54 protein-coding genes and 1 tRNA gene (2 of these 55 cut by a window edge) are annotated in these 57,671 nt (G+C 52.6%); 24 read left to right on the top strand and 31 right to left on the bottom strand.

Features of this window, described 5'->3' with window-relative positions; genetic code table 11:
* The 5 genes from ubiI to APU02_RS05380 form a co-directional block, all read left to right on the top strand.
* Positions 1-1,193: the 3' portion of an FAD-dependent 2-octaprenylphenol hydroxylase gene (ubiI, locus tag APU02_RS05400; protein ID WP_060569475.1), read on the top strand. It extends 10 nt beyond the left edge of the window; only the last 1,193 of its 1,203 coding nucleotides appear in the window; its start codon lies beyond the left edge, outside the window; the stop codon is at positions 1,191-1,193.
* Between the two features lie 450 nt (positions 1,194-1,643).
* Positions 1,644-2,738, top strand: a complete 1,095-nt coding sequence (gcvT, locus tag APU02_RS05395; RefSeq protein WP_042292164.1) for a glycine cleavage system aminomethyltransferase GcvT — start codon at positions 1,644-1,646, stop codon at positions 2,736-2,738.
* A 25-nt stretch (positions 2,739-2,763) separates the two neighbouring features.
* Entirely contained in the window at positions 2,764-3,153 is a 390-nt protein-coding gene (gene gcvH / locus APU02_RS05390) for a glycine cleavage system protein GcvH (RefSeq protein WP_042292161.1), read from the top strand.
* A 208-nt stretch (positions 3,154-3,361) separates the two neighbouring features.
* Positions 3,362-6,235 carry an aminomethyl-transferring glycine dehydrogenase gene (gcvP, locus tag APU02_RS05385; protein ID WP_060569474.1) on the top strand — a complete coding sequence of 958 codons (2,874 nt, stop codon included), beginning with the start codon at positions 3,362-3,364 and terminating at the stop codon, positions 6,233-6,235.
* Between the two features lie 75 nt (positions 6,236-6,310).
* A complete protein-coding gene (locus tag APU02_RS05380; RefSeq protein WP_060569473.1) occupies positions 6,311-7,054 on the top strand; it encodes an SDR family oxidoreductase in 744 nt (247 codons plus the stop codon).
* Between the two features lie 58 nt (positions 7,055-7,112).
* On the opposite strand, the gene APU02_RS05375 is transcribed toward APU02_RS05380, so the two are convergent.
* Positions 7,113-8,546: a 6-phospho-beta-glucosidase gene (locus APU02_RS05375; protein WP_060569472.1), complete on the bottom strand. Its 1,434-nt coding sequence runs from the start codon at positions 8,544-8,546 to the stop codon at positions 7,113-7,115.
* A 117-nt stretch (positions 8,547-8,663) separates the two neighbouring features.
* A complete protein-coding gene (locus APU02_RS05370) occupies positions 8,664-9,392 on the bottom strand; it encodes a MurR/RpiR family transcriptional regulator (protein ID WP_060569471.1) in 729 nt (242 codons plus the stop codon).
* A 52-nt stretch (positions 9,393-9,444) separates the two neighbouring features.
* On the opposite strand from APU02_RS05370, the gene yqfB reads away from it, so the two are divergent.
* The gene (yqfB, locus tag APU02_RS05365; protein WP_042292149.1) at positions 9,445-9,756 is read left to right on the top strand and encodes a N(4)-acetylcytidine aminohydrolase; all 312 of its coding nucleotides are present in this window, start codon (positions 9,445-9,447) and stop codon (positions 9,754-9,756) included.
* 162 nt (positions 9,757-9,918) lie between these two features.
* A complete protein-coding gene (locus tag APU02_RS05360; protein WP_060569470.1) occupies positions 9,919-10,578 on the top strand; it encodes a hemolysin III family protein in 660 nt (219 codons plus the stop codon).
* A 100-nt stretch (positions 10,579-10,678) separates the two neighbouring features.
* Here APU02_RS05360 and ygfZ read toward each other — a convergent pair whose 3' ends face one another.
* Positions 10,679-11,659 (bottom strand): tRNA-modifying protein YgfZ, encoded by a 981-nt coding sequence (ygfZ, locus tag APU02_RS05355; RefSeq protein ID WP_060569469.1) that lies wholly within the window; start codon positions 11,657-11,659, stop codon positions 10,679-10,681.
* 256 nt (positions 11,660-11,915) lie between these two features.
* On the opposite strand from ygfZ, the gene sdhE reads away from it, so the two are divergent.
* Complete coding sequence (gene sdhE, locus APU02_RS05350; protein ID WP_042292140.1) at positions 11,916-12,182, top strand: FAD assembly factor SdhE; 267 nt, start codon at positions 11,916-11,918, stop codon at positions 12,180-12,182.
* Positions 12,163-12,570: a protein YgfX gene (locus APU02_RS05345; RefSeq protein WP_042292137.1), complete on the top strand. Its 408-nt coding sequence runs from the start codon at positions 12,163-12,165 to the stop codon at positions 12,568-12,570. The genes sdhE and APU02_RS05345 overlap by 20 nt, the downstream gene beginning before the upstream one ends.
* Before the next feature lie 44 nt (positions 12,571-12,614).
* Here APU02_RS05345 and fldB read toward each other — a convergent pair whose 3' ends face one another.
* Positions 12,615-13,136, bottom strand: coding sequence for a flavodoxin FldB (fldB, locus tag APU02_RS05340; protein ID WP_042292135.1), 522 nt, complete (start codon positions 13,134-13,136; stop codon positions 12,615-12,617).
* A gap of 99 nt (positions 13,137-13,235) precedes the next feature.
* Between fldB and xerD the strand changes: the two genes are divergently transcribed.
* From xerD to lysS, 5 genes are all read left to right on the top strand, one after another.
* A complete protein-coding gene (gene xerD / locus APU02_RS05335) occupies positions 13,236-14,132 on the top strand; it encodes a site-specific tyrosine recombinase XerD (protein ID WP_042292373.1) in 897 nt (298 codons plus the stop codon).
* Positions 14,133-14,155: 23 nt separating this feature from the next.
* Entirely contained in the window at positions 14,156-14,869 is a 714-nt protein-coding gene (gene dsbC / locus APU02_RS05330) for a bifunctional protein-disulfide isomerase/oxidoreductase DsbC (RefSeq protein WP_060569468.1), read from the top strand.
* A gap of 5 nt (positions 14,870-14,874) precedes the next feature.
* Positions 14,875-16,608, top strand: coding sequence for a single-stranded-DNA-specific exonuclease RecJ (recJ, locus tag APU02_RS05325; protein WP_060569467.1), 1,734 nt, complete (start codon positions 14,875-14,877; stop codon positions 16,606-16,608).
* 91 nt (positions 16,609-16,699) lie between these two features.
* Positions 16,700-17,798 (top strand): peptide chain release factor 2 gene (gene prfB, locus APU02_RS05320; RefSeq protein WP_120714868.1). Its coding sequence is split into 2 segments (ribosomal slippage): positions 16,700-16,774 and positions 16,776-17,798, totalling 1,098 coding nucleotides; the frame shifts between segments, so codons are not numbered across the junction.
* Positions 17,799-17,807: 9 nt separating this feature from the next.
* The gene (lysS, locus tag APU02_RS05315; protein ID WP_042292124.1) at positions 17,808-19,325 is read left to right on the top strand and encodes a lysine--tRNA ligase; all 1,518 of its coding nucleotides are present in this window, start codon (positions 17,808-17,810) and stop codon (positions 19,323-19,325) included.
* An 89-nt stretch (positions 19,326-19,414) separates the two neighbouring features.
* Here lysS and idi read toward each other — a convergent pair whose 3' ends face one another.
* Positions 19,415-19,960: an isopentenyl-diphosphate Delta-isomerase gene (gene idi / locus APU02_RS05310; RefSeq protein WP_042292121.1), complete on the bottom strand. Its 546-nt coding sequence runs from the start codon at positions 19,958-19,960 to the stop codon at positions 19,415-19,417.
* 222 nt (positions 19,961-20,182) lie between these two features.
* On the opposite strand from idi, the gene actS reads away from it, so the two are divergent.
* Positions 20,183-20,932, top strand: coding sequence for an amidase activator ActS (actS, locus tag APU02_RS05305; RefSeq protein WP_042292370.1), 750 nt, complete (start codon positions 20,183-20,185; stop codon positions 20,930-20,932).
* 78 nt (positions 20,933-21,010) lie between these two features.
* Positions 21,011-21,084 (top strand) — tRNA-Gly (locus APU02_RS05300).
* Positions 21,085-21,124: 40 nt separating this feature from the next.
* Here the strand turns inward: APU02_RS05300 and APU02_RS05295 are convergent.
* Together APU02_RS05295 and APU02_RS05290 are read right to left on the bottom strand one after the other, a co-directional pair.
* Entirely contained in the window at positions 21,125-21,571 is a 447-nt protein-coding gene (locus APU02_RS05295) for a glyoxalase/bleomycin resistance/dioxygenase family protein (protein WP_042292120.1), read from the bottom strand.
* A 662-nt stretch (positions 21,572-22,233) separates the two neighbouring features.
* A complete protein-coding gene (locus tag APU02_RS05290) occupies positions 22,234-23,070 on the bottom strand; it encodes an alpha/beta hydrolase (RefSeq protein WP_042292117.1) in 837 nt (278 codons plus the stop codon).
* A gap of 658 nt (positions 23,071-23,728) precedes the next feature.
* Between APU02_RS05290 and APU02_RS05285 the strand changes: the two genes are divergently transcribed.
* A complete protein-coding gene (locus APU02_RS05285; protein WP_042292115.1) occupies positions 23,729-24,364 on the top strand; it encodes an acyl-homoserine-lactone synthase in 636 nt (211 codons plus the stop codon).
* Positions 24,365-24,377: 13 nt separating this feature from the next.
* Here APU02_RS05285 and APU02_RS05280 read toward each other — a convergent pair whose 3' ends face one another.
* From APU02_RS05280 to APU02_RS05265, 4 genes are all read right to left on the bottom strand, one after another.
* Complete coding sequence (locus APU02_RS05280; RefSeq protein ID WP_060569466.1) at positions 24,378-25,070, bottom strand: LuxR family transcriptional regulator; 693 nt, start codon at positions 25,068-25,070, stop codon at positions 24,378-24,380.
* Between the two features lie 197 nt (positions 25,071-25,267).
* Positions 25,268-26,014 (bottom strand): class I SAM-dependent methyltransferase, encoded by a 747-nt coding sequence (locus tag APU02_RS05275; RefSeq protein ID WP_060569465.1) that lies wholly within the window; start codon positions 26,012-26,014, stop codon positions 25,268-25,270.
* Positions 26,014-26,904, bottom strand: coding sequence for a class I SAM-dependent methyltransferase (locus APU02_RS05270; protein WP_060569464.1), 891 nt, complete (start codon positions 26,902-26,904; stop codon positions 26,014-26,016). The genes APU02_RS05275 and APU02_RS05270 overlap by 1 nt, the downstream gene beginning before the upstream one ends.
* 10 nt (positions 26,905-26,914) lie before the next feature.
* Positions 26,915-27,172, bottom strand: a complete 258-nt coding sequence (locus APU02_RS05265; protein ID WP_042292105.1) for a YjhX family toxin — start codon at positions 27,170-27,172, stop codon at positions 26,915-26,917.
* 497 nt (positions 27,173-27,669) lie between these two features.
* Between APU02_RS05265 and APU02_RS05260 the strand changes: the two genes are divergently transcribed.
* A complete protein-coding gene (locus APU02_RS05260) occupies positions 27,670-28,278 on the top strand; it encodes a DUF1062 domain-containing protein (protein ID WP_042292102.1) in 609 nt (202 codons plus the stop codon).
* A 122-nt stretch (positions 28,279-28,400) separates the two neighbouring features.
* Here the strand turns inward: APU02_RS05260 and APU02_RS26860 are convergent, their stop codons facing one another.
* The 17 genes from APU02_RS26860 to APU02_RS05175 all read right to left on the bottom strand — a co-directional run bounded on the left by APU02_RS26860 (position 28,401) and on the right by APU02_RS05175 (position 48,169).
* The gene (locus tag APU02_RS26860; RefSeq protein WP_239692849.1) at positions 28,401-29,249 is read right to left on the bottom strand and encodes an EAL domain-containing protein; all 849 of its coding nucleotides are present in this window, start codon (positions 29,247-29,249) and stop codon (positions 28,401-28,403) included.
* A gap of 1,006 nt (positions 29,250-30,255) precedes the next feature.
* Entirely contained in the window at positions 30,256-30,900 is a 645-nt protein-coding gene (locus APU02_RS05250) for a molecular chaperone (RefSeq protein ID WP_220186090.1), read from the bottom strand.
* Positions 30,901-30,941: 41 nt separating this feature from the next.
* The gene (locus tag APU02_RS05245; protein ID WP_060569461.1) at positions 30,942-32,549 is read right to left on the bottom strand and encodes a hypothetical protein; all 1,608 of its coding nucleotides are present in this window, start codon (positions 32,547-32,549) and stop codon (positions 30,942-30,944) included.
* Between the two features lie 10 nt (positions 32,550-32,559).
* The gene (locus APU02_RS05240) at positions 32,560-35,052 is read right to left on the bottom strand and encodes a CS1-pili formation C-terminal domain-containing protein (RefSeq protein WP_042292093.1); all 2,493 of its coding nucleotides are present in this window, start codon (positions 35,050-35,052) and stop codon (positions 32,560-32,562) included.
* Positions 35,053-35,109: 57 nt separating this feature from the next.
* Positions 35,110-35,787 (bottom strand): hypothetical protein, encoded by a 678-nt coding sequence (locus tag APU02_RS05235; RefSeq protein ID WP_042292091.1) that lies wholly within the window; start codon positions 35,785-35,787, stop codon positions 35,110-35,112.
* Positions 35,788-35,844: 57 nt separating this feature from the next.
* Positions 35,845-36,438: a common pilus major fimbrillin subunit EcpA gene (locus APU02_RS05230; RefSeq protein WP_042292089.1), complete on the bottom strand. Its 594-nt coding sequence runs from the start codon at positions 36,436-36,438 to the stop codon at positions 35,845-35,847.
* 578 nt (positions 36,439-37,016) lie between these two features.
* A complete protein-coding gene (locus tag APU02_RS05225; RefSeq protein ID WP_042292087.1) occupies positions 37,017-37,736 on the bottom strand; it encodes a Crp/Fnr family transcriptional regulator in 720 nt (239 codons plus the stop codon).
* Positions 37,737-37,884: 148 nt separating this feature from the next.
* Positions 37,885-39,285 (bottom strand): EAL domain-containing protein, encoded by a 1,401-nt coding sequence (locus tag APU02_RS05220; protein ID WP_082636772.1) that lies wholly within the window; start codon positions 39,283-39,285, stop codon positions 37,885-37,887.
* A gap of 67 nt (positions 39,286-39,352) precedes the next feature.
* The gene (locus APU02_RS05215) at positions 39,353-40,258 is read right to left on the bottom strand and encodes a fimbrial protein (RefSeq protein WP_060569496.1); all 906 of its coding nucleotides are present in this window, start codon (positions 40,256-40,258) and stop codon (positions 39,353-39,355) included.
* Between the two features lie 16 nt (positions 40,259-40,274).
* The gene (locus APU02_RS05210; protein ID WP_042292085.1) at positions 40,275-40,775 is read right to left on the bottom strand and encodes a fimbrial protein; all 501 of its coding nucleotides are present in this window, start codon (positions 40,773-40,775) and stop codon (positions 40,275-40,277) included.
* 12 nt (positions 40,776-40,787) lie between these two features.
* Complete coding sequence (locus APU02_RS05205; protein ID WP_060569460.1) at positions 40,788-41,315, bottom strand: fimbrial protein; 528 nt, start codon at positions 41,313-41,315, stop codon at positions 40,788-40,790.
* 10 nt (positions 41,316-41,325) lie between these two features.
* Positions 41,326-43,962, bottom strand: coding sequence for a fimbrial biogenesis usher protein (locus tag APU02_RS05200; protein ID WP_060569459.1), 2,637 nt, complete (start codon positions 43,960-43,962; stop codon positions 41,326-41,328).
* Positions 43,963-44,039: 77 nt separating this feature from the next.
* Positions 44,040-44,765 (bottom strand): fimbria/pilus periplasmic chaperone, encoded by a 726-nt coding sequence (locus tag APU02_RS05195; RefSeq protein WP_120714867.1) that lies wholly within the window; start codon positions 44,763-44,765, stop codon positions 44,040-44,042.
* Between the two features lie 35 nt (positions 44,766-44,800).
* Complete coding sequence (locus tag APU02_RS05190) at positions 44,801-45,340, bottom strand: fimbrial protein (protein WP_042292076.1); 540 nt, start codon at positions 45,338-45,340, stop codon at positions 44,801-44,803.
* A gap of 68 nt (positions 45,341-45,408) precedes the next feature.
* Positions 45,409-45,957: a type 1 fimbrial major subunit FimA gene (fimA, locus tag APU02_RS05185; protein ID WP_042292073.1), complete on the bottom strand. Its 549-nt coding sequence runs from the start codon at positions 45,955-45,957 to the stop codon at positions 45,409-45,411.
* A gap of 495 nt (positions 45,958-46,452) precedes the next feature.
* Positions 46,453-47,049 carry a tyrosine-type DNA invertase gene (locus tag APU02_RS05180; RefSeq protein ID WP_042289024.1) on the bottom strand — a complete coding sequence of 199 codons (597 nt, stop codon included), beginning with the start codon at positions 47,047-47,049 and terminating at the stop codon, positions 46,453-46,455.
* 472 nt (positions 47,050-47,521) lie between these two features.
* On the bottom strand, positions 47,522-48,169 hold the full coding sequence (locus tag APU02_RS05175; RefSeq protein WP_060569458.1) for a tyrosine-type DNA invertase: 648 nt from the start codon (positions 48,167-48,169) through the stop codon (positions 47,522-47,524).
* 24 nt (positions 48,170-48,193) lie between these two features.
* Between APU02_RS05175 and APU02_RS05170 the strand changes: the two genes are divergently transcribed.
* From APU02_RS05170 to APU02_RS05150, 5 genes are all read left to right on the top strand, one after another.
* The gene (locus APU02_RS05170) at positions 48,194-49,117 is read left to right on the top strand and encodes an IS5-like element IS903B family transposase (protein ID WP_001118621.1); all 924 of its coding nucleotides are present in this window, start codon (positions 48,194-48,196) and stop codon (positions 49,115-49,117) included.
* 1,562 nt (positions 49,118-50,679) lie between these two features.
* On the top strand, positions 50,680-51,237 hold the full coding sequence (locus tag APU02_RS05165; protein WP_072197076.1) for a fimbrial protein: 558 nt from the start codon (positions 50,680-50,682) through the stop codon (positions 51,235-51,237).
* A 71-nt stretch (positions 51,238-51,308) separates the two neighbouring features.
* Positions 51,309-51,974 (top strand): molecular chaperone, encoded by a 666-nt coding sequence (locus APU02_RS05160; RefSeq protein WP_060569457.1) that lies wholly within the window; start codon positions 51,309-51,311, stop codon positions 51,972-51,974.
* Positions 51,975-51,989: 15 nt separating this feature from the next.
* Positions 51,990-54,509: a fimbria/pilus outer membrane usher protein gene (locus APU02_RS05155; RefSeq protein ID WP_060569456.1), complete on the top strand. Its 2,520-nt coding sequence runs from the start codon at positions 51,990-51,992 to the stop codon at positions 54,507-54,509.
* A gap of 17 nt (positions 54,510-54,526) precedes the next feature.
* A complete protein-coding gene (locus APU02_RS05150) occupies positions 54,527-55,600 on the top strand; it encodes a fimbrial protein (RefSeq protein WP_072197075.1) in 1,074 nt (357 codons plus the stop codon).
* 9 nt (positions 55,601-55,609) lie between these two features.
* Here the strand turns inward: APU02_RS05150 and APU02_RS05145 are convergent, their stop codons facing one another.
* Complete coding sequence (locus APU02_RS05145) at positions 55,610-56,233, bottom strand: hypothetical protein (protein WP_060569455.1); 624 nt, start codon at positions 56,231-56,233, stop codon at positions 55,610-55,612.
* A 284-nt stretch (positions 56,234-56,517) separates the two neighbouring features.
* Between APU02_RS05145 and APU02_RS05140 the strand changes: the two genes are divergently transcribed.
* Positions 56,518-57,069, top strand: coding sequence for a hypothetical protein (locus tag APU02_RS05140; RefSeq protein ID WP_042289006.1), 552 nt, complete (start codon positions 56,518-56,520; stop codon positions 57,067-57,069).
* Between the two features lie 42 nt (positions 57,070-57,111).
* Here the strand turns inward: APU02_RS05140 and APU02_RS05135 are convergent, their stop codons facing one another.
* Positions 57,112-57,543: a hypothetical protein gene (locus APU02_RS05135; RefSeq protein ID WP_060569493.1), complete on the bottom strand. Its 432-nt coding sequence runs from the start codon at positions 57,541-57,543 to the stop codon at positions 57,112-57,114.
* A gap of 43 nt (positions 57,544-57,586) precedes the next feature.
* Positions 57,587-57,671 carry the final stretch of a transcriptional regulator gene (locus APU02_RS05130; protein WP_060569454.1) on the bottom strand. It continues 758 nt past the right edge of the window, so the window shows 85 of its 843 coding nt (coding positions 759-843); its start codon lies off the right edge, out of view; the stop codon is at positions 57,587-57,589.

Raw genomic sequence — 57,671 nt, 5'->3', positions numbered from 1 at the left:
TTGATGTAGCAATTGTTGGTGGAGGCATGGTTGGCCTGGCTGTCGCCTGTGGTTTACAGGGCAGCGGACTGCGCGTCGCGGTTCTTGAGCAGCGTGAACCGCAGCCTCTGGCAGCGGATGCGGCGCCAGCGCTTCGCGTGTCGGCCATCAACGCCGCCAGTGAAAAACTGCTGAGCCGTCTCGGCGTATGGTCAGAGATCGTTTCCCACCGTGTGAGCTGTTATCACGGAATGGAAGTCTGGGATAAAGACAGCTTTGGCCGTATCACGTTCGATGACAAAAGTATGGGTTACAGCCATCTCGGTCATATCGTCGAGAATGCTGTCATTCACGACGCGCTGTGGCAAAAGGCCCGACAGTCTTCCGATATCACGCTGCTGGCGCCAGCGGAGTTACAACAGGTGGCGTGGGGTGAAAACGAAACCTTCCTGACCCTGAAGGACGGAACGATGCTCACCGCGCGTCTGGTCATTGGCGCCGACGGGGCGCATTCGTGGTTGCGTAATAAAGCGGACATTCCGCTAACCTTCTGGGACTATCGTCACCATGCGCTGGTCGCCACCATTCGTACTGAAGAAGCGCACGGCGCAGTGGCCCGTCAGGTGTTTCACGGCGACGGGATTCTCGCGTTCCTGCCGCTTAGCGATCCGCACCTGTGTTCTATCGTCTGGTCGCTTTCGCCTGAAGAGGCGGAACGGATGCAGCAGGCTGATGAGGCCGCGTTTAACCAGGCGCTGACCATCGCGTTTGATAACTGTCTCGGCCTGTGCCGTGTGGAAAGCGAGCGTCAGGCGTTTCCGCTGACCGGGCGCTATGCGCGTCAGTTTGCTGCGCACCGGCTGGCGCTGGTCGGCGATGCCGCCCATACCATCCACCCGCTGGCCGGTCAGGGCGTGAATCTTGGCTTTATGGATGCCGCAGAACTGATTGAGGAGCTCAAGCGTCTGCATCGTCAGGGCAAAGATATCGGTCAATATCTTTATCTGCGTCGCTACGAGCGCAGCCGCAAGCACAGCGCCGCGCTGATGCTGGCGGGTATGCAGGGTTTCCGCGAACTGTTTGCCGGTGAGAACCCGGCGAAGAAACTGCTGCGGGATATCGGTCTGAAGCTGGCCGATACCCTTCCTGGCGTAAAACCGCAGTTGATTCGTCAGGCGATGGGCCTGAACGATCTTCCCGAATGGCTACGCTGAGAATCGTCCCGATTCACAGAGTTTGAGACCCGTCACACTTCTCTCTCCCGGCGTCTTCGCCGGGGACCTTCGCTCATTTGAAATAAACTAATTTCACCCTCGTTTTCGCATTACTTTTTCTAATGAAAGTGTTTTTACGCTGCGTGATTTTTGATAATTTTTCCGCATTAAATGTTTCATTATGCGGAGAGAGTGCGCAATTTTAAAAATAAAACACAGGCAGAAGGGTGTTTAAGCAGTATTTTATTTCTCTGTGCTGCTGGCGATTTTTTGTCATAAGCTAATGTGATGATTAATTTTGCCTTATGGTTAAGCGTCAGTTTCGGTGGTAAGTTCAGAGTCAAAGAGAACGTTTGCGTCGGGGTCGGGACAGGGCTCCGGCGCCAGGTTTCGTGGTGAATATTGTCACGGCGAAATGGTTGTCAGCCCCGCTTATTCAATGAGGACAAGATGGCTCAACAGACTCCTTTGTACGAACAACACACGCTATGTGGCGCGCGCATGGTCGATTTTCATGGCTGGATGATGCCGCTGCATTATGGTTCTCAGCTTGATGAGCACCATGCGGTCCGCACCGATGCCGGCATGTTCGATGTGTCGCACATGACCATCGTCGATTTGCACGGCAGCCGCACCCGGGAGTTTTTGCGCTATCTGTTGGCGAACGATGTGGCAAAGCTCACCAAAACCGGGAAAGCCTTGTATTCCGGTATGCTTAACGCGTCGGGCGGCGTCATCGATGACCTGATTGTGTATTACTTTACCGAAGATTTCTTCCGCCTCGTTGTCAACTCCGCCACCCGCGAAAAAGACCTCTCCTGGATCTCCCAACACGCCGAACCTTACGCCATTGAGATCACCGTTCGTGATGACCTGTCGCTGATTGCCGTTCAGGGGCCGAACGCGCAGGCGAAAGCCGCCACGTTGTTCACCGACGAACAGCGTCAGGCAGTAGAAGGCATGAAACCGTTTTTCGGCGTCCAGACGGGCGATCTGTTTATCGCAACCACCGGCTACACCGGCGAAGCGGGCTATGAAATTGCGATGCCGAATGAAAAGGCCGCCGATTTCTGGCGGGCGCTGGTCGATGCTGGCGTTAAACCGTGCGGCCTCGGCGCACGCGACACGTTGCGCCTGGAAGCGGGCATGAACCTGTACGGTCAGGAGATGGACGAAGGGATCTCCCCGCTGGCGGCCAATATGGGCTGGACGATCGCCTGGGAACCGGCTGAGCGCGACTTTATTGGTCGTGAAGCGCTGGAGATGCAGCGTGAAAAAGGCGCCGAACAGCTGGTCGGTCTGGTAATGACGGAAAAAGGCGTGCTGCGCACTGCGCTGCCGGTCCGCTTTACCGATGCCCAGGGTAATCAACAAGAAGGCATCATCACCAGCGGTACGTTCTCTCCGACGCTGGGCTACAGCATTGCGCTGGCGCGTGTGCCGGAAGGCATTGGCGAGACGGCGATTGTGCAGATCCGTAACCGTGAAATGCCGGTAAAAGTGACTAAACCTGTTTTTGTGCGCAACGGCAAAGCCGTCGCGTGATTCATCCTTTTCTGGAGATTGATTGATGAGCAACGTACCCGCAGAACTGAAATACAGCAAAGAACACGAATGGCTGCGTAAAGAAGCAGATGGCTCCTACACCGTTGGCATCACTGAACACGCTCAGGAGTTGCTGGGCGATATGGTGTTTGTTGACCTGCCAGAAGTGGGCGCGACGGTCAGCGCAGGCGACGACTGCGCGGTGGCCGAGTCCGTGAAAGCGGCGTCTGACATCTATGCGCCAGTGAGCGGCGAGATTGTGGCCGTCAACGACGCGCTGAGCGACTCTCCGGAGTTGGTCAACAGCGAGCCGTATGCCGCGGGCTGGATCTTTAAGATCAAAGCCAGCGATGAGAGCGAACTGGATTCGCTGCTGGACGCCACGGCGTACGAAGCATTGTTAGAAGACGAGTAAAAACGCTGCATCCTTCACGCTGCAGGCGTGGCTTACCCCGGTCGCTGACTCACCTAAGCGCCTGGGGATCCTCTGCGTCGCCGCCCTCCTGCAACGCGAATGATTCTGCATATTCGTTTTATATGCCCAGGCCCGGTAAGCGTATCGCCACCGGGCAATTGAGTTAAAGACAATCACGATTCACTGCACGTTTCAGGAACCATCGCCCATGACACAGACGTTAAGCCAGCTTGAAAACAGCGGCGCTTTCATTGAACGCCATATCGGACCGGACGCCGCGCAGCAGCAAGAAATGCTGAATACGGTTGGCGCCGAGTCGTTAAATGCGCTGATCGGCCAGATTGTGCCGAAAGATATTCAGCTTGCCACACCGCCGCAGGTGGGCGAGGCGGCGACAGAATATGCAGCGCTGGCTGAATTAAAAGCCATCGCCGGACGTAACAAGCGCTTCACCTCCTTCATTGGTATGGGTTACACCGCCGTGCAGTTACCGCCGGTGATCCTGCGCAATATGCTGGAAAACCCGGGCTGGTACACCGCTTACACGCCATACCAGCCGGAAGTGTCTCAGGGCCGTCTGGAAGCGCTGCTCAACTTCCAGCAGGTAACGCTGGATTTGACCGGTCTGGATATGGCGTCTGCCTCGCTGCTCGATGAAGCGACTGCCGCAGCAGAAGCCATGGCGATGGCGAAGCGGGTGAGCAAACTGAAGAACGCCAACCGTTTCTTCGTCGCCGCTGACGTCCATCCGCAAACGCTGGATGTCGTGCGGACGCGTGCGGAAACCTTCGGTTTTGACGTGATTGTCGATGACGCCGAAAAAGTGCTGGATCATCAGGACGTCTTTGGCGTGCTGTTGCAGCAGGTCGGCACCACCGGCGAAGTGCACGATTACCGCGCGCTGATTAGCGAACTGAAGGGGCGGAAGGTGATTGTCAGCGTCGCGGCCGATTTTATGGCGCTGGTGCTGTTGACGGCGCCGGGCAAACAGGGCGCGGACATTGTGTTCGGCTCCGCCCAGCGCTTTGGCGTGCCGATGGGCTACGGCGGTCCTCACGCGGCCTTCTTTGCGGCAAAAGATGAATTTAAACGCTCCATGCCGGGCCGAATCATTGGCGTATCGAAAGATGCGGCGGGTAACACCGCGCTGCGCATGGCGATGCAGACGCGCGAACAGCACATCCGTCGTGAAAAAGCCAACTCCAACATCTGTACCTCACAGGTGCTGCTGGCGAATATTGCCAGCCTGTATGCGGTATATCACGGTCCGGTTGGCCTGAAACGTATCGCAAATCGTATTCACCGCCTGACGGATATTCTGGCGGCAGGTTTGCAGCAAAAAGGGCTGAAACTGCGTCATGCGCACTACTTCGATACCCTGTGTGTGGAAGTGGCAGATAAAGCCGCGGTGCTGGCGCGTGCGGAAGCCGCAGAATTTAATCTGCGCAGCGATATCATCAGCGCAGTGGGCATTACTCTGGATGAAACCACAACCCGTGAACACGTAGAGCAACTTTTTACCGTCCTGCTCGGCGACGATCACGGTCTGAACGTAGACGCACTGGACAAAGACGTCGCCCATGACAGCCGCTCTGTTCAGCAAAGTATGCTGCGTGACGACGCGATCCTGAGTCATCCGGTATTTAACCGCTATCACAGCGAAACCGAAATGATGCGCTACATGCACTCGCTTGAGCGCAAAGATCTGGCGCTGAATCAGGCGATGATCCCGCTGGGCTCCTGCACGATGAAGCTGAACGCGGCGGCAGAGATGATCCCGATCACCTGGCCGGAATTCGCTGAACTGCATCCGTTCTGTCCACCGGAGCAGGCGGAAGGTTACCAGCAGATGATCGGCCAGCTTGCCGACTGGCTGGTGAAACTGACCGGCTACGACGCCGTTTGCATGCAACCAAACTCCGGCGCGCAGGGGGAATATGCTGGTCTGCTGGCGATTCGTCATTACCATGAAAGCCGTAACGAAGGGCATCGTGATATTTGCCTGATCCCGGCCTCCGCCCACGGTACTAACCCGGCCTCTGCACAAATGGCAGGGATGCAGGTTGTGGTTGTCGCTTGCGACAAGAACGGTAACATCGATCTTGCCGATCTGCGCGCGAAGGCAGAGCAGGCGGGCGAAAATCTCTCCTGCATCATGGTGACCTACCCCTCCACCCACGGCGTGTATGAAGAGACGATCCGTGAAGTGTGCGAGATCGTTCATCAGTATGGCGGTCAGGTATACCTTGACGGGGCGAATATGAACGCTCAGGTTGGCATTACCTCGCCAGGCTTTATCGGCGCGGATGTTTCGCACCTTAACCTGCATAAAACCTTCTGTATTCCGCACGGCGGCGGCGGTCCGGGCATGGGGCCGATTGGCGTGAAAGCGCACCTGGCGCCGTTTGTGCCGGGCCACAGCGTGGTACAGATTGAAGGAATGCTGACTCGTCAGGGCGCGGTTTCCGCCGCACCGTTTGGCAGTGCGTCTATTCTGCCGATCAGCTGGATGTACATCCGGATGATGGGCGCGGAGGGCTTAAAGCAGGCAAGCCAGGTGGCGATTCTCAATGCCAACTATATCGCCAGCCGTCTGAAAGACGCGTTCCCGGTGCTGTATACCGGCCGCGACGGTCGCGTGGCGCACGAATGTATTCTCGACATTCGTCCACTGAAAGAAGAGACGGGCATCAGCGAACTGGATATTGCCAAGCGCCTGATCGACTACGGCTTCCATGCGCCGACCATGTCGTTCCCGGTAGCGGGCACGTTGATGGTGGAACCAACGGAATCTGAAAGCAAGGTCGAGCTGGATCGCTTTATCAATGCGATGCTGGCGATTCGTGCGGAGATCGATCGCGTGAAAGCGGGTGAGTGGTCGCTGGACGATAACCCGCTGGTGAACGCGCCGCATACCCAGAACGAGCTGGTGGCAGAATGGCATCACAGCTACAGCCGCGAAGTCGCGGTGTTCCCGACGGGGGTGGCGAATAAGTATTGGCCGATCGTGAAGCGTCTTGATGATGTTTACGGCGACCGTAACCTGTTCTGCTCCTGCGTACCGATGAGCGAATACCAGTAATCATTCCGCTGTGTCAGTGACATTGTAGGCCGGGTGAGCGTCACTGCCGCTCGGCTTTTTTGTGGGGGAAAGAGTATGGGAATTGCACTGGTCACCGGCGCCAGCCGGGGAATTGGCAGGGCCACCGCGCTGAAACTGGCGTGCGAAGGTTATACCGTCGCCGTGAATTTTCATCATAATATCCGCGCGGCAACCGAGGTCGTGCAGGCGATAACGGCCGCGGGCGGCAAGGCTTTTGCCCTGCGCGCTGACATTAGCGACGAGGCGCAGGTCGTGGCGATGTTCGCCGCTATCGATAGTGAAAACGAGCCGCTAACCGCGCTGGTCAATAATGCAGGTATCCTGTTTGAACAAAGCACGGTTGAGTATCTGACCGCTGAGCGGATCAACCGCGTGCTGGCAACTAACGTGACGGGGTATTTTCTCTGCTGTCGTGAAGCGGTTAAACGCATGTCGTTCAGGCACGGAGGTAAAGGCGGGGCGATTGTGAATGTGTCCTCTGCGGCGTCACGGTTAGGTGCGCCGGGGGAATATGTGGATTATGCGGCGTCAAAAGGCGCCGTCGATTCCCTTACGACGGGATTATCACTGGAAGTGGCGGCGCAGGGCATCCGCGTCAACTGCGTTCGTCCTGGACTGATTTATACCGATATTCATGCTTCCGGCGGCGAGCCCGGGCGGGTGGATCGGGTGAAGTCAATGCTGCCAATGCAGCGCGGCGGCCAGCCGGAAGAGGTGGCGCAGGCGATCGTCTGGCTATTAAGTGAGAAGGCGTCATACGTGACGGGGAGTTTTCTGGAACTGGCCGGAGGGAAGTAAGTCCCACCGCGGCCCTGTCCAGGCCGGGTCAGGCGAAGCCGCCACCCGGCGTAAAGGATTAAAGCTCCTCGCCGTTACTGGCAATCACTTTTTTATACCACTCAAAACTTTTTTTGCGTGAGCGTGACATATCGCCGGTACCGTCGTCGTGTTTGTTGACGTAAATAAAGCCGTAGCGCTTACTGTACTGACCCGTTGTGAACGAGACGCAGTCGATGCAGCCCCACGGGGTGTAACCCATCAGATCCACGCCATCGTAAGTTACCGCTTTGATCATTTCCGCGATGTGGGCGCGCAGGTAGTCGATGCGATAGTCGTCATGAATGCTGCCGTCTTCCTCGACTTTATCGTAAGCGCCAAAGCCGTTTTCGACGATAAACAACGGTTTCTGATAGCGCTCGTACAGTTCGCAGAGGGAATAACGCAGACCCACCGGATCGATCTGCCAACCCCAGTCAGAGGCTTTCACGTGCGGGTTCGGCACGCTGCCTTCAAAGCCGGAAATGGCGTCGCCGCTGCCGCCTTCCGCTTTCACCGCGTTGGTCATATAGTAGCTGAAGCCTAAATAGTCGCAGGTGCCTTCACGTAAAATGTCCGTGTCGCCTTCTTCCATGTGAATGGTAAAGCCGCGGCGCGCCCATTCGTTCAGCACGTAAGAAGGATAATATCCGCGTAATTGGACATCGGTGAAAACATAGCGCTCACGCATCGACTCCTGAGCGAACATCACATCTTCCGGCTTACAGGAGAAGGGATACAGCGCCACCATGGCCAGCATACAGCCGACCTTCATTTCCGGGTTGATGCGCCGCGCCGCTTTCACCGCCAGCGCACTGGCGACAAACTGATGATGCAACACCTGATAGAGGGTTTCTTCCGGATTGTCATGCTCGGTATATACCACGCCGGAGCAACAGTAGCCAAACAGCGGCGCGCGCCAGTTACGCTGGTTGTTGATCTCGTTGAAGGTCATCCAGTATTTGACCTTGTGCTTGTAGCGTTCAAACACCACTTCAGCGAAACGAACAAAGAAATCGACCACCTTACGGTTCGTCCAGCCACCGTATTGCTCTACCAGATGCAGCGGCATTTCAAAGTGGGAGAGGGTGATGACCGGTTCAATGTTGTGCTTAAGCAACTCATCGAACATGTCATCGTAAAACTTCAGCCCCTCTTCATTGGGTTGCGTTTCATCGCCCTGTGGAAAAATGCGCGTCCAGGCAATCGATGTGCGAAAACATTTGAAGCCCATTTCGGCAAACAGTTTGATGTCTTCTTTATAGTGACCATAGAAGTCCACCGCGTCGTGATTCGGGTAGTATTTGCCCGGCACCACTTCCCGGGTGATTTCACGCGGTACGCCGTGCGCGCCGCCAGTCAGCACATCACAAATGCTCGGTCCTTTGCCGCCTTTATTCCAGCCGCCTTCCACCTGATGCGCTGCGACTGCGCCGCCCCATAAAAAATCTTTCGGTAAGGTGAGTGTGTTCATCGTCAGGTTATCTCAAATTCATACAAACGGATTTGAGTCTAACAAAGGGAAGGTAAATGTCACGATATAACAAAATAGCGTAGCGGTAATTTGTTACCACCAAAAAACACCCTGTTTTTACGCTAATTTTTTTGCCAGCTTGCGACCAAGCGTCTCAAGAATATAAATCACCGGAATTTGCGTAGTAATATCGTATACGCCGCCAATACGGGTTTGCGGGACGTGCCAGGAGAGATTAAAGTCGGCCAGTTTTGCCAGGCGCGAATGTTCATGGCTGGTGACCGACAGGACCTTACACTTATGCAGGCTGAACTGGCTGGCAAAACGCAGGATCTCCTCGGTTTCGCCCGAAACTGAAAGCACAATCGCCAGCGCATTACGCGCCATATCGTTAGTGACCGGAAAATAAGGGTCGTCAATATGGTTACTGAATTTACCCACATTCGAGAAAAAACGCGCGCCGTATTTCGCTAAGGCGCCGGATGTCCCTGCACCGACAAATATAATGCGTTCAGAAGACAATATTATCTCGACGGCCCGATCGAGTAACTGATCAAATTCATCATTATTTACGCCTTTAAAGAAACTAATGATTTCGCTGGCGCCAAAATTTGTCTGTTGCGGTTCATTTTGCTCTACATATAATTTAAAACGTACGCGAAATTCTGAGTAGCCTTCGCAACTGAGTTTGCGGCAGAAGCGTAACACGGTGGTGGTGGAAACCCCTGCCGCGTCGGCCAGCTCGCGGATGGTCATGTAGATCACTTTGTCACGGTTTTTAATGACATAGTTGTAGACCAACATCTCGATATTGTTGAGACTGGCGACGGCGGCGTGGGAGAACATACTCACAATGGCAAAACTCACTCATCTGACTTGATCTTCAGGAAATAATAACATGCAGTCCAATGACATCACTTTTTTTCAGCGCTTCCAGGACGATATTCTGGCAGGCCGGAAAACCATCACCATTCGCGATGCTTCTGAAGCGCACTTTAAAGCAGGCGATGTTCTGCGGGTGGGGCGTTATGAAGATGATGGTTATTTTTGCACGATTAACGTGGTGGGGACGTCGACAGTGACGCTGGACACGCTGACGGAAGAACATGCACGACAGGAAAATATGACGCTTGATGAGCTAAAGCAGGTAATCGCTGACATTTACCCGAATGAGAAGCAGTTTTATGTAATTGATTTTAAATGTGTTTGATTTTACCGAACAGCTGTAAGTTGAAATGGTAAATTCAAGTCATTGATATTGAATGATTAAATTTAAAAGTGGAAATATTTTAGCTAACAGGTGTTCACTGGAACTATTCTCAGTTACGCTAGAGGAGCAATCACGAATAAGTTCGTTTCTCCGGAGTAAGCTATGGTTCAAAAGCCATTAATCGCACAGGGATATTCACTGGCAGAGGAAATCGCCAACAGCATCAGTCATGGTATTGGGCTGGTGTTTGGTATTGTCGGCCTGGTGCTGTTACTGGTTCAGGCGGTGGATATGAACGCCAGCGCCACGGCGATTACCAGCTACAGTCTGTATGGCGGCAGTATGATTCTGCTGTTTCTGGCCTCCACGTTGTATCACGCCATCCCACATCAGCGCGCCAAAGTGTGGCTGAAGAAATTCGACCACTGCGCGATCTATCTGTTGATTGCAGGTACTTATACGCCGTTTTTGCTGGTGGGACTGGACTCACCGCTGGCGCGTGGTCTGATGATTGTGATCTGGAGTCTGGCGCTGCTGGGCATTTTGTTCAAGCTGACAATTGCGCACCGGTTTAAGGTGCTGTCGCTGGTGACCTATCTGACGATGGGCTGGCTGTCGTTGATTGTCGTGTATCAACTGGCGATCAAGCTGGCGGCAGGCGGTGTGACGTTGTTGGCAGTCGGCGGCGTGGTCTACTCGCTGGGCGTTATTTTCTACGTATGTAAGCGCATACCTTATAACCATGCCATCTGGCACGGCTTTGTACTCGGCGGCAGCGTCTGCCATTTCCTCGCGATTTATCTGTACGTCGGTCAGGCGTAGTTTGTATGCCGGATATCGGTGAGCGCCTCATCCGGCTTCTAACCGAGCGGTAGGTCTGGTAAGCGCAGCGCCGTCAGACGCCGCGCCACTGGGTCGGTTTTTACTCCTCCAGCGAATAGGGCAGCGGTTCGATGTGTAGCGTATTGGCATCGTCACGAACGCGGAATACGCTGTCAGCTTCCATGTCGTTGTTCATCACCACCTGCACCAACAGCTGACCATCGTCGAGCTGCGCCGCGGCGAGCACTGTGCCGGTGCGGCGCCAGTTCTCACCCATCTGCAATTCCAGATCGTCACCCGCTTCCGGGGCCCGGCTGGCTTTACCGGCCAGATACCACAGCGCGCGCTTATTGGCGCCGCGGAATTTCGCCCGGGCGACCATTTCCTGGCCGGTATAGCAGCCTTTTTTAAAGCTGATGCCGCCCAGCGCCTGAATGTTAGTAGCCTGCGGAATAAACTGCGCGCTGTTTGCCGCGTCAATGACCGGAATACCGGCTTCGATATCCAGCGCCAGCCATTGTTGGCTGTTGTTCAGTTCTGCTTCGCCGCGCAATTTTTCGCTGACGGCTTCCGCGGTTGCGGCATCGGTGATCAACAGAAAACGCTCTGCCGGATGTTCAAACCATAACAGCGTGGTAACGCCATCACGAGCAACCGGCTTTTCGGCGTCCGGCAGTACGCTGAAACTGTTCGCCAGCGCCGCACGCGCCTGAAAACCAGCAACGCCGAGCAGTACGCGCTCGTCATCCGGCGCGATAACCACTTTCGAGAACACGGCATATTTTTTCAGTTCGGTGAGCTGAGCGTCACGCAGACTGCGGCGCTCAATCCAGGCGAAACCGTCGTTGTCACGGAACAAGCGCAAGTTGCTCCACATTTTGCCTTTAGCATCGCAATGCGCCGCCAGAACATGCTGGTGTTCATCCAGTTGGCTCACGTCGGCAGTGACCTGACCCTGGATATATTTTTCGCTGTCGGCGCCGGTAATGGTAGCCAGCGCCCAGTCATCAAGCGTCATCAGCGTCAGCGGCAAACGCGCGGAGGCTGACGGCTGACGGGGAGGAAATGGAGTAAATGCCATAATAATGTCCTGATTTGCTTAACGCAGTAATAATGACTAATGGTAAAAGAGCCAGTGCCTAATGCAAGCGCTTTACTCATCCCATTTGTGCCTTATTTTTCGCATTGCGAGGCGTCATCCAGAAACAATGAACCCATTGTCTCTTTGTGGTTTTAATTAGCGATCGTGCTTCCGAATACTGATATTCCCGTAAATTATGATGAAAAACACGTTACAATAGCCGGGTCGTTCATTTTCGTAAGACAGGAAGAAGAACATGGATATTAACAACAAAGCACGTATTCACTGGGCATGCCGTCGCGGTATGCGTGAACTCGATATTTCCATCATGCCGTTTTTCGAACATGAATACGATACGTTAAGCGATGATGAAAAACGCATTTTTGTCCGTCTGCTGGAATGCGACGATCCCGATTTATTCAACTGGTTAATGAACCACGGTAAACCAGCGGATGTTGAGCTGGAACAGATGGTACGACTCATCCAGACACGGAATCGGGATCGTGGTCCTGTGGCAATCTGATCTCCGCGTCTCGTGGCGCGCGCAGTGGTTGTCGCTGCTCCTGCATGGGCTGGTGGCCGCGGCGATTTTGTTAATGCCCTGGCCGCTGAGCTACACCCCGCTGTGGATGATTTTACTGTCGCTGGTGGTGTTTGACTGCGTCCGCAGTCAGCGTCGAATAAACGCCTGTCAGGGCGAGGTGAAACTGCTAATGGACGGTCGGCTTCGATGGCAAGGGCGTGAATGGACAATCGTCAGCGCGCCCTGGATCATCAAAACCGGCATGATGTTGCGCCTGCGTTCAGAAAGCGGGAAGCGCCAGCATTTGTGGCTTGCAGCGGACAGCATGGATGAAGCGGAGTGGCGGGATTTATGTCGGCTGATGCTGCAACAGTCAATGCAACGGTAACGCTGACGGACAGGCAGAACCCTGTGCCGTCAGACTGAGGCCATTCAGGCGTAGTGTTCCGCCATCTCGCCGAGAATTTGCTCACACCAGGTCTGGATCCGTTCGTCGCTAAGGTCGTACTGGTTGGTTTCATCCAGCGCCAGACCGACAAACAGCTGACCATCGGCAATAACCGGTTTTGGGCTGGTGAACTCATAACCTTCGGTAGGCCAGTAGCCGACGAATTTTACGCCTTTGGTCGCCAGCTTGTCATGCAGCATGCCCAGCGCGTCAAGGAACCATTCGCCGTAGCCTAACTGGTCGCCCATCCCGTAGAGCGCGACAATTTTGCCTTCGAGGTTGAGTGTGTCCAGTTGATCCCAGACGGCTTCCCAGTCCTCCTGAATTTCGCCAAAATCCCAGGTAGGAATACCGAGGATTAACACGTCGTACTGCTCCATCAGGGCAGGCGCGTCGTCTTTCAGGTTATGAAGGGTGACCAGTTCCGGGCCGATGATGTCACGAATTTTCTCCGCGGCCATCTCGGTGTAGCAGGTGCTGGAACCGTAAAAAAGACCCATATTCATCGCGTAAACATCTCAATATTTGCTTTGATTTTAGGCGTAGTGTACCAGAACCCATACCATTGAGTCATAATGGCGGCTTGCAAAATCAAAGAGGCTGATGTGGAAAAGGATCTCGCGCGCATTGAACACTTTCTTGATGCGCTGTGGCTGGAGAAAAATCTGGCGGAAAATACCCTGAGCGCCTATCGTCGCGATCTCACTATGCTGGTGGAGTGGCTGGCGCACCGTAACGCGTCGCTGGAAACCGCTCAGAGCGACGATCTGCAGGCGCTGCTGGCCGAGCGGATGGACGGTGGCTATAAAGCGACCAGTACGGCGCGACTGCTGAGCGCCGTGCGTCGTCTGTTCCAGTATCTGTATCGGGAAAAGATTCGCGCAGACGATCCGAGCGCGGCGCTGGCATCGCCCAAACTTCCGCAGCGCTTGCCGAAGGATCTTAGCGAAGCGCAAGTTGAGAGATTATTACAGTCGCCGGTGGTTGACCAACCGCTGGAGTTACGCGATAAAGCGATGCTCGAGATTCTGTATGCCACCGGATTGCGTGTTTCTGAACTTGTGGGGCTGACAATGAGTGACATCAGCCTGCGTCAGGGGGTGGTCCGCGTGATTGGCAAAGGCAACAAAGAACGCCTCGTTCCTTTGGGCGAGGAAGCGGTGTACTGGCTGGAGACTTACCTTGAACATGGGCGTCCATGGCTGCTTAACGGCGCCTCCATTGACGTATTGTTTCCCAGCCAGCGCGCGCAGCAGATGACGCGCCAGACCTTCTGGCACCGCATTAAACATTATGCCGTGCTGGCGGGGATCGACAGCGAGAAACTGTCGCCGCACGTTTTGCGTCACGCATTTGCCACGCATTTGCTCAATCATGGCGCTGACTTACGCGTGGTGCAGATGCTGCTGGGACACAGCGACCTCTCCACCACACAGATTTATACTCACGTCGCGACCGAGCGCTTGCGTCAACTTCATCAACAGCATCACCCCAGAGCGTGATGGCTGAAAGAACAGGAAAAGATATGAAAAAAGGTTTAATAATGTTCACCTTGCTGGCCGCCGCGTTTTCTGGTCTGGCGCAGGCTGACGACGCCGCGATTCGCCAGTCGCTCACCAAACTGGGCGTACAGAGCACCGATATCCAACCCGCACCGGTTGCCGGGATGAAAACGGTGATGACAAACAGCGGCGTACTGTATGTCACCGAAGACGGTAAACACATTATTCAGGGGCCGATGTATGACGTCAGCGGCGCGAGTCCGGTAAACGTGACCAACCAGTTGCTGATGAAGCGCCTGAACGCGCTGGAAAAAGAGATGATCGTCTATAAAGCGCCGCAGGAAAAACACGTTATTACCGTCTTTACTGACATCACCTGCGGCTATTGCCACAAGCTGCATGAAGAGATGAAAGATTACAACGCGCTGGGGATCACTGTGCGTTACCTGGCCTTCCCGCGCCAGGGGCTGGAAAGCCAGGCTGAGCAGGATATGAAATCGATCTGGTGTGCGAAGGACAAAAACAAAGCCTTCGACGAAGCGATGGCAGGCAAGGGCGTGAAAGCGGCAACCTGCGACGTGGATATTGCTGATCATTATGCGCTGGGCGTGCAGTTTGGCGTCAGCGGGACGCCAGCCATTGTGCTGAATAACGGCTATGTGGTTCCCGGCTACCAGGGACCGAAAGAGATGAAGGCGTTCCTCGACGCGCATCAGAAACAGACCAGCGGTAAGTAATTCGCGTGAAACAACAGATACAGCTTCGTCGGCGTGAGGTCGATGAGACCGCGGAACTGCCTTCCGACCTCTCGCCATTGTTGCGCCGCTTGTATGCCAGCCGCGGCGTACGTAGCGCACGGGATCTGGAACGCAGCGTAAAAGGCATGCTGCCCTGGCAGCAGCTAAGCGGCGTCGAAAAAGCAGTGGAGATCCTCTATAACGCGTTTCGCGAGGGGACGCGGATTATCGTGGTTGGCGACTTTGACGCCGATGGCGCGACCAGTACCGCCCTGAGCGTGCTGGGTATGCGCGCCTTGGGTTGCGATAACATCAGCTATCTGGTGCCGAACCGCTTTGAAGATGGCTACGGTCTGAGTCCGGAAGTGGTCGATCAGGCCCACGCTCGCGGCGCACAGCTTATTGTCACTGTTGATAACGGCATCTCCTCTCATGCGGGCGTCGATCACGCCAGCGCGCTGGGGATACCGGTGGTGGTGACCGATCACCATCTCCCGGGCGAGACGCTGCCTGCCGCTCAAGCCATTATCAACCCAAACCTGCGTGACTGCGACTTCCCGTCGAAGTCGCTGGCGGGCGTGGGCGTCGCGTTTTATCTGATGCTCGCGCTGCGCACGTTTTTGCGTGATAAGGGTTGGTTTGACGAACGCGGTATTACGCCGCCGAATCTGGCGGAACTGCTGGATCTCGTGGCGCTCGGCACCGTCGCCGACGTGGTGCCGCTGGACGCCAACAACCGTATTTTGACGTGGCAAGGGCTAAGCCGGATTCGCGCCGGGAAGTGTCGGCCAGGGATCAAAGCGTTGCTGGAAGTCTCGAATCGCGACCCGCAAAAGCTGGCCGCCAGCGACCTGGGTTTTGCACTCGGACCGCGTCTGAATGCCGCGGGTCGGCTGGATGATATGTCCGTCGGCGTGGCGTTACTGCTGTGCGACAACATTGGCGAAGCACGCGTGCTGGCGAATGAACTGGACGCGCTAAACCAGACGCGCAAGGAGATCGAACAGGGAATGCAAGCGGAAGCGCTGGCCTTGTGCGAGAAGCTTGAACGCAGTCGCGACGCCCTGCCGGGCGGCCTGGCGATGTACCATCCCGAATGGCATCAGGGGGTGGTCGGGATCCTGGCGTCACGCATTAAAGAGCGCTTTCACCGTCCGGTCATTGCTTTCGCGCCTGCGGGCGACGGTACGCTGAAAGGTTCTGGCCGCTCGATCCAGGGGCTGCATATGCGCGATGCGCTGGAGCGGTTAGATACGCTGCATCCCGGACTGATGATCAAATTTGGCGGCCATGCGATGGCGGCGGGATTGTCGCTGGAGGAATCGCGGTTTGAGCTGTTTCAGCAACGCTTTGGCGAGCTGGTGACTGACTGGCTGGATCCTTCTCTGCTGCAGGGCGAAGTGGTTTCCGACGGCCCGCTCAGCGCGGCTGAGATGACGATGGAAGTGGCGCAGATGCTGCGCGACGCAGGCCCGTGGGGTCAAATGTTTCCGGAGCCGCTGTTTGACGGGCGTTTTCGTTTGCTCCAGCAGCGTCTGGTGGGGGAACGGCACCTGAAGGTGATGGTGGAGCCGGTTGGCGGCGGGCCGCTGCTGGACGGTATCGCCTTTAACGTCGACACCACCTGCTGGCCGGACAACGGCGTGCGCGAAGTGGAACTGGCCTATAAGCTCGACATCAACGAGTTTCGTGGTAACCGCAGCCTGCAAATTATCATCGACAATATCTGGCCAATTTAGCGTCAGCAATACCTATAAAAAAGAGCGTGGATTCGGTACAATCCCGCTCTTATCACCGCATTTTAACGAGTCCAATAAAAGAAATCAGACCATGTTTGAAATTAACCCGGTAAAAAACCGCATTCAGGACCTCACGGAGCGCTCGGACGTTCTTAGGGGGTATCTTTGACTACGATGCCAAGAAAGAGCGTCTGGAAGAAGTAAACGCCGAGCTGGAACAGCCGGACGTCTGGAACGAACCCGAACGCGCACAGGCGCTGGGTAAAGAACGTTCCTCGCTGGAAGCCATTGTCGACACTCTCGATCAAATGGCTCAGGGTCTGGAAGACGTTTCCGGCCTGCTGGAACTGGCTGTAGAGGCCGACGACGAAGAAACGTTTAACGAAGCCGTAGCTGAACTTGATACGCTGGAAGAAAAACTGGCGCAGCTGGAATTCCGTCGTATGTTCTCCGGTGAATATGACAGCGCCGATTGTTATCTGGATATCCAGGCCGGTTCCGGCGGTACTGAAGCGCAGGACTGGGCGAGCATGCTGGAGCGTATGTATCTGCGCTGGGCGGAAGCGCGCGGATTCAAGACCGAGATCATTGAAGAGTCTGAAGGGGAAGTGGCCGGTATCAAATCCGTCACCATTAAAATTTCAGGTGAATACGCCTACGGCTGGTTGCGTACCGAAACCGGCGTTCACCGCCTGGTGCGTAAAAGTCCGTTCGATTCCGGTGGTCGCCGTCACACCTCGTTCAGCTCCGCGTTTGTTTACCCGGAAGTGGACGATGACATTGATATCGAAATCAACCCAGCGGATCTGCGTATTGATGTTTACCGCGCATCCGGCGCGGGTGGTCAGCACGTTAACCGTACCGAATCAGCGGTGCGTATTACCCACATCCCGACCGGGATTGTGACCCAGTGCCAGAACGACCGTTCTCAGCACAAGAACAAAGACCAGGCCATGAAGCAGATGAAAGCGAAGCTTTATGAACTGGAAATGCAAAAGAAAAATGCCGAGAAGCAGGCGATGGAAGACAACAAATCGGACATCGGCTGGGGTAGCCAGATTCGTTCTTACGTCCTTGATGACTCCCGCATTAAAGACTTGCGTACCGGGGTTGAAACCCGTAACACGCAGGCGGTGCTGGACGGCAGCCTGGATCAATTTATCGAAGCAAGTTTGAAAGCAGGGTTATGAGGAACCAACATGTCTGAACAACACGCACAGGGCGCTGACGCGGTAGCCGATCTTAACAATGAACTGAAAACGCGCCGCGAGAAGCTGGCTGGCCTGCGCGAGCAGGGTATCGCCTTCCCGAACGATTTTCGACGCGATCACACCTCAGACCAACTGCACGCTGACTTCGACGCCAAAGAGAACGAAGAACTGGAAGCGCTGAACGTCGAGGTATCCGTCGCAGGCCGTATGATGACTCGTCGTATCATGGGCAAGGCCTCTTTCGTTACGCTGCAGGACGTCGGTGGACGCATTCAGCTGTATGTCGCCCGTGACGATCTGCCGGAAGGCGTTTATAACGAGCAGTTTAAAAAATGGGACCTGGGCGACATCCTTGGCGCGAAAGGCAAGCTGTTTAAGACCAAAACTGGCGAACTGTCTATTCATTGCACAGAGCTACGCCTGCTGACCAAAGCGCTGCGTCCGCTGCCGGACAAGTTCCACGGTTTGCAGGATCAGGAAGCGCGCTATCGCCAGCGCTATCTGGACCTCATCTCTAACGACGAGTCTCGCAACACCTTCAAAATCCGCTCGCAGATCCTGGCGGGGATTCGTCAGTTCATGGTGGGACGCGGCTTTATGGAGGTTGAAACCCCGATGATGCAGGTGATCCCTGGCGGCGCGTCTGCGCGTCCGTTTATCACCCATCACAACGCGCTGGACCTCGACATGTACCTGCGTATTGCGCCGGAACTGTACCTGAAGCGTCTGGTGGTCGGCGGCTTCGAGCGTGTGTTCGAAATCAACCGTAACTTCCGTAACGAAGGGATTTCTGTACGTCACAACCCAGAGTTCACCATGATGGAACTCTACATGGCGTATGCGGACTATAAAGATCTGATCGAACTGACCGAGTCGCTGTTCCGCACTCTGGCGCAGGACGTTCTGGGCACCACCCAGGTACCTTACGGCGACGACGTGTTCGACTTCGGCAAGCCGTTCGAAAAACTGACCATGCGCGAAGCGATCAAGAAATACCGTCCGGAAACCGAGATGGCCGATCTGGATAACTTCGACTCGGCAAAAGCCATTGCTGAGGCTATCGGCATTAAGGTTGAGAAAAGCTGGGGTCTGGGCCGAATCGTGACCGAGATTTTCGAAGAAGTGGCGGAAGCGCATCTGATTCAGCCGACCTTTATTACCGAGTACCCGGCGGAAGTGTCGCCGCTGGCGCGTCGCAACGATGTGAACCCGGAAATCACCGATCGTTTTGAGTTCTTTATCGGTGGACGTGAGATCGGTAACGGATTTAGCGAGCTGAATGACGCAGAAGATCAGGCGCAACGCTTCCAGGATCAGGTTGACGCGAAAGCGGCGGGCGATGACGAAGCGATGTTCTTCGACGAAGATTACGTGACGGCGCTGGAACACGGCCTGCCGCCAACGGCGGGTCTGGGTATCGGTATCGACCGTATGGTCATGCTGTTTACCAACAGCCATACTATTCGTGACGTGATTCTGTTCCCGGCGATGCGTCCGGTTAAGTAAGCATTGAGTTGCCGGATGGCGATTTTGCTTTATCCGGCCTGCGGCATTTGTTCTGTAGGCCGGGTAAGCGTTACGCCATTCGATAACCTTTAGCGCTGGCAGTATTCCCGAAGCAAATGACGCGCTGCGCTGTTTGACGCCTGCATTACCATCCACGGACTGAACGCCCACGGCGTGGCGTCAATGGATGCCAGTATGCTCTCCAGATCGCACCATTGATATTCCATCACTTCATCACTGTTTACCGCCATGTCGCCGACTACCTGCGCGGCGTAGACCGGGCACACTTCATTTTCGACGATCCCGTTCGGGTCGGCGGCGCGATAACGAAAATCAGGATAAACCGGCGTAAGACGGCTGATTTGCGCACCCAGTTCAAAGCGGCAACGACGAACAATCGCCTCCTCTGTGCTTTCACCCTGCTGGGGATGACCACATACCGAATTTGTCCATACGCCTGGCCACGCCTTTTTCAGTAACGAACGGCGAGTGACCAGAAATCGCCCGTCGGTATTAAACAGCCAGGAAGAAAACGCGAGGTGCAGTGGGGTGTGAGCGGTATGGGCGGCGTATTTTTCCAGCGTGCCGGAAGGAATATCCTGCGCATCCAGTAAAATGACATGTTCCCCGGTCATGAAAACTCCTGAAAAGCGATAACGATTCGGCAATGCGCTGAACCTTGTATTCAGAGAACCAGAGTAGCGCAGAATTGCGGGTTAAGTATTACCAAAACACGCCCCGGCAGCCAGAAATATAAGACAATAATGGTCTCGATTGTTCTGTCCTTACGCAATAAATTTGGCATCGGCCTTATGGCTGCTATGATAAAGCGTCTGATTATTTTGCGAGGACGTGTTTTGAGCGCAGGACGCCTGAAGAGAAATGGTCTGGGTATGGCGATGCTGCTGTGTGTGGGATTGCTGCTTGCGGGCTGTTCAGGAAATAAATCATCCGGATCTGGATCGTATTCTGGCGCCGTTTACACCGTTAAACGGGGGGATACGCTTTACCGTATATCACGTTCGACGGGGACCAGCGTTAAAGAGCTGGCGCGCCTGAACGGTATTTCGCCGCCTTATACCATCGAAGTGGGGCAGAAACTCAGGCTTGGCGGTTCGAAAAAGGCTTCCGCCAAAACGAGTAAAAAATCGACCAGCAAAACGGCAGCCGTCAGACCGTCTTCTTCCGTACCCCAGTCATCATGGCCGCCTGTTGGACAGCGCTGCTGGCGTTGGCCTGCCAGCGGGAAAGTAATATTGCCTTACTCAACGGCTGACGGGGGCAATAAAGGAATTGATATTGCCGCCGCCCGTGGCACGCCCGTTTACGCCGCAGGCGCAGGGAAGGTGGTGTACGTCGGTAACCAACTGCGCGGGTACGGTAATCTCATTATGATCAAGCACAGTGAAGATTACATTACCGCCTATGCGCACAACGACACAATGCTGGTCAATAACGGGCAGAGCGTGAAGGCCGGGCAGAAGATTGCCACAATGGGCAGTACTGACGCGGCGTCGGTGCGACTGCATTTCCAGATCCGCTATCGCGCCACGGCCATCGATCCGCTGCGCTATCTGCCGCCGCAGGGTAGCCCGCCGAAATGCTGACGGCGAATTAATCGCCAGTCAGCAGATTGTCCCTTGCCAACAAGAGCGTAAGGTTTATAATGCCTTACGCTCATCTAAGCGGGCGTAGTTCAATGGTAGAACGAGAGCTTCCCAAGCTCTATACGAGGGTTCGATTCCCTTCGCCCGCTCCAGCCTCAGTTCCCTTTGCCTTAAAAAATCAGATTCGGCCATTTATAACGATTCCGGACGTAACCATGGAGTGATTGTCACACCTGTCAATAAGCCCTCCGGACTCAGTAAACGGGTCACGGTCTGGCCCCAGGGTTCCAGCCGCCCGGCGATTAACAGTTGATAACCTTTTTTCATCAGGATATCCGTCGCCCTTTCGATATCTTTTACTTCAAACTCGATCCATCCCTGAGGAACCGGGATATCGTCCGGCCATTCTTCTGTACCAAAACAGGACAGCGCAGCCTGAGACAAAGGCCAGAGAGCAAAATGCTTTACACCCTCTAAGCCATCAACGTCCGTCAGCATATATTCCTTATTACCTTCGAGATGCTTTAAAGGTAAGCGGAGTGTATCCTTGTAAAACGCTTTACTGATATCAGTATCGCGTGTCACTGGTCCAAAGCCTGCTACAAACATTACATCGATTTCATTAAAAGTCGGTGTCATAGTATTCTCCTGAAGCCGTTTGATGCATTATCGAGACTGTTGAAGCTTAAAACGGGTGGATTCGTAGTAAACAAATACGATTCGCCCGGCCTCACGCCATACGTCAATCCGGTCTCTCGCAAGCGCAATTGACTGTGGTGGGGCGGTTCTTCTCTGATGCTGCCAGCCGATCACGTCAGTCAGTAAAAGAAGAAGTGTTTCATCTCGTTCAATTCCAGTGTTTCCCCCACAGGGTTCTGTCATGGTACGAAAGAGGGGCGAAAAACGGGTCATGCATATGACGGGCAAACCGGAAGGCGGTTTCCGTTGATACGGCATGTACCCCAGCCGTCTGACAACGAAGAACAAGAAATGATCTTTCTTCATATGTTAAGGACGACGTTATGTGGACATTGTGCTGAAGAAAGTGTCACAGAATAGCTCTTTAAACATCGTCATTGTCAGACAATAAACTAAACAATTCCCAAAAAAAGATGATTTCTGGTAAGAAAGTGAACGCGAAGTATAAATCTTGTGGGAGATGAAGGGCGCAGATTTGTCGCACGCAAAAAAGCGCACGCTTGCGGAATAACGTGCGCCTTGTATTGGGTCTGACAACGGAGTAGCGGCAGAATATCAACTTACCCGCCTGCACCTGCTCCGGGAGTCGGTACGGTCATCGCTTACTTGCGAAGAAAAGCCAAAATATCAGCATTAATGACATCCGCATGGGTGGTGTGCATCCCGTGTGGATAGCCCGGATAAATACGCAGTTCACTGTTGCTCAACAATTTATCCTGCATAAGTGCGGCGGTCTTATAGGGCACAACCTGGTCGTCATCGCCCTGCATCACCAGTACCGGAAGCGTGATGGCTTTGAGGTCTTCCGTTTGGTCTGTTTCAGAGAATGCCTTGATGCCTTCGTAATGGGCTTTTGCGCTTCCCATCATGCCCTGGCGCCACCAGTTCTGAATAGTGCCCTGGGAAATGTCAGCCCCTTCACGGTTGAAGCCGTAAAAAGGACCGGAGGCCACATCAAGATAGAACTGGGCACGATTCGCGGCCAGCGCTTTACGGAATCCGTCGAATACTTCTACAGGCGTGCCCTCCGGGTTCGCCGCTGTTTTTACCATTAACGGCGGTACCGCACTGATCAGCACCGCTTTCGCCACGCGTCCCTGGGGTTGTCCGAAGCGCGCGACATAGCGGGCAACCTGCCCGCCGCCGGTTGAGTGACCGATATGAATCGCATTTTTCAGATCCAGATGTTCAACAACGGCATTAACATCAGCAGCATAATGATCCATATCATGCCCTTCACTGACCTGATCTGATCGACCATGACCGCGACGGTCAATGGCAATGACGCGGTAACCTTGTCCCAGGAAGAACAACATCTGATTATCCCAGTCATCGGCGCTAAGTGGCCAACCGTGATGAAACACGATGGGCTGGGCTGTTTTATCTCCCCAATCTTTATAAAAGATCTTTACACTGTCGTCTGTCGTTACAAATGCCATGAGGTCACTCCTGTAGTGATATTCCACAAGATTATAGGACACAGCCCATAATCCGACAGGCAGGCTTTATCGATTCACCGTCTGTCTCTAACGGGGAAAACGCTACGCCCCCATCGCCAGGCTGTACAATAGGAGATGTCAATAGAACGGATAAGCGACACCGTGCGGTAACCCCTGGTGTTTTGCGTGATAATAACGGGTAACTGTCTGTTTACTCAGTAAGATAACGGCGAGAGTCGGTATTCAGCTTATGACGGTGATTGCCGCGCAGAGGCATACGGTGACGAAAAGAAACCTTGTGGAGAGGAGAGAAACGGAGAGCCTGTGGCGTTTATTTTTGCTAAAGCAACAGAAAATATTACCCCTTGAAAATACAAGGGGCAACAGATTAATTATAGTTATTTGATATTTTTCGTACTTTATTGGTTTTTTATACGCTAAGTGCTTCTAACATTCTGTACCCGGGACACTAAATGTAAGATAATCCCGTGTGGATTTATCCCTGGTGTTGCGTTGGTCTTTGACCCCCTGACCAGTTAGCATTGCGAGTGCTGTTGGTCAGGTATTTTTTAAGTATAAGGAAGACCCGACATAAAAAAAAGCTGTCCTAAAAGACAGGGGATAATAATTTCAGTGTGTGATTATCAGGAATAACTGGATGAACTCTGTTGTTGAGTTTTTTTTGCATGATTACGATGAATTGCCGCCAGGATTTGCCTCCGAACTCTACCGGCTCAGACGAAGAACATTTCGCGAGCGGCTCGACTGGAAAGTCGAATGCATTAACGGCATGGAAAAGGATCAATTTGACAACGAAAAAACGACTTACCTGCTGGGCATGCATGACGGGCAATTACTTTGCGGCGCGCGATTTATCGATGCGACCCAGCCGACAATGATCAGCGAAATATTCCATGATTACTTTGACGATATTAGTCTTCCTACCGATATTCCCTGCTGTGAAGTCAGCCGACTGTTTTTAGATAAAGAACGACGCGACAACGGAAATTTGCGCAGTATGCCCACCAGTAAGGCGCTGTTTCTGGCAATGATCGTTTACTGTATGAAGAAACAATATCGGGGAATGTATGCTGTTGCCAGCCGCGGCATGTATGCCATTTTTCGTCATGCGAACTGGAAAGTAGAGGTTATTCAGAAGGGACTTTCTGAGAAAGGGGAAACAATCTATTATATTTTTATGCCTGCCAGCGTAAGCGCCGTGGAAGACATCATTCGCAAAGACAAGAACAGCGACTGGCTTCGTGAAATGCTCCAGCAACTGCTTCGTATATAACGGGCGCCGGGGCTCAGTTGTCGAGTAATCTGAGCTCCATCCCCAGTTTTACCGCATGTCTGGCGTTGTTCACCCCGAGTTTTTTCATTGCGTTGCTCATATGGAATTTCACGGTGCGTTCCGTAATGGACAAAATAACCGACACCTCAGCGTATGTTTTTCCGGCGCTAACCCATTTAAGAATTTGCCGTTCACGTGGCGACAAGAAAACGTTCTTTTTCTGATCCACTTTACTATAGAGATTGAGCGTCTTCTGATGCAACTGAATAAGAAAGTGCATAAAATGTGAACGATTTTTTTCCATGTCCACGCCGGAAACTTCCTGGCTGATGATGGATAACACCACCAGATTATTCAGGTAGTCATGCAGTGGAAATGTCTGCCCCTGGTAGATGTTATGTTCAGAACTTTCGTTGAAAATGCGCGTCAGGTTGTATCCGCCAGACAAGATGACCTTGTTCTCCCAAAAGAAATCTTCCACACAGCGTAAAGCCCGAATAATAACAGGGTCTATAAACTGATATTTTCTTTCCAGGTAGATGTCGAACCATGCCGGATTATTATTAATTATCCGCATCTGTGAAGGGTCTTTCTTGTTCATTATCGCGTAGGCGTAGATGATACCGTTGTAGTCCTCAAAGAACTTATTCAGCTCATTCTGGATTAACGCATTGATCCTTGTATCGTTGTAATACGTATCCTTCACGTCAGTTACTGCCTCTGGGATGAATGGGTGGATAAGTATAGTCTGCTTTGTTAGCCTTCAAAAAGATAGAGAATGCATCAATATTGTTTATCTCGCCTCTTTGCCCAAGACAAAATCGCTTTGCGGTCTGCGAGGCCAGGGAATATTCTCAGTTGACATGATGGCGGTGCAGTGAAAACCACACCGCCTGTTTCAGGTTATCTGGCAATCAGAGCGAACACGCCCCAGCCAAAATATTCCCGGCTATAGGTGACATGACGCTTAGGGGCGACAGACAGTTCCGCCCGGACCTCCTGCGCGAAATCATCATGGGGGTTTTCCGCCAGCCAGCGACGCAGGGTCAGCCACTTCGCGGCTTCGTACCTGTCCCAGCCTTCCTGGTCCGCCAGCACCATTTCCACGATGTCGTACCCTCTTGCGTCGAAAGAGGCGACAAGGTCGGGCAGGGTGAGGAGATCGGCCACGCTGCCCACGCCGCAGGCGACAGCCACCTCGTCCGATACAGGGTCCTTACGCCAGTAGGGTTCGCCAATGAGCATGATCCCGCCGGGCTTGAGACTTTTTGCCAGCAGGTCAATCGTCCCGGCGACACCGCCCGCGATCCAGGTGGCGCCGACACAGGCCGCCACATCGCATTTTTCGTCGGCAACGTAACCGGATGCGTCGTTATGAATAAATTTCACGCTCTCGCTGACGCCAAGTTCCGCTGCGCGCAGCTTTGCCTGTGCGGTGAAGAGTGGGCTCATGTCAATGCCGAGGCCGGTAATGCCATGATCACGCGCCCAGGTACAGAGCATCTCGCCTGAACCGCTGCCGAGATCGAGAATGTGCGTGCCCGCAGTCATACGTAATACGCGACCTAACGTGGCGTACTTTTCTGCTGTAAACGGATTATGAATGCGATGCTCGCTTTCGCTAATCGTAAAAATACGTGGGATATCCATTAGTTAATTCCTTGTATGTCATGCGTATTCGGTGAAACGTTCGCCGTCGCGTGTGCTTTTTCTGCCAGCAACGCAAAAAGTTTGTCCGCGAAGGTCTCGCTGACTGGCCAGTCGGCGCCGGCAGGTCGCTGAAGCACGTTCAAACCTGCGTCAGCAAGCAGGCTGAGGTACTCCTCATCACGCCAGGCCTTCATTTGATTACCGAAACGGGTCGTCCGACCTGTTTCTTCAATTGCCCAGAACAGGGTTGAGCTGGTCCGTGTCTCTTCATCCCAGTCATTTTCTGTCAACAGAAGATGAGGATCGGCAAGAAACAGTCCCTGCGGGCAACGCTGCCAGCTTGCAGGGGCCATGCCCTGACGTTTCACCTCGTCGAAGGTGTGTACTTCCACGAGGAGTTTTCCGCCCGGCGTAAGCCAGCGCGCGCACTGACCGATGAGCTGGGTTGCGTCTGCGGCATTAAAGACATTCAGTTCCCCAAACGTCATCATGATGAAATCGAACGATTCTTGTGGGCGATATGTCCGGACATCCTGCTGAACATAATCAATCTTCAGCCCCGCGGCTTGCGCCTGTTGACGAGCCCATTCGATAGAAGCCGGCGAGAAATCCACGCCGGTACAGCTAAAGCCGCGTTCGGCCAGCAAACGGGTGTAAAAACCGGGGCCGCAACCAAGGTCCAGAATGCGTGCGCCTGAGGGGAGCTGACGGGCAATCCACGCAACCTGTTGTTCAATCACCGACAGTCTGCGGCTGGCCCAGTCATGTTCCTGGGACAGATGGTTTTCCAGCATGCGCTGGCTAAAGTCGGGTTCATCCCAGGGGATTTTGCCTTCATCAGGTGAAAGTCGAATGCGTCCTGAAGCGACAATAACAGCGCTGATATTCATCATCCTCTCCTTAGCGATTATCAGGCTGGGCGCGAACGTGGTTCAGCCCGGTGGTGTTGATGCGGTAAGGCTGACCGTTGACGGACTTGATCAGCTTTTTGGTTTTGAGTTTTTTGAAGACGGCGAGCGTACAGTCGGCGAGCAACAACCCTTCGCGGCTGTAGCATTCAACAGAGGTAACGCGGCCAGAAGTATCGCGGACGTGCGTAATACGTCCACCTTTAGCGAGAACGTGTAGGGTACGTTGTTCCTGACGGGATAAATTCATACTGGAAAACCTGTTTAATCATCATGTGCAAAACGTGCAAACACACAGCGGTGTCCGCATTCGATTTCGGCGCATTGATAATCAGTCCGGCCTGAAAGGTCGGGGAGCTGATTATCAGATGATTACATTCTCCAGCATCAAAGCCTCGGGTGACGTTGAAAGGTATTTACGGAGTGAATGGTAACACAGGTTTTTTGTGCGGATATAGCGAATCCTTTAAAGTGTGATCTCAGCGCGAAACCGCTCAGGCGTTAGCCTGTGCAAACATGTCATTCGCTCCAGGATCCCATGCGGTACCATTACGAATATTGATTGAACGCATATACCCGATGATGACCGCTTTGCTAGTCTCGGCGTATCGCTTTGCCAAAGACAGGGAGTGGCATTGGACATCTTTTTTTAACCCACTGAAAAATATCAAATAAATATTTTTCGTACACAAAGACATGGTTCGTTCAATACGGATCCGAATTTGTACGGGTTAAAAAAGGTACGTTATGAAAGTCACATGGACTGTCACCCCTGTTGGGCACCAGCGCATTGCAAAACGCTGCCCGTCATGCAACATCAAACGAGAGTTCACGCCCGCCGGGGCATTCAGAATCAATTCGCAAAAAAAGAGACTGGACGTCTGGAGTATTTATAAATGTACGCATTGCGAATGTACGTGGAATATCGCTCTGTTCTCGCGGCTCAATGTCAACAAATTAGATCCTGAGCTTTATCGCCGTTTCCTGCTCAATGATGCGGATACGGTTGAAAACTTTACGCATAACAAAGCGATTCTGAAGCGGAACAATGCGAGGCTGTCGGGCAAACCTGATTTTCATATTCAGGAGCAGTGGCCGGTCAGTATTTTCCCTCGACAATGGGTCAGCGTTTGTATCCGGATCCCCCGTGCTTTTCAGGTTAACTTGCTGGCCATCCTGAAAAAGCAGCTTATGCTGAGTTCAGCAGAAATTTATAAGCGAGTCGATTCAGGAGAGATAAACGGGGTGACGAAGAAGATGCTTAAATCAAGGAAGGGGGCATTGGCGGTTTATCACATACACATGCCTCTGGAAACGGTGTATGCCCGCCGCAGAATCGATTTGACGCGTCGTTAACAGGCAGAAGCTCACCTTATGACAATCGTCGCCAGGATGACCCGCGCAGCGGATAGGCTGAAAAAGAGGTGGGCTTCATTAATATCATCATGAAAAGGCGGCTATCTCCTTTCGGAGATAGCTCAGCATCCACACTGATTTACGTTGTATTGCCATGGGCTTTCCTCACGCCGTTGATAGCGAAGAAAATCGGCAAAAGGCACTGGCGGCAGGAAGTAATAGCCTTGCAGAAAATGAATGTGATTGTTGACCAGCCAGCGATGTTGGTACTCATGCTCAACCCCTTCAGCGACCGTGCGTAAACCCAGGATGTTGGCAAGGTGAATAATTGACTCCAGCATCGGAACCCGCTGTTCGCCATCCTTAATATTATTGATAAATGTTTTATCAATTTTGATAATGTCCAGCTCCAGCTCGTTCAGATAGTAAAGATTCGCATAACCGGTGCCGAAGTCGTCGAGGGCGAACAGTACGCCGCGGTTTCGCAGAGAGCGGATGAGTTCTTTAATGGCCGGGGTAATATTCAACGCCTGGTCTTCAGTGATCTCAATCATCAGCTTTATGGGTAAATGTTGGGTTTGCTCCAGAAAATTGAGGCATTCCCAGTAGAAAACAGGGTTGCTTAAGCCGGAAGGACCAATATTAAAAGCGATAAGCAGCTCATTTTTGATGATCCTCTTTGCGGAGATCAGATTGCGGGCGACGGTCGCCATCAGATAGCTGGTCAATTCGAAGATCAGACCGCTGTTGATCGCCAAAGGAATAAACTCTTTTTGCGAAATAGCGTAGTGGTGCCCCTGCGGCCAGCGAGCCAGGATTTCCACACCGCACATATCGCCATTCTGATTAACGATCGGCTGGTAGTAGGGGATGATCTCTTCCTCCACAATAGCCATGCTCAGCCTGCTGGCGTTCAGTTCGTCATAATCAAGACATTGCGCGTTGCCCGGCGAGTCTGTGAAGCCGTTCAATAAGCCGTTTCGGGATAAAAAGATAACTGACTCATTGAAACAACGAAAACCCAGTCGGGCGTTAATTTTATCCCGATACCGGTACAGCGCTTTCGGACTCACAGCATTCGCGACGCAAAAATTATTCAATTCCCCTCGGCTAAAAGAGGCATTGAGCATTTCTTTTTCAAAATGCGTTAAGCGGAAATGGGCAACCGAGAGATTTTCGAGGCTAAAGGTGGATTCATGGCTCGCTAATGCTTTCTTATGTAATGCGTTTATCACGCTATTCACACCCAGTTTCGCATCTATAGTGTCGACATTTTCATAACCGCGATGAAAGCAGTCGTGCTTACTCATCTTTAGGACAATACTGTGTATGTGGTTAAATAAGCTGCTGTTTTGTTGGATCCACTTGTTGACGAAAAATAAAGGCAGTCTGTTGTCGATGATCAACAAACAGGACTGATATTGCGGTAAGTGTTGCTGTCTTTCATTGGTTACTGACTGAACATCAACCAGTACTAAATTAGGTAACCAGGACTTAATTCCAGAAAAAAGACAGATGTCATAACTTAACAGGAAAATTTTTTTAGTATTCATAGCTATTACCAGCGTGAATTTATTGTATAGCGTCTACCTCGTCTTCCGGGAGAAAGTGATAAAACGCGAATTTTCTCTTTTTAATAAATACAAAGCAGCGATAGAGTCTGACTCTTATCAACAAAATCAGGGTGTTACGAAAATTACAGGCACAAATGAGATATAAAACTCAAAACATAAATTTTTCTTGAGTATAAAAAATATAACCCCTGTGTTTTAGTGTGTTTTAAAAGTTTTACCAAAAGTGCAGTTGACCATACAATTGACTTAAAAATACTCAAGGAGCTTCAGAAAAATCTATAAATTTTTTTTGTTAAAGGGAATGAAAATCATTGTTTAAAATTAACTATTCCGTTATAGACCTTACACACTCAGGTTAATTGCCATGAGATTTTTCATACTGATGCCGCGTAATAAGGTGTTATTACTGCGTCCTCTGGCAAGCCTTACCCACAGGATGATACCTGTTTAATGCGACGATAAATTTTCTGTTATTTGCTCTCAGCTGAGCGCTGTTGAATGTTTCTCCTGGCAGGAGATAGCGCATTTCAGCCTCATCATCCGTCGAGTGGCAACCCTGATGAAGAATGATTTTAAAAAACGTGTTACCGGTATTTCTCAGTATTCCTCTCTGTTCATCAAGGTGATACTGGAAGTTAATTTTTCGTGGCCGAACGACAAGGATCGTATCAATTGCGACCGCGGGTATCGCTTCGCTCTTCTTGCCATGTTCGCGATCGGTTAACAGGGTAACAGGGAGCTCGCGAAACAGTATGCGGTAATAGCGCTCCGTTTCATCCGCAGGACCACGATAAAAGATCTTGAAGAACTCACCAGACTCGGGCGCCAGTGAGAAATTTAACGGCGTAAAAAGCAGTTCGCCATCGGCAATTGGGCTTCGCTTTTCGCCCCCGGGCCCCGGCTTGTCGATTTTCACCGCGCTAATGCTGTAAACGTTTTGTTTATCACTATCGTTGTAGATCCGCTTGCTGATAAAGGACTTATCGGCAGGCATTTCATAAATAGTCGACTCAAGATAAACAGCATGGACCGGAAAGACCATCAGCATGATTGCCAGCCACAGACCTCGTTTCCCTGTTTGAGCGCGTTTCATGGCGTTACGCCCAGCCAGTTTGCCGTGACTTTAATTTCACCGGTTGCGCTGACCACCCCTTCCCAGTCCGCCCCGGCAACGGTAAGCATTGAACGTGAATCATTCATGGGAAATAACAGTGTCAGACCGGTGGTAAAAAAACTGCCGTCATCAGTATTATTCACATCCCATGGTGTTTGTTGCCACTGTGCGTCGGCCATCGAAATCGGCGCTTCGTTACAGCTGTTACGCTTTTGTATTACCCCGCCCGACTCACTGTTGTATTGCAGGTAGGCGGGAACAGGGACAGTAAGCCCGTCCTGCGCCGACTGAAACAGGCAATACGGCACGCCATTGACCGTGGTGCTGTCGCCGATAACCTGCGCGGTAATGGTATCGGCCTGCCGCGGCCCGGAAACGGTAACGGTGTAATTCATTTCTATAGGATCTGCATCTCCAATCGTGCCGCTGCCCTGTGCCGATGTCGTGTTATCAGTGGAGGTAATGCTGATGCCATATTCTTTCGGTACGATATTGAGCTGTAACGAAGGCGTAAACTGGTAATAGCCAGACTCCGGCGTTAAGCTATTGTAAAAGCCAAACGTGAAGGGTTGGCTATTGGTTATGCTTAACCCTGAGTCGACAAGGCCTTTCAAAAACGTTTTCGACAGAAAAATATAGATATAGTCTCCGGAGGTCGTCAGCACATTGTAATAGGCGGTGGTTGCACTGTAGTTATACCAGTTTGAACCGTTACCTGAATACTTGACCGCTGATGCCGCAGGGGTAAAGCCCAGCATCGCCGAGTCGATATAGGCTCTGAACGTCAGCGACGCTGTGAGGTTCGATGTTTGCTGGAGATCATAGCTCACCATCTTACAAATTACGCCATCGACACTGCTCACCACACCCAGTTCACAATAGCCGGAGTCCTTCGTAATACTCGGCGTACCATCACTGGCAATCCACAATTCCTGAAACGCGTTTGTCGACTCGAGCGATAAATGACCTATTTTATTAATGGTATAAGGCCGGATATACCAGTTACCGCTGCTTTGGTCTTTACAACGCGCACCGGCGGCATAGTCATAATCCACCGTGGTGCGACAAAAATTCAGTTTCAGCGTTTCCGACGCGCCGACAGTCATTGAGCGAAAATAGTCAAATGCCGAGTCAGTAAATGAAGCAAAACCATAGTATCCGCCAGCGATGCCCGCCCCGGTCGCTTTCGTATGGTAAAAGCCATATTGATCCGTTAAATCAGCCGCAATATAACCAGAAGAAGGGCAATTCGCGCCCGTTGTACAGCGAATGCCGTTAAAGGGTTCACTCACCGGCGAATCGTCAATCCACATATCCCGATAATAGCTGGTACTGCTGACCCAACCCACGATACCCATATAGCCAAGACTGACCTGGTTGTTACCGTATTTCACCCAGGTGTTTGAACCACTTATGCGCGGATCCAGCGAAGATGGCGTTATAAAATATTCGTTATCAATATTGTTTTCGATAAATAAAATATTGCTGCTCACCGCAGCCTGCGTTGATGCTGTTAATGCCCAGAGAGAAGGGGATACTGACGCCAGCGCGCAGCCAAGAATAAGGTGGAGTGTTTTGTTCATCAATTTAGCCTCACCGTTGTGCCATTGAGGTTTGCGCCGTACATTTCACGTCGCCTACCCATGCCGCGCCGCGCGCTTTGTCCAGATCGAGATCGGCTTCACACAGGCTGCCATTCGCCGAAACAAGAGTGATTACTGGATATTTTTTATCAATATCAATGGCGAATTCACCTTTTGCGTCGGTGCGCGTTTTGCCGATATGGTTATGAATATCGGTATTCGTCGCCAGTTGGCCGTCCGGGTAGCGGATGCGACCAAATACCGTAACCATGCTTTTTATTTCCGGGTTGATCACGCCGACGTTGCCCGGATAAAGCGTCAATTCCTGGGTACGCCCGGAAACAATATCGAAGCTGTCTTCTGAATTTCTGTCATTGAGTATTTCCATTCTGTATTGCGCATAGGGCGGCAGGGCGATGAAGTTTGACTTACCGCTCAGGAGATAATGACGATTGTTAATTTTGGCCGCCAGTTGCCCTTCGCCAGCCAAATCGGTGTTGACGATGATCCCTGCGCGCTGGCGTTCCTGGCTCAGCGCCACGTTTTTCCCGCTCCATGCCACCGACCCCTGTGACGAAAAGTTCATATTCGTCGAATTATCCGCCGCGCGCGTAACGGACAGCATTCCGGAATTGTATTTCGTGGCGTAACTCATATTACCGTTAAGCGAATAATTATTATCGTAATGTTGTTCGCCGCTCAGGCGCGTCGAAGCAGACAGCCCAACTGACCGGATGGCGCCTTCAGTAAACTGTTTGCGCGCGCTGAGGTTCCCCTGGGTGCTGCCGTAGCGGTCCCGCGAAACGCCCATACTTAACCAGGAAGCCAGAGGTAATGAAAAATCCAGGCTGACGTAGCGTTCCTGCCGACCATCATCATTTCTATTGTTGTAGTAATAACGCTGGATCCCGGCGCGGAGCCCTACCGTGGCGTATCGGCCAGAATACAGGGTGGTGCTGTAATCCAGGTTCCGGTACTTGTTGCCAGAATAGCGATTTTCCGTCTGGCTTAGCGTTAACGAACCGCCGTGGGGAATAAATTTTCCGAGATTAAGCGTCCCGCCGACAGAATAGTTATCGCGCTCCTGGACCGGTAGCTGGTCGCCAATTTTACTGTCCTCGCGTGACGCCCACAGCGACCCGTAGCCACCGGGGATCGTCACATTGATATTACTGACGTTTCGCCAGGAAGAATCGTTAGCGACAAGCGTCTGATTGCCGAGGCTAACGTACTCATTCACATTGAGCGTCACATCGGTTTCGTTGACCGCGTTGTTGCCAAAACCGTAAACGGTCGTTTTCAGATTTAAGCCAGACAAAATGGCCAGCGTCATTGATGCGGCGCCGCCTGCGATCCAGGTTTGCTCACTCCCTTCATCCCGGTAGTGATTGCGTTTATAACTCACGCGATCGTAATCCAGCGAGCCGCCGAAGAGTTGCCAGTTCAACCCCTGTATTCCGGCGGTTTGCTGTCGGGCGAAGATTTTATTCACCCGGCTGACGCGGCTGTTTACCGTTCGGCCATTCACCACCACCTCGACCGTGACGTCATATACGCCGTAAGGAAAACGGCTGGTGTCGATTTCATAGCTGCCCATATTAAAGTTCTGTACGCTCAGCAGTCGCCCTTCTCTTAATACGTGGACTTCACCTGCCGCGGGCAAAAATACGGTAATTGGGGTTAAGGAGAGGGAATTTTTCTCAATAACCGTACTCCCTTTATTGCCGTAGCTAACGCCGTAAATTTTACCGCCATTTAACGCGTTCAGGCTGGCTACAGACTGCACGTTCCATGTATCAAGCATACCCAATGCCAGCCGATAGCCCTGGTAGTCGCGTTCGTACATCGCACGGTACAGTTTGCTGGTGTTATTGCTGTCGCCAATCCCATAGAACGAGCCATTAATATTTAAATGGTGCTCACGTAATGAGGCCGTATTATCAATAGTAAGATAACTTCGCGAGCTGTTGCCGGTTCGATAATCGTTGTAATACGTCCCGACGTTGTAGTTCAGCACGTTGGAAAGCGTCTCGACGCTGGAGGGGCCAAGCAGACTGCTTCGGGCAACGATGGCCTCCGTCAGTGCATCCTTACTGACAATCATTTCCAGATGAAAGGAGGCGATATTCAGCTTCAGGCGTGCATCAGCCGACAGATCGATAACGGTGTTATCGCGAAATTTCACATCGCGAAGGCCTTCCACCATGATGCGGGTTTTTCTTGATAACACGGCGTTGTCGGGTAATTCCGCAATGGCAATTGATTTCACGGTAATGCTGCCATCCGTGAGCGAGATGATCGCATCGGCAATTTTCTGCTGACTTTTTTCGTCAGTCTCATTGTAACGAATATAAACCGGAACGGTCATTCCCTGTTCCAGAGAACGCGAGAAAGCGCCTGGGATAATATACTTACCCACTTTCGTCGGCGCTGAATAAACGATAATCGGTGTCAGCACTATTAAAAGGGTAACGCTTCCCCTGACAAAATATTTCATTGTCATTCGCTTCCTTACATTCCGGTGTAGAGTATTTATCCGTATTAATCCGATTACGGTGTATTATTTGACCGTTATAAATCGCTTGCCGTGCCAGATCCCAATATGTGAACGTGAATGGTTTACGTCGGTATATTGCAGTTTTATTTTTGTTCCCGGCATGACGTAATAACGCTCGCGGCAACCTTTGCCATTCTCGCGTGCCTTGTCTTTACAGGCGCCATACGCGATGACCCGAAAGGAGACATTGCCGGTATTGCTAATAACGTCACCGCTGCGGCTGTAATTAAAATTTTCTTTACGCGGCGCGACGACCAGAATGGTGCCAATCTGCGCGGAAGCGGTAGCTACCGCCATTTTATTGGCTTTGGTTTCAGCATTTTCACTGACCGGCTCGTCAACCCATTGCAGACGATAATAGCGTTCGGTGTCGTCCTCCGGACCTTTATAGAAAAAACGGAACACATCCGTCGCCTGTCCAGGGAGGATAAGATTCGCGGGTGTGGACAGCAGTTCGCCGTTATTCGCTGGTTTAATCTCGACGCCATCCGCAAGGGGCGATGACAATTGTTTTACCGAGACGCTAACAAAGCGGGCGGAATCCGTCGTATTGGTGATCTCTTTCGATAATGAACTCTCCGTGGACGTCATTATCGACGTGATATCACCGACGTTAATTGCCCAACCTGAAAAGGGTGCGAAAACACCTGTGAAAATAGCGGCGGTAAAATATTTCTTCATGATAATTGTCCCTGAAAAATTCGGGAGAGTACTCTCCCGAATTCGTTATCATCACGATTAAGGCGTCGTGGTCGGCGTCGTCCAGGTTGCGTTGAACTGAACTTTCACATCACCGCTCCAGTAGCCGTCCGGCAGAGTGGAATAGTCGGTTACCGGGGTGGTGCCGTCGACCGTTGCGGAAGCAATGGTAAATTTGAAATTAGACTGATCGCTGACGCGCTCAGTGCCATTGTATGCGCCTTCCGCCAGCAGGTTTTCCAGGCCAGAGGTTTTAGATTTATTGACCAGAACGGTTTCGCTGGCGCTGGAAAGCGCGGTGCCATTCCACGCAACGCCTACGTCAAGCGTTGACGCATCGCCGCTGGCGTTGGTCAGCGTATTGCTAATAACCTGAGCAGTCAGTTCAAAGTCAGTCGCGGTGTCCTGACCCTGAATGGTAATATCAAACGCGCCGTCCTGGGAATTAAACGCATTTAACCCTTCGGCGTACTGAAAGGTCAGGGAATTAAGCGGGGTAACGACCAGCATACTTTTGGTATCTTTCGTTGCCGTAGCATCCCATGAGGCGGTCGCAGAGGCCGTTACATCAGCCGTCGCATTTGCTGCCGCAAAAACAGAAGCCAGAGAGGCAACCAGTAATATTTTTTTCATTTTTGTCTTCTCCTAAGAACTTATTCTCTGCGGGCGTCTGTTTATAAAATGGAAGCCAGCAGATCCTTTATTTGCGAACAACAATTGCCGCGATAAAAATTATCTTTTGAAATATATGTGTACTCAACAGTCGATAAATTTTATGAATAATAAAAAAGCCAGGAATTTTCCATTCAATAACGGCGATAAAGGGTTTTGTGTAGTATCTTTGTTTGGCAGAGAAGTTTGTATTAGGTTTTTTCTCTAAAAATAACACTGAAATAGATTTTTGGCCTGTTTTGACTTTTTGATTAAAATCAAAAAGTCAGTGAGCGCAAAGACCAGGAAATTTCTTATAAAACATAATGATACAGATTTATAACGCAAACGTTTTTAAATGCTTATTTTTTGTTAAAAATATGATAAATTTTATTTAAGATCGGAAAATTCTTATGTTTTTCGGGAGAACTGGAGAATATTCCGATATTTGCGCGTGTTTTTATGTCGCAGGCTGTTACTGATCAAGAGATTTATAAACGTCAGAAACAGTTTGAGGTGGGCAGAAAATGACACTCCGTGTCGTGACGGACGGGAATCCTTTAAAGCAGACTCTTTAACCCCAGATAACTATGTAGCGTGACCGTTCGGACGCGATGCAGACTAATGAGTCCAAGGTGTTCAAGCGCTTTTAATGACCGACTCACTGTTTCTATTTTAAGTTCCAGATAACTGGCGATATCTTCCCGGGAATAAGGCAGACGCAGCGTCGTTTCCGGACGGCCAATTCGCAAATGCATTTCATAGAATTCCACCAGAAAGGCGGCAAGTTTCGCGTCGGCATGTTTATTGGCGTAGCGCTGAAGCTTTTCCACCATAAAGCCGCTGTCATGGCTGAGAAATTTAATCACCGACGCCGCAACCGTAGGGTCGTTAGCGGCGGTTTCAAGTAAGCGGGAAAGATTGATATGACATATCTCGGCAGCCGTGGCGGCTTTAAGTGTCGAAAGATAGCGTCCATCGTTTATCGCATCGAGCGCCATGATGTCGCCTGGCAGAAAGAAACGACTGACCACCGCCTTGTTATTCATTTCTACCTGAGCGGTGCAGTACCCCTCATGAATAACAAACAGCGACGCTGCCGGTTTTCCCTGTGAGGCGATGATATCGCCTGGCGCAAATCGTCTTCTCTTGTCGATCAACCCTCGTTCATTGTTACGGTCAATCGCGGTGCCTTTAGGACAGAGGGAACAGTGACGGGGAGGGAAAGGATTGCCGAGCGGCATGATGGAAATTCTACGTTCTCGCTTTTCCGGTTTCACGCAACAACTCCTGAGGCAAAGAGGGGGATTTTATCGCATCACCGCGCCGGGACAAGGGAATCGGCATCACTCCAGGAATTTTCATTGCGGGTCGTGATTATCTCACGCGCAAGGTTCGCCACGGATGAGGCCGCAATGGGCCGACGCCTTATGCGTCGGCTTTATCTTCACACACGTCCCGTTCCTCGCGCTTTCGCAGCATCAACGCCTCCAGTTCCATTCCGTTCACCGGCGGGGAAATAAGGTAGCCCTGAAAACGATCGATACCCAGCGCCTTCAGCATCCTGAACTTTTCGTCGCTGTCCACGCCTTCGGCAACGCAGCGGCTGCCGGTCAGCTTGCAGTAATAATGCAGACTTTTGATCAGCGCCAGCGCGTGGGGATCGTGCTGCATCTCGTTAACAATGCTCATATCCAGCTTGTATTCGTTAAAGCGGATCTGTCTGACCGGAAAAAACACGCTACCCTGCGAATAACAGTCGTCCAGCGCAATACGAAAACCGAGCCGCTGTAATTCTGCAATGTTGGCGGCGGCGTGAGCCTGTAACCGGAAATCAATGGTTTCAGCAAATTCCAGTACCAGCCTGTCGACATGTCGGGGCTGGCGCAACTGTTGACGTGCGGTTTCCAGCATGCGGGGAAGATGGATGTGACCGGCAATCGCTCGCGGTATGTTAATGGAGAAATAAAACGAGCCTGGATAGCGATTGATCTTCTGCACGGCCTCCTGCAGAACAAAGGCGGTGAGCACCAGCCAGGCATAGTCGGCCTGTATCTCTGGCAAAAACGCGCCGGGCTGGAGAATCGTCCCGTCGCGCCGCCAGCGCGAGAGGATCTCCATACCCTGTAGCCGCTGTTCGTCATCCACGATGGGCTGGAAAACCGGAAAAAGATCCCGGCAGTGGATTGCATGCACAAACTCACGCTCAAAAGCAGAGAGATCTTCGCCGTCTATTTTATTCTGCGCGGTCACCGGGTGACCGGGAAAATTCGCCGCCAGCTGCGGGTGATGTTCCGCCATCTTTTTCAGTCCTGAAGTTCTCTGGTTATAAAGGGTTTTTTGGCTCACGCCACGGTGCAGCGCCCGTTCCGCAATGTTGGCGCCGTGCAGTAAATCGAGAATGGTGATCAGTTCCGGTTTGCTGAGGCCGGCGGCGGGTTTATGGCGAATCAACGCCTCCTTTTCCGCCAGCGTCGGCAGGGGCGGATACGCCTGTAAAGCGTGACCGCGAAGCAGCGCCGCAATACAGCGGGCGGGCAGGTCGGACGAGGCGGCGCGCACTTCGGACAGCAACGCGCGGTCGGCGACAAGATGAAGAAGCGTGTGCCACAGCCAACCATTCGGACAGCGGCTGAGGATCAGCATCGGCAACGGCGTGGCGGCCTGATCCAGCAGAAGGGCCGCCTGTTGCAGCGTTGTGAGCAGCCAGAGAGGATCCTCCGGTAAAAACACCACTATCCGGCGTGCCGACGCCAGCGCCGGCAGCGGCGTCATCACCAACGTTTGCGGATGCAGACGCGTCAGATGCCCACGCTCTGGCGTCATCATTCTCGCCACTCCCTCGGCAGCGAACGCGCAGGGCGACAGAACATAATCCTGTCGTAACCCGCCTGCGTTACTGATAAACAAACGTCACCCCAATGATTGACTGTACGTTGCCTGCCGTGACCTGTCCGCTGGTGCGTGCGTAGTTGGCGGTGAGACCGAGACTGACGGCGGAGGTGCTTACCGTACCCAAAGAGACCGTACTGTTGGCGGGCACGATGCTGCCGTTGCGGGTAAGCTGAACGCCCACTCCTTTCGCCGGCGTGGCCGAGGCGGTATTGGTGAAGATCGAGTTTGCGGCATCCGCGGTGGCGCCGGAAAGGTAATACGCCAGATTCTGGCTTTGCGCGCAGTAGACCGTTAGCGGGATTGCTACAGAGCCGGGGTAGTCGGGTAGCGTCACCGTCACGTTGCGGGCCGAAACGTCGCAGCCGCCGGTGGGCACCACCACGTTGTTGTTGGCGTAGATGTTCCAGATAAACTGAAAGTCGTCGCTGTTTTTGTCGTTTCGCTGGCGAAGGATCAGCTTTGCGATAAGCGTACCCGCGCTGATCGCCACCCCGCCAGCGGAACTGATGGGCGTCAGGTAGAGAATGGTCGGCCACGGCTGATCGGTTTTCGAATTGTAGATGATCCGCGCGGTTTCGCTGGTGGTCGGGAACGGATAGCTGGTGCCATTATATTTGACGGTACCGGAAAAGCTCGACAAAACGCCGCCGTAGGCGGAACCCTGCTGAAGGGTCACATAGTCGGTCATGCTTTCCGGGTAGTCGTTATGACAAAAAATCTGCGTTGAAAGATCCACCACCAGGTTTTGCCCGACGTTGACGGCAGGCGCGAGATTGACATAGACATTAGCACTGCCGCCGCCAATGGGGATGGTCGTTCCGTTGGCGGTTTTACAGGCGAAGGACCAGGCGTTGAGCGACCAGCCCAACAGCAGCAGGGTGGTAAGTAGGGCGAACACTTTTTTCATCAACTTTTTCTCCTGCTCAGGCATAGGTATAAGTCACGTTAATCACCGCCTGAATCGTCCCCTGGGTCGCACCGCCGTTCACCGAGAGCGCTCTAACCTGCAGGGGAAAACGGGCGGACTGCGAGGCGTCATCCACCTGTACTGATTTTGTTGCGCCGGTGTTCAGGGTATTGCCGCTGTCGTCCTGTAATTCGAGCTGGATATTGCTGGCGGTGCCCTGGTTTTTGTAATAGCCGGTGCTGTCAGCCGTACCGCTGAAGCTGGCGACCACGCGCGAGGTGCCAACCGGACAGTTGCTGAGATCGAGCGCCACGCTGTGCCATGCTGAAGACGATCCGGCAGACACCAGGCTGAAGGTGTAAAGATCGCCAAGATCGACGGTGGCATTGACGGTAGAGACCGTGCAGGGCTTCGCCACCACCTTGCCGTTTACCGTGATGGTCACGTCGGCGGCGTGCGGCGTTGGGGAGACCGCCAGCAGTACCGTTAACAGCCAGCCGGATTGAAACCATTTCATCAGAGCCTCCGCTTACTGAAATTCGAGAGTAAATGTTGCTGTCGCGTTAACGTGTCCCGGCGTTACCGGCACCTGTGTCGCCATCAGACGGGCGTAAAAATTCAGCGTGTTAGGCTGTCCGGGCGTCAATGTGGTCCACGGAATAGCGGAGGAAGCGGCGTTGAGCGGCAGCGACGTCTGCTGGCCATTGAGGATCTGCACGCCCATTCCCGCCGCCGCTGACGCGCCGCTATCAAGCTTTAACAGGCTGGTGTTGTCGTTATCGGCGACGCCGACAAAGCCCACCTTCACCGCGGTTACTGAACTGCCGCAGGGGGACAGTACAATCCGAAACGGCACCAGCGGCGTCGTCGCGCCGACGCTGCTGAACTGCTTCGCGGCGTTATCCAGCAGGTCGACGGTGAAATCTTTTGATTCCCCCGCCACGGCGCAGGCGTTGTCTCTGACGTAGCCGCTGATGGTGATCGTGCTGTCAGCGGCCCGGGTGTTCGCGGCGACCAGCGAAAGCACCGCGACCAGCAGGTAAAAGCGTTTTTTCATCTTCATGTCCTTAACGGCATACCGCCGTGAGCTGGCTGAGCAACTGTTGCTGGCTTTCGGCGGGGAGACGGTAGTCCGCCGCACAACTGGCGTTCGCGCCGTCGCCCCATTTCACCCGCACGCGCCCCGCAAGCGGCATTCCGCTCAGATAAACCTGGCCGTTATCGGCAACGATGCTGCCGCTCTGGTTGATTTCCGATGTCACCATTGCGCCAAAGGGAACCGGTTTGCCGTTGTGGATCAACGTCATCAGTAGCTTCATCCCGACATGGGCTTTAAATTCCGCACGGACAATCGCACCGTGTGTCGGCACGACGCTGACCACCGCGTCGTCAAGATCGACATTGTCCGCAAGGGTGTTGGTGTCCAGCGCGACGCGGTTTTCCCGGTATTCCGTGGCGTACGGCAGAACGGCATAACCGCGCCAGTCGGTGCGGACACCCGTCTGGTTTTCCACTTTCGCGCCTTCCGCGCCCGGCGCTTTCACCAGCACCACCGTGTCATTTAGCGGCTGGCTGAACGTCACGCCGTTGGCATGCGCCAGCACGCCGCCGCTCATGCCGTAGTAGAGCTGTTTAATGCCGTCGCTACGGCTATAGCCGACGTTGGCGTTGCCGTAGCCGCCGCGATAGCTCAACGCGGCATAGCCGCTGCCGCCGCTGTTGCCCTCGCCGCCGCCCGCGTAGCCGGTCTGCACGCTGTAGCTCAGGTTATTGTCTTCCAGTAGCGTGCCGTACAGCCCTGCGAGGTTGGTCATCCGACCGTTAAGATCGTCGGACATGCTGTAGCTGGCGCTGGCGTGGCGCCAGACGGATTTGCTGTCGGATCGCAGCCAGTGACTGAACGGGATATTGACGTTGATGGCCAGCATCTGATCGCGTCCGTCCTGCCAGGCGTTTTTGGTCAGGCTGTAGCTCAGTGTCCAGTTGATGTCGTTAATGGCGGCGTTCAGTCCGGCCTGAAACTGTTCGTCGGCGCTGTCGTTGCCCCAGTAAGTCTGATGGCTGCCGCTCAGATAGAGCGTGGCGGTGCGGCCTAACTGCTGAGTGACACTGACCTGCACCTTGCCGCGCTTGTTATAGGCAAGGTTGTAGTAATCGGTGAACGTGGGCTTCACCTGAATCACGCCATCCTGGGTCTGCACGTCATAGCCGCTCATCCGCTTGTAGGTGGTGTCGGCAAAGCTGTAATACCCCTGCGTGGAATAGCGATAGCCCACCAACTGAATGTTGGTGCCGACATCGGTGAGCGACTTGTTATAGAGAAAACGGACCGACTGACCCTGATGTTTACTGTCATCGGGCAGGGTGGAATTGGCTTGTGTCACGTCAACCGACAGCGCGCCCAACTCTCCCATGTTTTTACCGACCCCGAGATTGAAGGCGCGATAGCGATCCGCCAGTTGGGTGCCGCCATACAGCGTCCAGCCAGCCGGAAGCCCGTGCAGCAGGGTGCTTTGAAAGAATTTAGGTTCTTCCTGCTGATCGTTACCGCTACGGTATTCCCCGGCGGTGAGGGCAAAACGGGTATGGCCTTCACGTTGCAGCACCGGAACCGACGAATAGGGCACGGTGAAATTCTGGCTGCTGCCATCGGCTTCTTTGATCGTGACCTGCAGATCGCCGCCGTTGCCAGCCGCGTAGAGATCGTTAATGGTGAACGGACCCGGCGGCACCGTGCTGTGGTAGATCTCATAACCGTTTTGTTTGACGGATACCTGCGCCGTCCCGCGGGCAATACCGTGGATCACCGGGGCAAACCCTTTTTGGCTGTCCGGCAGCATGTTGTCGTCAGAGGCCAACTGCGCGCCACGGAAGTTAATCCCGTCGAAAATATCGCCGTTGGTGTAACTGTCGCCAAGCGTCAGTCGTGAACGTAAAGGCGTGATATCCCGCTCCAGCCAGGTGTTGACGTGCTGCCACCTGTTTTCATTACTGGATGCACTTCCGCCGCTGCTGTAGCTCCAGGTGGTGTTATCACGCAAACGCCAGGCGCCAAGATTCAGCCCGCTCTGCAAGTTCAGATACGCGTAATGACTGCTGCCGCCGACATCGTTTTCGACATTATTACCCGTAAAGTTGTAGTTCAGCAGCCCGGCGGTGATGCCGTTATCCCACATTTCCGGCGGGATATAACCGCGCGCCTGGCTTCCCATAAAGGCCTGAGGGATGGTCAGGTACAGCCGCTGTTGCCCCACGTCTAAACGGGCAGTGGCGTCTTTAATCATCCCGGTTAACGGCACGCAGGCGTCAGCCGCCAGCGTGTTGATGTCACTGACGGCTGCGGCGTTCAACCCCATACTGACAAGCTGGCCGCGCGTCAGGCATGGCGCTAACCCATGACCATTTTCGCTGGCATTGAAGGTGACGTCGCGGGTGGTCATATACCCATTGTTAAGGTAAATATCCACGCGATACGTGCCCGGCGGCAGTTCCTGCCCCTTTTCGAAGCCGGAAAGATCCGCCACGGCCGCAGGGTCGTCCGCCAGAAAACGCGGGTTAAAATAAAGCTCCGCTTGCGCGGAAAATGAGTGCGAGGCAAGCAAAAGGGCAAAGGGGAGCAGCGCCTGTGCGCCAGCCAAACGCGTGGCGTCATACCGCCTACGCCGGGACCCCAAACGTTCGAGTCCAAATTTCAGATATGACATAGTCCCTCCGGTCCGAAATCGCCCGGCTGTCAGTTCTTTTTTTGTTCAGGGGATCTCGCTGGTTTCCCCGTTCGTCGTTATTGCATTGCGCCTGTCATACGCGGCGTCAGCGCGCCATAATCATTTATGGTCTTGTAAGTAATCTCGCGACCCGCATCGGCCGGTAACTTCACCTGGGCTTCGCCCATCGGTGGGACCAGCGCGTTTTCCAGCACCCTGGTGCCGGCATTGAGTTCGGTGACCGTCAGGTAATAAGGCGTCGGGTTAATCAGCGTTAGCGTGCCCGGCGCGCGGCGAAATCGCAGCTTTGCTGGCGCCTCATCCGGCGACATCGCCAGTTTGGCTGGACGGTAATAGAGCTTGATGCGGCTAATGATCGCCAGTTGCAGGGTGTTCTCGCTGAGCTTCGACTTGTCCATCGACGGAATCGCTTTTACGTTCATCCAGAACAGGCTTTCCCGGTCTTGCGGCAACTGATTATTGGTCGCGTCAAGAATGCGTAAGGTGTTCTCTTTCTTTCCCTGCATGGCAAACAGCGGCGGCGTGACCACAAAGCGTCCGTCCTTCGCGCCGTCGGCGTTTTCCACCCACGACTGGATCAGATACGTGCTGCTGTCGTCATTGTTGGTGACGGCGAGCTGAACCTGTTTCTGGCCCGCCGGATAAATCACCCGGGTCGCGCCCAGCGCCACGCCTGCGTCAGCCTGAGAAGACACGCCCAGGGTGGCGACCAGCAGTAACCCGGCCAGCAGGCCGCGCGTCATAGCCCATGTTTTGTTCATGTTTACCCTTGTTATACTCACCGTCGTTTCCTGTATTCCGTTTCTCTGCGGGTTAATTACTGGTAGGTCAAAGAGAACCAGGCCTGGGCATTCGCGGCCCCCCCGGTTACCTGGCGTCCGGTTGAACGATACTTCGCGATGAAATGCAGCGTCGTTGGCCCGGAATAAAGTCGTGTCCAGCTCAGCGGCGGACTGTTAAGAGGCACCAGACTGCCGTCTTTATCGAATAACGCGATGCCGATCCCGGTCGCGATCCCGGGTCCTTCACCCACGGAGAGCACGTCGGGATTTTTACCATCGGCTACGCCATGAAACGCCACGCCGACACGTTGGCTTACCGAAGTGCTGCAATCCTGAAGATGAATATCAAAAGGCACCGGGTCCGTATCTTCACCTGGCGCATGAAACCGATTACTGCTGATTTGTCCCATCTGTACCGTCATCTGCCTGTCGCCTGCCTCGACGCGGCAGGATTCGGCGATAATGACCCCCTGAAAACGTAAGTTCCCGCCGGGTAACGTCACATTCCATTTGTTCCCGGCCAGCGCGCAAACGGGAAACAGAAGGATCAGCAGACCTGATTTCATCCATTGCATCGTTATCACCTCAGTCCTGTTGCGGATAACGGGCCGTCCTGGCCCTGAATGCGTCCCTGTCAGAGGGATTATTCGTACTGAACTTTGAAGGTTGCGTCGGCGTTTGCGATACCCGCAGTCGCAGCGCCTGTCGCGTAGTAACGCGCCTGGAACGGGATGTTGGTCGGGCCGTCATTCAGGGCTGTCGCCGCGCTAAAGGTTGCGCCGTCCAGCGCCAGCGGGGTGCCCTGGCTGTCGAGGATCTGCACGCCTACGTTGGTTGCGCTACCAGCTGCGGAGTTTTGCAGCGCCAGTACGGTGGTGTTGGTGGCGTCAACCGCTGCGCCAGAGAACGCAACAGACGCTTTGGTGGCGACGCTGGTATCACAATCAACCAACTGAATGTTGAAGCCCACTGCGGAACTGGTGCTCCCCGCCGTCGCCAGTTTTGCTGAACGCACCTGGCCCAGACGAACGGTTTGATCGACAGATCCGGCATCAACGGCGCAGGCTGCGTTAACGACTTCCCCTTTAAAATGTACTGTACCGCCGTTCACCGTGGTGGTATCGGCCAGAGCCGCCGCGGAGGTCAGGGACAGTGCTGACATAGCAACGATTGCCAGTGTTTTAATTTTCATGTTGTTTTCCTTTAAACAAAATCGATGTAACGAACCGAAATGGGCAGTCGTTGTGCCTTCCAGGCATTCCCTATTTCAGCCGAATGGTGCGACTGCCGGTTCTGCACAGTTTTCACCCAATTTATGAGACAATTGGGGCCATTTTGACTCATCGGGATAAATGGCTTTTGGATGGTTTTTTTGTGGTGTTTTTTAATTTTTTGTATTGGTGTTTAATGTTTTTTAAGTGTAAAAAACTGATATTTTAATTTGTTCAGCAAGCGCGAGCAGGAAAGACGTGAGAAGACAAATCGGTGAGAAGCCATCCGTCGGAGAAGAATGTTGTGAAAAAAGACTTAATATAATGATTGGTTAATCAATGAGATAACATGTAATTTGAGATAAATCTTAACTTGTTAGTTGCAATGCTTAACTAAATTTTTTTATGATATAAACAGTTTGGCCCCAATTGACCTGTTCGTTCTACGATTTTCTTTTCCTTTTCAATGATTTAGCTTATTTCTTTTTCCCTTGTGAAATTTCGTCTATCAGATTGTTTCTCTCCCATAATCCGGCAAAACGCGCGGCATTACTGGCGGTATAACGCACGGTATGGCGAATATTGCGATGGCCGAGATAGTCCTGAATAAGTCGCGTGTCCGTCCCCCTTTCGGCAAGTTCATAACCGCAGGCGTGGCGGAGCATATGGGGATGGGTATGGGTGACGGTACCGGCATCAATTCCGGCCGCGCGAATGATGCGATACGCCTGCTGACGCGACAGTGGCGTACCCCGGCGGGAAATAAACACTGCGTCGGTGCGGCCTGCCCCACGCCAGTTCGCGCGCTGTTGGCTCCAGCGTTCGACGGCTTCGCGTTCATCAAAGCGCAGCGGGTGAATGGTTGAAAAACCATTCTTCAGCCGTCGGATATTAATACGCCCCTCATGAAGATCGAGGTCGCGGTAATGCAGGTCGAGGAGTTCACTGATCCGCATCCCGTGACGGAATGCCAGCAGAATAAGGCAATAATCCCGTTCTCCGGTCGGACCGTGACGAGCGGCCTGCATCATCGCCTGAACTTCTTTGCCGGTAAGATAACGACGTCGATTCACAATACATTACTCCTGAATGGGTTTCTGCTAATGAACACCTGTAAAAAACCATGACGATTAAAAAATAATCGACGATGTTAAAGGCGTATTATATGCGGGGAAATAATCACAAAATGGTGATTACATTACTTTTACACATGAGGAAATCATTGCCACATGATAAATCTTATTTTTATTTATTTTAAGGATTACCACAACCGAACCCGAAGGCGTTAATGTCAGGTGGTTAAAAATAAAAGGAAAATAGTTCGCGTTGCCGATATTTTCAGCGAAAGAAGATAAGCTGAATGGTTTAACCTTGGGATTAATAAAAATCTGATATCCAGAGTGATTACAAGGATATAATAAGTATCGCAATTATTAATTACATGAACATGCCTGAACGATAATCATAATTAACATAGGGTTAATGTTGATTAAACTTCGGTAAGCAGAAGGTTATTTTTTAACACCATCCATGGCGTTAGCTTTATCAGAGTGAAAGAGCGTTACGTTGTTTAAGTTTTGTGTCGTCCCAGATACCATAAAAACGCCCGGCGTTGCTGGCGGTGTACCAGACGGTGTGGCGGATGTTACGGTGGCCGAGGTAGTCCTGGATCAGGCGGGTGTCGATTCCCATATTGGCTAAGGCGAAGCCGCAGGAGTGGCGAAGCATATGCGGATGGATTTCCAGCGGCAGTCCGGCGTTATCGCCAGATGCGGAAATGATTTGATAAAATTGCTGGCGAGAAAGCGGGTTTCCTTTTCGTGATAAAAATAACCATTCGCTGTCGGAGTGCGGATACGTTCCGCGAATATCCAGCCAGTTTTTCAGCGCCTGGATTTCTTCACCTAATAAAGGATGGGTGGTAGAGAAACCCTTTTTCAGTCGATGGATATAAATACACTTTGATTTGATATCAATGTCTGAAATTTGCAGACGGCAGATTTCGCTGGCACGAAACCCGTGGATAAAACACAGTAGTGTCAGGCAGTAATTGCGGGCAGCGTGAGGTCCGGTATTGGCTGCTTTGAGAAGCGACTCTATTTCATTCTGAGTCAGGAAGTTCCTTTTTTTGTTATCGGCGGGCTTTGTTGAATAAATCGAACTTTTGCTGAGTTGAAGGATCAGATCACGCATCTTCCCGACAACGCAGACCGTTCCGTGGCAAAGCAAAAGTTCAAAATCACCAACTGGCCCACCTACAATAAAGCCCTCATCAACCGTGGCTCCATAACTTTCTGGCTGGATGATGAAGCTATTCAGGCCTGGTATGAGTCAGCAACACCTTCTTCACGAGGCAGACCTCAGCGCTATTCTGACCTTGCCATCACGACTGTGCTGGTCATTAAACGCGTATTCAGGCTGACCCTGCGCGCTGCGCAGGGCTTTATTGATTCCATTTTTTCTCTGATGAACGTTCCGCTACGCTGCCCGGATTACAGCTGTGTCAGCAGGCGGGCAAAGTCGGTTAATGTCAGTTTCAAAACGTCCACCCGGGGTGAAATCGCACACCTGGTAATTGATTCCACCGGGCTGAAGGTCTTCGGTGAAGGCGAGTGGAAAGTCAAAAAGCATGGCCAGGAACGCCGCCGTATCTGGCGTAAGCTGCATCTCGCCGTTGACAGTAAAACACATGAAATCATCTGCGCTGACCTGTCGCTGAACAATGTTACGGACTCAGAGGCCTTCCCCGGGTTAATCCGGCAAACCCACCGGAAAATCAGGTCAGCCGCCGCCGATGGCGCTTACGATACCCGGCTATGTCACGATGAACTGCGGCGTAAGAAAATCAGCGCGCTTATCCCTCCCCGAAAAGGTGCGGGTTACTGGCCCGGTGAATATGCAGACCGTAACCGTGCAGTGGCTAATCAGCGAATGACCGGGAGTAATGCGCGGTGGAAATGGACAACAGATTACAACCGTCGCTCGATAGCGGAAACGGCGATGTACCGGGTAAAACAGCTGTTCGGGGGTTCACTGACGCTGCGTGACTACGATGGTCAGGTTGCGGAGGCTATGGCCCTGGTACGAGCGCTGAACAAAATGACGAAAGCAGGTATGCCTGAAAGCGTGCGTATTGCCTGAAAACACAACCCGCTACGGGGGAGACTTACCCGAAATCTGATTTATTCAACAAAGCCTTATCGGCGCTGTTTTTCATTAGGTTCCCTTTTTTTTGCAGGCATGCAACTGTTCTGCTCATCACCATCAATCCAATGGCTCTTCCGGTTTTACTCGTTATTTATAGGCACTTTGTCGGGGGTAAAAATCGCCTGGCCCCTGCTGCGCTGAACCGGATAGTTAAAACGGCGGTTGTTCGTTAGGTCATGACGTATTGCCATTCCCTGGGGAAAGCCTCCTCGGACATCTCGCGGTGTAGTGATGTTTAAGACTGAAAAAAAACGGTTTTCCGGGTGGTTTCCACGTCCTGTTCATTCTTACTCCTCTGGATGATGAACTCAGAAGCCCCTGTGGTTGATATAAACACACCAACCGCGCCAAATGTATTGGCCTTTAATCGGCATACGCAACGACCACGTTTTTCGTGGGCGGAGATCCCGACAACCAGGCAAATAGGGTGCAAGTGACTTCAGTGAATACGAAGAACATTATGGCAGCCTGGCTAGCATTCACTGCAATACTACAACAATGATTAAACCATACTGCAAAAAACAGCCTGAGAATAGTCATAATAAGCACAAGCGGGGGTATTGGCGCAAAAATCATATTTTATCATGACCAGGATGATTCCCGCTTAACGCTAAAAAGTTACCGGCTAAACGTGTATTCTTCACCGTCGACAGGGATAAGTTACCCACCATTTCTTGCAGGTTATTTAATCAGGATGTTTGTAATAGCCTATTTTCATTCAAAAAAGTTGTTGGCGTGCGTAACGATTCACCAGGCTGCTTTGTTTGGGGAAATTTTGCGCAGTGGGTATATTTACCCTAACGCAAAGCGCCAGCACAATATAGGTTGTCAGGATGAAGAAATACTTTGCAACAAAAAGGCACCAGGCGAGTAAATAATAACGCAGGCAACTAATATCGTAGTGAAACTGACTTTACCGGGTACGATCCGACCGCAACATCGCGAGCGTCATATCGGGTGATACATTGCTCTGCTACACCTCTTTATCAGTACTTACTGGAACGCTACCCGCAGGTTAAGGCTGTCATACCCTTGGCGAACGCAATACAGATAATGCGTATTAGGATTAATCCTAATTTTGAGTACGGTATTACGTTATTGCGCAATTTTTCAGCATGAAGATGATCAGATATAGGGCTATTTGTTGCAACTATGTTTACTTATGCTGATGGTATTGTTCTTACTGATACAGCAAGAAAAAATATTAACAAAAATATTAATGCTGACTTTTATTTTTCCTTAGCTTGCTAAATTTTATTTTATTGCGTTTTGTATCAAGGCAAAATAATATTTATTTAATCTTAAGTGGGGCTTACCACTGTCTCTATATTAGCGGCAATGTTAATGCATTGTCAGGCTACTGCAATACCTTATACCTCGTATTATCACGAACGGATTGTGAATATTATTAGCAGGACAACGCGAAGGGAGGAATACCGGATATTTAGTGTTCGGTGAAAGTAAACATTAATTATATGTGACAAAAGAGCAAGATAATGAAAAAGACTATTCAAGCAACTGCCGTGTTGGTCAGTATATTCCTCTCTGGCGCAGCCAGCGCCGCAGGAAGTGTACCGACTTTTAAGGGAGCCGGTGGCAATGTTGAATTTACCGGTGAGATTGTTGACAGCTCGTGCAATGTCACCTCGACCTCAAAAAATCTGCATGTCGATCTGGGCCATTGGGCGAAAAGCTATTTCACCAGCGTGGGTGATGAGACGACAAAAAAACCGTTCAGCATCAATGTGGATAATTGCCCGGCATCCGTAACCTCGGTGGCGGTATTATTTGACGGGCAAAAAGATAAAACGGATCCCACGCTGTTGGAAGTGGCAGCCGGTTCTGCAGGAGGCACTGCGGCAACCGGCGTTGCGATAAAACTGTATAACGCCAGTAATGCATCGCAAATTCAGTTGGGTCAGTTATCGGAAGCCGTGGCGCCGGTCAGTGCAAAAGCTCAGCTGGATTTCCTGGCGGATTATCGGGCCACCACGACCACTGTGACCGCCGGTCCCGCAAACGCGACGGCGACGTTTCTGATGGTCTACAACTGATTCCCGTTTGGGCAGGCGTAATGCCTGCCCGGTCAGTGTTCCTGTTCTCTTTTTCCTGATGGTTATTCGCAATGAAACACATTCTTGCCGCTCTGTCGGCATCTTTATTACTGCTTAGCATAACGGCTCAGGCTGGCATCGTGATGGGAGGAACCCGCGTAATTTATCAGGAAGGGAAGCGGGAGGCGTCGATGACGGTAACCAATGCCGATACGCAAACACCGTATCTGGTGCAATCCTTTGTCGATAATGTCGCTGAGGGCGACCCGCGTCCGGTGCCGTTTGTGGTAACGCCGCCGCTGTTTCGGCTTGAGCCTGAGCAGCAGAACGTGCTGCGTATTACTTTTACCGGCGGCGAACTGCCTGCCGATCGGGAATCCGTCTTCTGGTTGAGTATCAAAAGCATTGCGCCGTCGCAAAAAGATGACGTCAATAAGTTGCAGATTAACGTCAAATCCCGTTTCAAACTCTTTTATCGCCCTGCCGGGCTGAAAGGAGAGGCTAACCAGGCCTGGCAAACGTTGACGTTTAGCCAGAACGGAAACCAGTTAGCGGCCACGAATCCCACGCCGTATTACGTCTCTTTTTTCTCTCTGTCGGTGGGCGGGTACGACATTTCTCAGCCGGGAATGATGGCGCCTTTTAGTACCCGGACGTGGAACGTTAACGACCACGGAACGGTGAAATGGCGTGCGATCAACGATTTTGGCGGCGTGACCGACTATGCGCAGCAGTGACGCTAACAACGAACGATGCCGGGCGACAGCACCGTGAAAGAACGCATTTATTCTGCCTCCTGTAACCGGTCTGGCCTGCTGTTGGCCACGCTGCCGACGGTGATCATACTGTTGTTGCATCAGCGGCTGGCCTGGGCCGATGATTATTTTGATCCGGCCGCGCTGGAGTTAAGCGATCCGCAGCAAAAAATGGCGGATCTGCATTACTTTGCCAAAGCGGGGGGACAGCAACCAGGAACGTATCCTGTCGGCATCTGGGTCAACGACCAGCAGATCGCGCAGGAGAACATCACCTTTGTCGAGGATAACGGGACGCTGCGGCCAGTCCTTACGGCCGCACAACTGGAGGAATACGGTGTTAACGTTAGCGCGTTTTCCGCTTTCGACCGACTGCGTGAAGGGGAGACTTTTACCCGCATAGAACAGTACATTCCCGATGCCAGCAGCCGGTTTGAGTTCTCGACCCAGCGCCTTAACCTCAGTATTCCGCAAGCGGCGATGAAGATCATGAGCCGGGGCTACGTTGATCCCGCCCGTTGGGATGACGGGATCCCGGCCGCGTTTGTGGATTACACCTTCAACGGTTCGCAAACCCGTCAATCCGACGCTGATGGACGTTCCAGCTATCTGAATTTACGCAGTGGCGTGAATCTTGGCGCGTGGCGGTTGCGCAATATTTCGTCAATGCAGTATGACAAAACTCGCCGCTGGGACGCGCAGAGCACCTGGCTGCAGCGGGATATTCGTTCGCTGAAAAGCCAATTGCGCATGGGGGATACTTACACCAGCGGCGAGGTGTTTGACAGCGTGCCGTTTCGTGGGGTGCAACTGATGTCGAAAGACGACATGCAGCCGGACAGCATGAGCGGTTTTGCTCCGGTGATTCGCGGCGTCGCGCACAGTAACGCGAAAGTAACCCTTTCCCAGCACGGCTATGTGATTTACGAAACCTACGTCTCGCCGGGCGCGTTCGCCATAAAAGATCTCTATCCCACCGCGCAAAGCGGCGATCTGGAGATCAACGTTAAAGAGAGCAACGGTACTGAGCGCCGCTGGACGCAGCCGTTCGCGGCGGTGCCGTTTATGCTGCGCGAGGGGTTAACGACGTACAGCCTCAGCGCAGGGCGGTATCATGCCAGCGGCGATGACAGCCGTTCCCCTCTGTTTATGCAGGGCACGCTTTTTTACGGTCTGCCGGATGAGTTGACACTGTATGGCGGGACGCAACTGGCGGAGGATTATCATGCGGTTGCCCTTGGCGCCGGTCATGGGTTAGGCATTCTGGGCGCGTTGGGCGCGGATACCACCTGGGCGGCTACCGCAACGCCGTCCGGAACACGTTACGCTGGTTATTCGGTACGTGCGCAGTACCAGAAGAATTTCACCGGCACTGGCACCTCTTTCAGTCTCGCCAGCTATCGTTACTCTTCCAGCGGCTTTTATGATTTGAGCGAGGCGGTGACGCTGGAGCGTCGCGACGGACCGCGTTGGAACAAGCGCAGTCGCGAGGAAATCACCCTTAACCAGACTCTGGGCGAGGTGGGGAGTCTTTCCCTTTCTGCCTATGCCCAGGCGTACTGGCACAGCGACCAGCGTGAGCAAACAATGCATGCTGGCTATTACAGCGCCTGGAAAAGCATTTCCTGGAGTCTGGGGTATTTTTACACCCGGTCCGCAGGGCATCAGGAGGCTGACCGTTCGTGGTCATTCAATATGACTATTCCGTTGGGCTGCGCATTGTCCGACAACGCTGTTAGTTACAACACCGCGACGGATAATCACGGCGACACCTCGCACCAGTTGGCGATGTATGGTTCGGTGCCAGGACCGGCGAATCTGAATTACGCCCTGCAACAGGGATACGCCAACCAGGGGCAAGGGAACAACAGCAGCGCCTCGCTGGAATACCACGGTGGCTACGCCACCACGCAAATAGGCTATCGTCGCGATCCTGACAGCAGCCAGCTTACCTGGGGCGCGTCGGGGTCTGTTATCGCTCATCCCCATGGCATTACCCTGGGCCAGAATGTCGGTGACAGCTTCGCCATCGTTCGGGCGCCGGGGGCGACGAACGTTGCGATTCAGAACGGCAATAACGTTCATACCGACTGGCGCGGGTATGCCGTGGTGCCCACGCTGACGCCCTATCACAAAAACGTGATCACGCTCGATTCGGCGTCGTTGTCAGACGATGCCGACGTGGAAATGGAGGGGGCGACGGTGATCCCCGGCGGCGGCGCGGTGGTTGAAGCCCGTTATCAAACCCATATTGGCCATCGCGTACTGTTTACGTTACATCACGGTCGGCATTCGCTGCCGTTTGGCGCCAGCGCACAGGTTCAGGGTGATGAAGGGGCGATGAGCGGTATCGTCGCTGAACGCGGCCAGGTTTATCTGAGCGGCGTTCCCAGCGACGGCGTTCTGGAAGCGCGATGGGATGAGGGCGGCGTGGCGCGTCGCTGCGTGCTGCATTTTCATATTGACGAGTCGCAAGCGCATAAAACGGTCAAGGCTATCTCTGGCCCCTGTCTCTGAATTACGAGGACGTTGTCATGTCAGTTATTATTCGCATCATCACCGGACTGTTGCTGCTGGCGGGAACAGTCAGCCAAAACGCATGGGCGGAAACTTGCCAGGCCAGTACCCGTCAGATGACAATTAACTTTAATAATATTCGTTACTTACCGGCGTTAGGCATCCATATGCAAATGAGCGCCACGATGCAGGCTAACGGCGGCGGTATTCACTTCACCTGCGATCGGCAAAATGCGGCATCGTCTTTGAAGAAGATTGTGTATAACCAGAAGGGACAAAGCATTGCCACGATCAACGGACATGCGGTGTTCAGCGCCTCGCTGCCAGGTATTGGTTATTCATTAAGTTTTCAGTGCGGCGGCGGGCCGCAAACCTTTATTACCGCCGGTTCGTCGACGGTGGTCTGCGACAGTGCAACGCTACCGGCCATGCTGTCGGCGCGTGAGATCACCGTCACCCCGTTCGTCACGTTTTATAAAACGGGCGATATTCAACTGGTGAGTAATAACCACGCCTCCTCCGGCGCGTTGCCGGGGGTGGGCACTCTGACGCTGAGTGACAACGGTAGTGGCAACGGGACGCTGTCCACGCATGACGTGAGCCTCGATCTGGCGGCGATGAACGTGGACATCGGCAACAGCGGCAGCTGTAGCGTCGCGACCGGCAGTATCAAGGTCAACCTGGGGAAAGTGAAGCGGACGGATTTCACCGGCGAAGGGACGACGGGCGGAACGCCGACGGCGTTTTCCATCCCTGTTTACTGCACTGCGCCTGTTGAACTGCGGATCGGCTTTTTTGGTACGCCAGCGGTAAGCGGCAGCCGCGACGCGCTGGCGGTTGTCCGTACGTCGGGCGGCGCGGAGGGGGTGGGGGTCAGACTCAGCTATGGTAATAACGGTGCTGGCGCTCCGGCTGCCGGTACGCGGGTGACGCTCAACGACGCGGTGTCGCCGATCGTGAAGCATATGACGGCCTCCAGCGCATCGGCGGCGACGCCGGTGAATTTTATCGCCCAGTATGTTCAGACCGGCGCAACGGTGACGGCGGGTTCGGCAAATAGCAGCGCGACCTTCGTGCTGGACTACAACTGAGACGACTGGTTAAAGATGATAAGCCGTGATGGTGCGCAACGTTCCCGTCAGGGTGTCAAACACCTCCACGTCTGTTGTCTGAATGGGCATACCGGACGCGCGCAGGCGCTGAATATCGGCGGCGATACGCTGGATGCCCAGCCAGAAAAGTCCGTCGAGCGCGTTTACCGCCAGTCCGCTTTCCAGCGCCAGACGCAGACGATCTTCAGGCTGTTTTGTCTCGCTGGCCACCTGCTGATAAGGCGCGGTAGTAAGGGTTTGATCGTCCATACGGCGAATGCGGGAGGATAAGCGGTAGCGAAACGCGTCCGGGACGCGACTGAGATCGGCGCTGATGCTATAGACCTGCCCGCGACGCTTTTCATTGATCAGCACGCTTTTCTGGGTAAGCGAGAATTCCTTGCGCAGCTTATCGATGAGCTGTGGTGTGCGGGTGAGCAATAAACGAAAGGGCAGTTCGAAGCTGGTGACGTAATCGACATTGAGCAACGCAATCCGGAGCCGTTCTTCAACGCCCGCCTGCTCCTGCTGACACTCTGCCAGAACGTCCTTCCACTGGCTGGCAATACGCGGCGATTCATTGATCTCGGTGAATTGATATTTCTCAATCAGATAATCGATACGCCTGGCCATGTTGCTTTCCTTCCTGTTCGCTACGCATCTCCCCGTGTGGCACAACATAGCATAGAGAAAGCCGCAGAATACAGCGACAAGTCCAGCAAAACGTGTTTAAGAACGCTTAAAAAAATTATTTTATTAATGATTTTTCAATCAGTTAGTTATATCACGCCAGTTAAGACTATTTAATTACGTTATCTGTGGTTCTCCGCATACAATTTGACCATGTCTCGCTAAAGGTGAATTTAACAAGGCAAAAAACTATTTTAATAATGAATTATTAATACGGCAATAAAACTATGGCTATATATATCATAAGCAACGATAATTACTTGCAGGAAGGAATCGTCTTATTAGCAAAAGATGCAGACATGGACATCATGATAGAGACCATACATCATTTGCCTGTTGACCAATTGACGTTTGACGATACGGTTATTTTACATCTACATCTGAATAATAAATGTTGTGCAAAGGATATTCCTCGGCTGAACAAGACATGCAAGCTTATGATTATTCAAAACGCGCAAAAAAATGCCTTAATTTGTGACGCGGATATGATCATCAACGCCAGAGAGTCGCTTTCGGCCCTGATGATGGCGATAACGCGCCTGGTGAACATGAAGAAAAGTAAAGCCATTAAAAATCACCTACTTAACCGGGTAGAGAAGATTATCATTCGTGAGTCGCTGGAAGGAAAAGATATCAATCTGATCGCCAAATCGCTCTCGCTACCGCCTAAGCGGGTATATACCTATCGCAATATCGCCTGTAAAAAACTTGGCGGTAATAAAATTCACGATCTGTTATTAATCAAAGAAAATCTATTGGAAGAAGGTTTTTTGTTTTAATGGCGTCAGCCCTGTGGACAACAGGGCTGTGCCTGAGTGAGGCTATCGCGCGCAATAAAAGAGCGGGCGCTGACCAATGGTGAACAAAAAGCCATGAACGCCCTGGTTGAGAATGGAGTAGCTCACGTTTTTGTCCGGATAGACGTAAAAATCAGGCAGAATATCGGCCAGGAGTTCATCCGGTAAGGTTTCAATAATTTCAAATTTATTGATTCGGGTTGAGTGGAGGTGATACGAATCCTGGTTTTCATTCCAGTCGTATGCAACATCCCGGCGGATCCGGCCTTTGAGCTTACCGTCTTCTAAATAGGTTCCGCTGACCGCCACAATGCCATTTTTGTTGTCCAGCGAGTACATATAGTTCAGCGTAATGTTCGCGCGGACGTTGTTATAAAATACCACCACAGAGGCAGAACATTCTTGTTTATTGTGATATCTGTACATAAACACGTTATATAACGCGCCGACGAGCATTCCGGCAGCTAAAAACACCGCGCTGATCGTTATTATTGTTTTTTTATTCACTTTCGACTCCTCGGAAAGAGAGAGTGATGCAACCTGCTACCGGAGATTTTACGTACTCCTTCCGGCAGACAAAGACC

Source organism: Citrobacter sp. 50677481 (assembly GCF_001463265.1).
In the GTDB taxonomy this organism is placed as follows: domain Bacteria; phylum Pseudomonadota; class Gammaproteobacteria; order Enterobacterales; family Enterobacteriaceae; genus Citrobacter_A; species Citrobacter_A sedlakii.
Note: the sequence above shows the minus strand (reverse complement) of the source record. Positions and strands in the feature narration are given on the sequence as shown.

Bases quoted from the DNA above. Each gene is read 5' to 3' on its own strand.
- fldB (WP_042292135.1), bottom strand. From the start codon at position 13,136: ATGAATATGGGTCTTTTTTACGGTTCCAGCACCTGCTACACCGAGATG.
- APU02_RS05135 (WP_060569493.1), bottom strand. From the start codon at position 57,543: ATGCTCGTCGGCGCGTTATATAACGTGTTTATGTACAGATATCACAAT.
- APU02_RS05265 (WP_042292105.1), bottom strand. From the start codon at position 27,172: ATGAATTTATCCCGTCAGGAACAACGTACCCTACACGTTCTCGCTAAA.
- dsbC (WP_060569468.1), top strand. From the start codon at position 14,156: ATGAAAAAAGGTTTAATAATGTTCACCTTGCTGGCCGCCGCGTTTTCT.
- APU02_RS05200 (WP_060569459.1), bottom strand. From the start codon at position 43,962: ATGTCATATCTGAAATTTGGACTCGAACGTTTGGGGTCCCGGCGTAGG.
- APU02_RS05270 (WP_060569464.1), bottom strand. From the start codon at position 26,904: ATGAATATCAGCGCTGTTATTGTCGCTTCAGGACGCATTCGACTTTCA.
- gcvT (WP_042292164.1), top strand. From the start codon at position 1,644: ATGGCTCAACAGACTCCTTTGTACGAACAACACACGCTATGTGGCGCG.
- APU02_RS05165 (WP_072197076.1), top strand. From the start codon at position 50,680: ATGAAAAAGACTATTCAAGCAACTGCCGTGTTGGTCAGTATATTCCTC.
- APU02_RS05160 (WP_060569457.1), top strand. From the start codon at position 51,309: ATGAAACACATTCTTGCCGCTCTGTCGGCATCTTTATTACTGCTTAGC.
- APU02_RS05290 (WP_042292117.1), bottom strand. From the start codon at position 23,070: ATGGCATTTGTAACGACAGACGACAGTGTAAAGATCTTTTATAAAGAT.
- APU02_RS05150 (WP_072197075.1), top strand. From the start codon at position 54,527: ATGTCAGTTATTATTCGCATCATCACCGGACTGTTGCTGCTGGCGGGA.
- gcvH (WP_042292161.1), top strand. From the start codon at position 2,764: ATGAGCAACGTACCCGCAGAACTGAAATACAGCAAAGAACACGAATGG.
- APU02_RS05360 (WP_060569470.1), top strand. From the start codon at position 9,919: ATGGTTCAAAAGCCATTAATCGCACAGGGATATTCACTGGCAGAGGAA.
- APU02_RS05190 (WP_042292076.1), bottom strand. From the start codon at position 45,340: ATGCAATGGATGAAATCAGGTCTGCTGATCCTTCTGTTTCCCGTTTGC.
- APU02_RS05210 (WP_042292085.1), bottom strand. From the start codon at position 40,775: ATGAAATGGTTTCAATCCGGCTGGCTGTTAACGGTACTGCTGGCGGTC.
- fimA (WP_042292073.1), bottom strand. From the start codon at position 45,957: ATGAAAATTAAAACACTGGCAATCGTTGCTATGTCAGCACTGTCCCTG.
- APU02_RS05175 (WP_060569458.1), bottom strand. From the start codon at position 48,169: ATGCGTGATCTGATCCTTCAACTCAGCAAAAGTTCGATTTATTCAACA.
- APU02_RS05240 (WP_042292093.1), bottom strand. From the start codon at position 35,052: ATGACAATGAAATATTTTGTCAGGGGAAGCGTTACCCTTTTAATAGTG.
- APU02_RS05370 (WP_060569471.1), bottom strand. From the start codon at position 9,392: ATGTTCTCCCACGCCGCCGTCGCCAGTCTCAACAATATCGAGATGTTG.
- APU02_RS05285 (WP_042292115.1), top strand. From the start codon at position 23,729: ATGAACTCTGTTGTTGAGTTTTTTTTGCATGATTACGATGAATTGCCG.
- idi (WP_042292121.1), bottom strand. From the start codon at position 19,960: ATGACCGGGGAACATGTCATTTTACTGGATGCGCAGGATATTCCTTCC.
- lysS (WP_042292124.1), top strand. From the start codon at position 17,808: ATGTCTGAACAACACGCACAGGGCGCTGACGCGGTAGCCGATCTTAAC.
- APU02_RS05230 (WP_042292089.1), bottom strand. From the start codon at position 36,438: ATGAAAAAAATATTACTGGTTGCCTCTCTGGCTTCTGTTTTTGCGGCA.
- yqfB (WP_042292149.1), top strand. From the start codon at position 9,445: ATGCAGTCCAATGACATCACTTTTTTTCAGCGCTTCCAGGACGATATT.
- APU02_RS05380 (WP_060569473.1), top strand. From the start codon at position 6,311: ATGGGAATTGCACTGGTCACCGGCGCCAGCCGGGGAATTGGCAGGGCC.
- APU02_RS05250 (WP_220186090.1), bottom strand. From the start codon at position 30,900: ATGCTGATGGTCTTTCCGGTCCATGCTGTTTATCTTGAGTCGACTATT.
- APU02_RS05215 (WP_060569496.1), bottom strand. From the start codon at position 40,258: ATGAAAAAAGTGTTCGCCCTACTTACCACCCTGCTGCTGTTGGGCTGG.
- APU02_RS05245 (WP_060569461.1), bottom strand. From the start codon at position 32,549: ATGAACAAAACACTCCACCTTATTCTTGGCTGCGCGCTGGCGTCAGTA.
- APU02_RS05375 (WP_060569472.1), bottom strand. From the start codon at position 8,546: ATGAACACACTCACCTTACCGAAAGATTTTTTATGGGGCGGCGCAGTC.
- APU02_RS05205 (WP_060569460.1), bottom strand. From the start codon at position 41,315: ATGAAAAAACGCTTTTACCTGCTGGTCGCGGTGCTTTCGCTGGTCGCC.
- APU02_RS05140 (WP_042289006.1), top strand. From the start codon at position 56,518: ATGGCTATATATATCATAAGCAACGATAATTACTTGCAGGAAGGAATC.
- APU02_RS05155 (WP_060569456.1), top strand. From the start codon at position 51,990: ATGCCGGGCGACAGCACCGTGAAAGAACGCATTTATTCTGCCTCCTGT.
- APU02_RS05295 (WP_042292120.1), bottom strand. From the start codon at position 21,571: ATGACACCGACTTTTAATGAAATCGATGTAATGTTTGTAGCAGGCTTT.
- APU02_RS05275 (WP_060569465.1), bottom strand. From the start codon at position 26,014: ATGGATATCCCACGTATTTTTACGATTAGCGAAAGCGAGCATCGCATT.
- sdhE (WP_042292140.1), top strand. From the start codon at position 11,916: ATGGATATTAACAACAAAGCACGTATTCACTGGGCATGCCGTCGCGGT.
- APU02_RS05220 (WP_082636772.1), bottom strand. From the start codon at position 39,285: ATGATGACGCCAGAGCGTGGGCATCTGACGCGTCTGCATCCGCAAACG.
- APU02_RS05145 (WP_060569455.1), bottom strand. From the start codon at position 56,233: ATGGCCAGGCGTATCGATTATCTGATTGAGAAATATCAATTCACCGAG.
- APU02_RS05260 (WP_042292102.1), top strand. From the start codon at position 27,670: ATGAAAGTCACATGGACTGTCACCCCTGTTGGGCACCAGCGCATTGCA.
- ygfZ (WP_060569469.1), bottom strand. From the start codon at position 11,659: ATGGCATTTACTCCATTTCCTCCCCGTCAGCCGTCAGCCTCCGCGCGT.
- gcvP (WP_060569474.1), top strand. From the start codon at position 3,362: ATGACACAGACGTTAAGCCAGCTTGAAAACAGCGGCGCTTTCATTGAA.
- APU02_RS05235 (WP_042292091.1), bottom strand. From the start codon at position 35,787: ATGAAGAAATATTTTACCGCCGCTATTTTCACAGGTGTTTTCGCACCC.